Annotated in this window: 43 protein-coding genes and 3 pseudogenes; 34 read left to right on the top strand and 12 right to left on the bottom strand. The window is 57.4% G+C overall.

The genetic code is table 11. The annotated features are described in order from the left end of the window. Window positions 1-192: 192 nt before the first annotated feature. Genes ABJO75_RS14425 through ABJO75_RS14410 form a run of 4 tightly spaced genes read right to left on the bottom strand, consistent with a single transcriptional unit; the run spans window position 193 to window position 3,145 of the window. Window positions 193-753, bottom strand: coding sequence for a TetR/AcrR family transcriptional regulator (locus tag ABJO75_RS14425; RefSeq protein ID WP_348132822.1), 561 nt, complete (start codon window positions 751-753; stop codon window positions 193-195). Between the two features lie 7 nt (window positions 754-760). After that, complete coding sequence (locus ABJO75_RS14420; RefSeq protein ID WP_348132819.1) at window positions 761-1,822, bottom strand: FAD-dependent oxidoreductase; 1,062 nt, start codon at window positions 1,820-1,822, stop codon at window positions 761-763. Between the two features lie 3 nt (window positions 1,823-1,825). Then, on the bottom strand, window positions 1,826-2,494 hold the full coding sequence (locus tag ABJO75_RS14415) for a cupin domain-containing protein (protein ID WP_348132818.1): 669 nt from the start codon (window positions 2,492-2,494) through the stop codon (window positions 1,826-1,828). 30 nt (window positions 2,495-2,524) lie between these two features. Continuing rightward, window positions 2,525-3,145 (bottom strand): glutathione S-transferase, encoded by a 621-nt coding sequence (locus tag ABJO75_RS14410; RefSeq protein ID WP_348132815.1) that lies wholly within the window; start codon window positions 3,143-3,145, stop codon window positions 2,525-2,527. A 149-nt stretch (window positions 3,146-3,294) separates the two neighbouring features. Here ABJO75_RS14410 and ABJO75_RS14405 point away from each other — a divergent pair, with 149 nt between their 5' ends. After that, window positions 3,295-4,008 carry a TetR/AcrR family transcriptional regulator gene (locus ABJO75_RS14405; protein WP_348132813.1) on the top strand — a complete coding sequence of 238 codons (714 nt, stop codon included), beginning with the start codon at window positions 3,295-3,297 and terminating at the stop codon, window positions 4,006-4,008. Between the two features lie 21 nt (window positions 4,009-4,029). Beyond that, window positions 4,030-4,962: a hypothetical protein gene (locus ABJO75_RS14400; protein ID WP_348132811.1), complete on the top strand. Its 933-nt coding sequence runs from the start codon at window positions 4,030-4,032 to the stop codon at window positions 4,960-4,962. Between the two features lie 43 nt (window positions 4,963-5,005). Here ABJO75_RS14400 and ABJO75_RS14395 read toward each other — a convergent pair whose 3' ends face one another. Beyond that, on the bottom strand, window positions 5,006-5,182 hold the full coding sequence (locus ABJO75_RS14395) for a hypothetical protein (protein WP_348132809.1): 177 nt from the start codon (window positions 5,180-5,182) through the stop codon (window positions 5,006-5,008). Window positions 5,183-5,397: 215 nt separating this feature from the next. After that, window positions 5,398-6,324 (bottom strand): GntR family transcriptional regulator, encoded by a 927-nt coding sequence (locus ABJO75_RS14390; RefSeq protein ID WP_348132807.1) that lies wholly within the window; start codon window positions 6,322-6,324, stop codon window positions 5,398-5,400. A gap of 381 nt (window positions 6,325-6,705) precedes the next feature. On the opposite strand from ABJO75_RS14390, the gene ABJO75_RS14385 reads away from it, so the two are divergent. The 10 genes from ABJO75_RS14385 to acnA all read left to right on the top strand — a co-directional run bounded on the left by ABJO75_RS14385 (window position 6,706) and on the right by acnA (window position 17,664). Next, window positions 6,706-7,695 carry a tripartite tricarboxylate transporter substrate-binding protein gene (locus ABJO75_RS14385; RefSeq protein ID WP_348132804.1) on the top strand — a complete coding sequence of 330 codons (990 nt, stop codon included), beginning with the start codon at window positions 6,706-6,708 and terminating at the stop codon, window positions 7,693-7,695. Between the two features lie 66 nt (window positions 7,696-7,761). Next, window positions 7,762-8,193 carry a tripartite tricarboxylate transporter TctB family protein gene (locus tag ABJO75_RS14380; protein ID WP_348132801.1) on the top strand — a complete coding sequence of 144 codons (432 nt, stop codon included), beginning with the start codon at window positions 7,762-7,764 and terminating at the stop codon, window positions 8,191-8,193. Between the two features lie 12 nt (window positions 8,194-8,205). Continuing rightward, window positions 8,206-9,747 carry a tripartite tricarboxylate transporter permease gene (locus tag ABJO75_RS14375; RefSeq protein ID WP_025043855.1) on the top strand — a complete coding sequence of 514 codons (1,542 nt, stop codon included), beginning with the start codon at window positions 8,206-8,208 and terminating at the stop codon, window positions 9,745-9,747. 50 nt (window positions 9,748-9,797) lie between these two features. Then, window positions 9,798-10,883, top strand: coding sequence for an isocitrate/isopropylmalate dehydrogenase family protein (locus ABJO75_RS14370; protein ID WP_348132797.1), 1,086 nt, complete (start codon window positions 9,798-9,800; stop codon window positions 10,881-10,883). Window positions 10,884-10,967: 84 nt separating this feature from the next. Next, window positions 10,968-11,633, top strand: coding sequence for an aspartate/glutamate racemase family protein (locus tag ABJO75_RS14365; protein ID WP_348132795.1), 666 nt, complete (start codon window positions 10,968-10,970; stop codon window positions 11,631-11,633). Between the two features lie 12 nt (window positions 11,634-11,645). Continuing rightward, window positions 11,646-12,923 (top strand): 3-oxo-tetronate kinase, encoded by a 1,278-nt coding sequence (gene otnK / locus ABJO75_RS14360; protein WP_348132792.1) that lies wholly within the window; start codon window positions 11,646-11,648, stop codon window positions 12,921-12,923. Next, a complete protein-coding gene (gene otnC / locus ABJO75_RS14355; RefSeq protein ID WP_348132789.1) occupies window positions 12,920-13,561 on the top strand; it encodes a 3-oxo-tetronate 4-phosphate decarboxylase in 642 nt (213 codons plus the stop codon). The genes otnK and otnC overlap by 4 nt, the downstream gene beginning before the upstream one ends. A 4-nt stretch (window positions 13,562-13,565) precedes the next feature. Further along, entirely contained in the window at window positions 13,566-14,039 is a 474-nt protein-coding gene (gene rraA / locus ABJO75_RS14350; protein ID WP_200867204.1) for a ribonuclease E activity regulator RraA, read from the top strand. Further along, window positions 14,036-15,088, top strand: a complete 1,053-nt coding sequence (locus ABJO75_RS14345; RefSeq protein ID WP_348132785.1) for an AbrB family transcriptional regulator — start codon at window positions 14,036-14,038, stop codon at window positions 15,086-15,088. The genes rraA and ABJO75_RS14345 overlap by 4 nt, the downstream gene beginning before the upstream one ends. Then, the gene (acnA, locus tag ABJO75_RS14340; protein ID WP_348132782.1) at window positions 15,088-17,664 is read left to right on the top strand and encodes an aconitate hydratase AcnA; all 2,577 of its coding nucleotides are present in this window, start codon (window positions 15,088-15,090) and stop codon (window positions 17,662-17,664) included. The genes ABJO75_RS14345 and acnA overlap by 1 nt, the downstream gene beginning before the upstream one ends. 278 nt (window positions 17,665-17,942) lie before the next feature. Here the strand turns inward: acnA and ABJO75_RS14335 are convergent. Further along, window positions 17,943-18,189: pseudogene (locus tag ABJO75_RS14335) on the bottom strand (IS6 family transposase); the annotation flags it as partial. 99 nt (window positions 18,190-18,288) lie between these two features. Then, window positions 18,289-19,062 (bottom strand): IclR family transcriptional regulator, encoded by a 774-nt coding sequence (locus ABJO75_RS14330; RefSeq protein ID WP_348132779.1) that lies wholly within the window; start codon window positions 19,060-19,062, stop codon window positions 18,289-18,291. A 123-nt stretch (window positions 19,063-19,185) separates the two neighbouring features. Here ABJO75_RS14330 and ABJO75_RS14325 point away from each other — a divergent pair, with 123 nt between their 5' ends. From ABJO75_RS14325 to ABJO75_RS14300, 6 genes are all read left to right on the top strand, one after another. After that, entirely contained in the window at window positions 19,186-20,199 is a 1,014-nt protein-coding gene (locus ABJO75_RS14325; RefSeq protein WP_348132776.1) for a sterol desaturase family protein, read from the top strand. Window positions 20,200-20,208: 9 nt separating this feature from the next. Then, entirely contained in the window at window positions 20,209-21,048 is an 840-nt protein-coding gene (locus ABJO75_RS14320) for a 3-methyl-2-oxobutanoate hydroxymethyltransferase (RefSeq protein WP_348132773.1), read from the top strand. Window positions 21,049-21,059: 11 nt separating this feature from the next. Next, window positions 21,060-22,019, top strand: a complete 960-nt coding sequence (locus ABJO75_RS14315; RefSeq protein ID WP_348132770.1) for a PDR/VanB family oxidoreductase — start codon at window positions 21,060-21,062, stop codon at window positions 22,017-22,019. Window positions 22,020-22,184: 165 nt separating this feature from the next. Further along, complete coding sequence (locus tag ABJO75_RS14310) at window positions 22,185-23,192, top strand: ABC transporter substrate-binding protein (RefSeq protein ID WP_348132768.1); 1,008 nt, start codon at window positions 22,185-22,187, stop codon at window positions 23,190-23,192. Between the two features lie 118 nt (window positions 23,193-23,310). Next, the gene (locus tag ABJO75_RS14305) at window positions 23,311-24,117 is read left to right on the top strand and encodes an ABC transporter ATP-binding protein (protein ID WP_348132765.1); all 807 of its coding nucleotides are present in this window, start codon (window positions 23,311-23,313) and stop codon (window positions 24,115-24,117) included. After that, window positions 24,114-25,379, top strand: a complete 1,266-nt coding sequence (locus ABJO75_RS14300; RefSeq protein WP_348132762.1) for an ABC transporter permease subunit — start codon at window positions 24,114-24,116, stop codon at window positions 25,377-25,379. The genes ABJO75_RS14305 and ABJO75_RS14300 overlap by 4 nt, the downstream gene beginning before the upstream one ends. 158 nt (window positions 25,380-25,537) lie before the next feature. Here the strand turns inward: ABJO75_RS14300 and ABJO75_RS14295 are convergent, their stop codons facing one another. Together ABJO75_RS14295 and ABJO75_RS14290 are read right to left on the bottom strand one after the other, a co-directional pair. Next, window positions 25,538-26,146 carry a dihydroxyacetone kinase subunit L gene (locus tag ABJO75_RS14295; RefSeq protein ID WP_348132759.1) on the bottom strand — a complete coding sequence of 203 codons (609 nt, stop codon included), beginning with the start codon at window positions 26,144-26,146 and terminating at the stop codon, window positions 25,538-25,540. 1 nt (window position 26,147) lies between these two features. After that, complete coding sequence (locus ABJO75_RS14290) at window positions 26,148-27,143, bottom strand: dihydroxyacetone kinase subunit DhaK (RefSeq protein WP_348132757.1); 996 nt, start codon at window positions 27,141-27,143, stop codon at window positions 26,148-26,150. Between the two features lie 182 nt (window positions 27,144-27,325). Between ABJO75_RS14290 and ABJO75_RS14285 the strand changes: the two genes are divergently transcribed. The 3 genes from ABJO75_RS14285 (at window position 27,326) to ABJO75_RS14275 (ending at window position 29,900) form a co-directional block, all read left to right on the top strand. Then, the gene (locus tag ABJO75_RS14285; RefSeq protein ID WP_348132755.1) at window positions 27,326-28,090 is read left to right on the top strand and encodes an IclR family transcriptional regulator; all 765 of its coding nucleotides are present in this window, start codon (window positions 27,326-27,328) and stop codon (window positions 28,088-28,090) included. Between the two features lie 128 nt (window positions 28,091-28,218). Then, on the top strand, window positions 28,219-29,553 hold the full coding sequence (locus tag ABJO75_RS14280; RefSeq protein WP_348132752.1) for an FAD-binding oxidoreductase: 1,335 nt from the start codon (window positions 28,219-28,221) through the stop codon (window positions 29,551-29,553). Beyond that, complete coding sequence (locus ABJO75_RS14275) at window positions 29,550-29,900, top strand: cupin domain-containing protein (protein ID WP_348132749.1); 351 nt, start codon at window positions 29,550-29,552, stop codon at window positions 29,898-29,900. The genes ABJO75_RS14280 and ABJO75_RS14275 overlap by 4 nt, the downstream gene beginning before the upstream one ends. Before the next feature lie 171 nt (window positions 29,901-30,071). Here ABJO75_RS14275 and purU read toward each other — a convergent pair. Beyond that, window positions 30,072-30,241, bottom strand: a pseudogene (purU, locus tag ABJO75_RS14270) (formyltetrahydrofolate deformylase); the annotation flags it as partial. A 1,084-nt stretch (window positions 30,242-31,325) separates the two neighbouring features. Here purU and ABJO75_RS14265 point away from each other — a divergent pair. The 13 genes from ABJO75_RS14265 (at window position 31,326) to dctP (ending at window position 45,239) form a co-directional block, all read left to right on the top strand. Further along, the gene (locus tag ABJO75_RS14265; protein WP_348132746.1) at window positions 31,326-32,372 is read left to right on the top strand and encodes a substrate-binding domain-containing protein; all 1,047 of its coding nucleotides are present in this window, start codon (window positions 31,326-31,328) and stop codon (window positions 32,370-32,372) included. Window positions 32,373-32,429: 57 nt separating this feature from the next. Continuing rightward, window positions 32,430-33,431: an ABC transporter permease gene (locus ABJO75_RS14260; protein WP_348132743.1), complete on the top strand. Its 1,002-nt coding sequence runs from the start codon at window positions 32,430-32,432 to the stop codon at window positions 33,429-33,431. Further along, the gene (locus tag ABJO75_RS14255) at window positions 33,428-34,966 is read left to right on the top strand and encodes a sugar ABC transporter ATP-binding protein (protein WP_348132740.1); all 1,539 of its coding nucleotides are present in this window, start codon (window positions 33,428-33,430) and stop codon (window positions 34,964-34,966) included. Before ABJO75_RS14260 ends, ABJO75_RS14255 begins: the two co-directional genes overlap by 4 nt. Then, window positions 34,963-35,931, top strand: a complete 969-nt coding sequence (locus ABJO75_RS14250; RefSeq protein ID WP_348132737.1) for an ABC transporter permease — start codon at window positions 34,963-34,965, stop codon at window positions 35,929-35,931. The genes ABJO75_RS14255 and ABJO75_RS14250 overlap by 4 nt, the downstream gene beginning before the upstream one ends. Window positions 35,932-36,075: 144 nt before the next feature. Then, window positions 36,076-36,837 (top strand): FadR/GntR family transcriptional regulator, encoded by a 762-nt coding sequence (locus ABJO75_RS14245; RefSeq protein ID WP_348414115.1) that lies wholly within the window; start codon window positions 36,076-36,078, stop codon window positions 36,835-36,837. Window positions 36,838-37,037: 200 nt separating this feature from the next. Continuing rightward, window positions 37,038-38,099 (top strand): sugar ABC transporter substrate-binding protein, encoded by a 1,062-nt coding sequence (locus ABJO75_RS14240; protein ID WP_348132732.1) that lies wholly within the window; start codon window positions 37,038-37,040, stop codon window positions 38,097-38,099. 9 nt (window positions 38,100-38,108) lie between these two features. Next, window positions 38,109-38,924, top strand: a complete 816-nt coding sequence (locus ABJO75_RS14235; protein WP_348132729.1) for an ATP-binding cassette domain-containing protein — start codon at window positions 38,109-38,111, stop codon at window positions 38,922-38,924. Further along, window positions 38,914-40,134 carry an ABC transporter permease gene (locus ABJO75_RS14230; RefSeq protein WP_348132726.1) on the top strand — a complete coding sequence of 407 codons (1,221 nt, stop codon included), beginning with the start codon at window positions 38,914-38,916 and terminating at the stop codon, window positions 40,132-40,134. Before ABJO75_RS14235 ends, ABJO75_RS14230 begins: the two co-directional genes overlap by 11 nt. A 6-nt stretch (window positions 40,135-40,140) precedes the next feature. Continuing rightward, window positions 40,141-40,584: a gluconate 2-dehydrogenase subunit 3 family protein gene (locus ABJO75_RS14225; protein WP_348132724.1), complete on the top strand. Its 444-nt coding sequence runs from the start codon at window positions 40,141-40,143 to the stop codon at window positions 40,582-40,584. Then, a complete protein-coding gene (locus tag ABJO75_RS14220) occupies window positions 40,574-42,193 on the top strand; it encodes a GMC family oxidoreductase (protein WP_348132721.1) in 1,620 nt (539 codons plus the stop codon). The genes ABJO75_RS14225 and ABJO75_RS14220 overlap by 11 nt, the downstream gene beginning before the upstream one ends. Window positions 42,194-42,201: 8 nt before the next feature. Next, window positions 42,202-43,662, top strand: a complete 1,461-nt coding sequence (locus ABJO75_RS14215) for an aldehyde dehydrogenase family protein (RefSeq protein ID WP_348132719.1) — start codon at window positions 42,202-42,204, stop codon at window positions 43,660-43,662. After that, complete coding sequence (locus ABJO75_RS14210; RefSeq protein WP_348132718.1) at window positions 43,659-44,828, top strand: mandelate racemase/muconate lactonizing enzyme family protein; 1,170 nt, start codon at window positions 43,659-43,661, stop codon at window positions 44,826-44,828. The genes ABJO75_RS14215 and ABJO75_RS14210 overlap by 4 nt, the downstream gene beginning before the upstream one ends. A 39-nt stretch (window positions 44,829-44,867) precedes the next feature. Continuing rightward, window positions 44,868-45,239 carry a TRAP transporter substrate-binding protein DctP gene (dctP, locus tag ABJO75_RS14205; RefSeq protein WP_348132716.1) on the top strand — a complete coding sequence of 124 codons (372 nt, stop codon included), beginning with the start codon at window positions 44,868-44,870 and terminating at the stop codon, window positions 45,237-45,239. Window positions 45,240-45,258: 19 nt separating this feature from the next. Here dctP and ABJO75_RS14200 read toward each other — a convergent pair. Continuing rightward, a pseudogene (locus tag ABJO75_RS14200) lies at window positions 45,259-45,381 on the bottom strand (IS6 family transposase); the annotation flags it as partial.

Below are 45,381 nucleotides of genomic sequence, written 5' to 3'. Positions count from 1 at the left end.
CAATCAAATCGCTGAAGCGCAAATTGCCTCAAAAGCACTCAACCGCACGACAGCTCTCGGTCGTGCGGCATATGAGCGTGTCTTCTGAGACAAATGGGTTTGGGACAAACTCGCCTAAAACTTGATCCCTGCAACATGGTCGCAGCAGGCCAAAATCGGTTATGTCTTCGACCGGTGTTGGCGTGACTTACGTTAGCGGGCCATCAGTAGCTTAGTCGCCTTGTCAAACGCGGCGAGGTCATGCTCGGCGTGCGCGGCGAGATGTGCACCTTCGAGCGTGGCAAGGGTTGCGTGTGCTTCCGCTTCAGGGACGCCTACCGCTGAAATGGTGCCATCCCGTTTGCCCAGCTCAAACAGGTCTGTGATCCATGTGGTCATCATGGATCGGAAGGCGACGATTTTGTCCTTCACTTCATCCGCAAGGCTGTCACGGCTGATGGTAAATGCCACGCAAAGGCATAATGTTTCACCGCCGCCCAAGGCATTGCGGTAAAAGGCTACCAATGCTGCCAACCTATCGGCCGCGCTTTGGTGCGTTGCGTCTATATCGGCGCAGACCTGTTCGACCGATGCATGATAGCGATCCATGAGCGCGGCAGAAAGCACCGCTTTGGTGGCAAAGTGGTAATGGATAGATGCCTTGCGAATGCCCGAGACCTCGGCCAGATCGGCATAGCTGAATCCATCAAACCCGCGGCTGCGGGCGGCTGTTTCAGCGATTTCCAAGAGGTTTGTTTTGGTGTCTTGTGCCACGTCGGTTCTATCTTTCGGGTTTGGTCAGCAGCCTTAACGCATTTTCCGCGGCTTCCAAAGCCCCTTCCAGATAGCCCCCAAATTGCTGCGCGACTTCGGTGCCGCCAAATATCAGCTTGCCGTCCCACAATCCGCAGAGTGTTGCCGGCAGGCCGTAGTCTGGATGGGCATAAAGTGGTTGCTGGTCCTGTGCATTGGCCGTGAAGGGATCAATTGCCCAGTCCTTTATGCTGAGGCTCAAAGGCGTCGCGGCTTGCGAACCGAAGAGACGGGTAAGTTGCGAAAGTATGTGCTGTCTGAGCGCATGTTCATCGTTGCGCGCTTGGGGCGGTACGCCGAGGAAGCCGAATAAAGCATAAGGCCCGCCTTGCGCGGGGGAGGCATCGTGAATCTCCGCCAAAGGGCCAAGACGGCTCATTGCATTGCCCGACAGTCCAACTTCGCGCCAGAAAGGTCGGTCATAGATGGCAACAGCCTTGGCATGGCCCGCCATCCATGTCGCAGTTTGGTGCATGGCTTCCATGGAAGTGTTGGGCAAGGCGGGGGCATAGGTGATCTGCGCAGCGAGACGGGGCGGGAGCGCCAGCACGGCGCGGCCTGCGGTGATTGTGCGGCCACCGTGCAACTGTGCGGTGACGGTATCGCCTTGCTTCGTCAGGGCGGTGATTGCACAGGATAGACGCAGATGGCTTGCTGGAACGCTCTCGGACAAGCATTCAATCAGGCGGATCAAGCCACCTTCAAGACGGTAGGACCCCTGCATGGATGAGAATCCCTGACCGCGTTGGGTCTGCCCCTGTGTGTTCTCGAACATCAGATCGCCTCGGGAGTATTGAGCAAAGCGTCTCAGCCCTAAATCACTGATCAGTTTTGCGATCCGCTGCTGGCCGGGCCAGAACCACGCTGGACCCATATCGTAAGTGGCCCCTTCATGCCGGACTGCCGAGATCCGTCCGCCAAGGCGGTCGCGTGCCTCGGCTAAAAGAAAGCTCTGGCCGAGATCCGTCAGGCGGCTTGCAAGGGATAGCCCTGCAAGCCCGCCCCCGATGATAAGGGTATCGGTGTGCATCATTTACGCCTGAGGCGCCTTTGCAAAGGGCAGGTGGCCCGTTTTGATCCACAATTTGGCACCCTCCGCCCCGCCGACGGCCGACAGGGTTTCCCCATCCGGCAGGCGCAGCCAATCGTTCTTTTGCAGCACGTCGCCGCCGACTGTGATGCTGCCGCCAATAACTAGCACCTCAATGCCGCCCTCTGCTTGCGATTTCAGCGTCGCTTCCGCATCAATGTGGCTGTAGCTGACGACCTCGCGGTCGTCCTTGTGCAGGATCGCCGTCGCCACGCCCTCAACGGGTGCGGCCAATTTCTCCGCCATCGTTTTGCGGAACTGTGTGCGGTCCTCCATATCGAACTGCCACAGTTTGACAAAGATCGTGCAGCCCTCGGCCGAGCTGGGGGTGTGCGATGTTGTGGGCGGGTTGCGCACATAGGTGCCGGCAGGGAAATCGCCATGCTCGTCCTGAAACACGCCCTCCAGCACGATGAACTCTTCACCGCCTGTGTGCGTGTGCGCCGAAAATGCGCTGCCCGGTGCGTAGCGGACGATGGTTGTGGCCCGTGCCACCTCGCCGCCGATGCGGTCCAGCATGCGCCGGTCTACCCCCTTCATGGGCGAGGCCTGCCACTCCAACTGGTCAGAGTGAACGACAACGGGGCTGTCGAAATCTGCATTCAAGTTCATTGTTCAATTCCTTGTCGTGAAGGCGTGCGCTTAACCCGCGATGGATGGCCGTTGCGCAACTTTTGCGCGCCAAGCTTGAAGATGTTTTAGAGATTGCGGAATGTCTACTTTGGCAAAATCCGCAAAGGCCAGCCCCGCAAATGTCGTGATATCCGCAGACGAAAAGCTATCACCCGCAACATAGTCGTTTTTGGCCAAAACGCCATCGAGGTAGGTCATCGTCGTGGCTGCGACCTCTTTTTGCTTATTTCCCCATTCAGCGCATTGGTAGGTTTCCAACTCGGCACCCAGCCCCGGTGTCGCATGGTGGAAATAGGCACCCACGGCGTTCAGCAAGCCTGCTTCAGCGCGGGCGTTCATCATCGAAATATGCGCACGTTGCTTTGGCGTAGTTCCGGTCAGGGAGGGGCCGTCATAGGTGGCGTCGATATATTCGGTAATCGCATTGCACTGGGCGATGTGGGACCCATCGTCCAGTTCAAGGCAGGGGACAGTCGCATCGGGGTTCTTTGCTTTGAACGCGTCGGTGCGATGTTCGCCCCCCATGACATCCACGGCGATGAATTCCGCCTGTTCGGAAACGCCTTTCTCGGCAAGAGCGATGCGCACGCGGGCGGGGTTTGGAAATCCTTCAATGTCGTAAATCTTCATGGTGTGTTCTCCTGCATTTCTGGCCTCTATCTATCAGTAGGTAGATAATTTGGGCAAATCACGAAATTGAGAGCGCATGAAGGAGGGAAAGCTATGCAAGCATCGCGTCTTGGTTAGGTGCCTACGCAAAACGGGCATGGGCAAGACTTATGAAAAGTAGACGCCAAGCACCGTGCGCCTCGCGAAAGTTGGGTTGCTGCCTTGACATTACCCAACGCAGTCAGAAAAAAGAAATGAATATTCATTACTATAACGGTTCCGATTTGAAACGCTTACCGCCCGAAGCCACACAGGCAAAAATACGCACTGCACTTGTTCAGGAAGTTGCGAAACAGGGTATCGGCGCAACTTCGGTCGGGGCCGTTGCCAAACGCGCTGGCATGTCGGCTGGAACGATCTACCTACACTTCGAGAATAAGGAAGATATGCTGAGGAAGGTCTTTCTTCAGATCAAGACCGAAATTCATACCCTTATGATGTCCTCGGCGGGCGACCCGGACGCCAAATCCATGATTCGCAAAATGTGGTTTGACCTTTTCGGATTTGTGGCGGCCCATCCGATGGACTTTATGTTCGTCGAATATGCAGGCGCGGCGCAGATACTGAGTAAAAAACAGGCGCGAAAAGTAGCGGATATGCAGCTTGAAATCGCAGCATTGATCCAGCGTGGCATAGATGAGGGCGCGGTCGTCGATATGCCCGTTCCGACGGTTACGACGCTGCTGATTGCCCCGGCAATGCAATTGGCCCGCTTGGGCGTGTTGGCCAATGAACAACCTTCTGAAGAAGCGCTTGGGCTGGTGTTTGAGCGTGTTTGGCTGTCGGTCTCGGCTAAGCCTTCCTTTGGAAACTTACCCGACTGACAGTTCAAAAGGACGTAAAACATGAAGAAAACCCTCACTTCCCTCGCGCTCGCGACGGTTCTCGGATTTACCACCGCAACAACAGCATCGGCAGATGGCATGACACTGACACAGATTAAAAACGGCTATTTGGAACACGGTGCGCTGGCGCAATATCACCGTTGGTATCAGGTCTATGAACGCGCTGAGGGGGGGATCGAAAATGCACTGGATATCCTTGCCGAAGACGTAGCTGTGACTTCTGGTTTGGGGACTGCAAAGGGGCATGAGCAATATGCAGAGAGGGTTGGCCAGCTTCCACAAAACTGGCAAAATGCACATCATGTCCGCGATGTTCAGGTCAGCATCAATGATGATGGGTCAATGGCCCTGACCGCAGATATCACATACCTTAACGCTGGCCTTTTGGAGGATGGCGGCATTCGGGCGGCTGACCTGACTTACACAATGTCACTGGCCCCTACCGAAAGTGTGCTGCCCAAGTTTACCGAGATCACAATCGGGCAAAACTCTGATGGCACAGCCGATGAATTCATCGATGCCTATGCCGAGAACCGCCTGCGCAGTCTGGTGCATTATTGGTTGGCGTTGATTGAAGACCCGTCTCGCAACCCTGAACCCGTTCGTGAAATTTTGGCGGATGGATTTACCCTCAACTTCTCCTCCGGGGTAATCACCGACTTTGCGGAGTTTGAGGCCTGGCTTGCTGGTCCTGGGTCGCAAGTTGAGGCCAGCACGCATGTTATCAGCGAAATTTCAGTTATGGAAAATGCTGACGGCACCTATGGTATGACTGTTGATTTCGATTGGGCCGGAATCTTGCCGGATGGAAACGAGATGGTGGCGAAGACGCGACACAACTGGACCGCGACCAACGACGTGACTGAACGGTTTGCGCGTATTCTGTCCGTCGATGTCGAAGTGCTTGAGCCGTTCAGGCCACGTTCTGACTGATCTGCCGAATGTAGGCCTGACCCACGTCCCACAGGTGTTCTGCTCAAACGTCATGGTGAAGCTGAGCGATAATGCGAGACGCAGTCGCTTCGTTGATCGCCAGGATCGTGTTGTAAAGAGTTGCGATTCTTAGCAAGGATTTAACGTCGTCGTCGTGGGGCAAGGCCGAAAGCGGGTCGATGAAGAAGAACAGAGCATCGGGGCGTCTCTCGGCAATCATCGCCCCAATTTGCGCGTCCCCGCCCAGAGGCCCGCTTTTTCAGGCAGGTAATGCCCAAATCCACTGCGCGAGAAAGCCGTCCTCCGGTGGTTCCTGTCCCGTAGAGAGCGAATTCAACCAATGTCGATCTATGCGAACGTGCCCACTCGATCATCGTGTCTTTTTTCAGATCGTGGGCGACCAAGGCGATTGATCGAAAATTCACATTCCGAGTTTTAGAGATTTTCATCATTTCGCTCCCTATCGTGTGCCCAGTTCCGTGCCAATGGAGATTTGCGCTTGAGGGCACCACTCAGGTGTTGTCGCATCCTGTAAGACGCGTCTGCGACATTGCCTGATTCCAGATATGACAGGATTTCCAAGTGTTCGGTGCATTGTTCAATCAAACGCTCGCAGTTCACTTCGGCGCGATACTCCATTAATCGGCGCATCCGGTTTACCCTTTGAAGGGCCATGTAAAAAAAGGGATTTCCCGATAGTTTGATAAGTTCCTCGTGGAAGAGCGCGCCGTTTTGAAGAAGAGCTTCGCCAGGTGTGCTGCTTAGATCCATATTTAGCATACCTTCCTGAATACGACGCTGTTCATCGAGGATCTTGTGATCCAGCTGAAAAGAGGGCTCCAGCATGGCCGTGGGTTCGATAGCCATTCTGAACCTGTAAATTTCATCGAAAGCCTCTGGGGTCTTGGCTACTGGAAGAAGGCGCCACCCGTACCCCTCTTTGCGTTCTGCCCAACCTTCGCGAACGGCCCTGACAAGCAGATCTGCGGCTTTGGCTTTGGTCCAGCCGTATCGCTGCCGCAAGAACTGTTCGGCGACCTCTTCGGGAATTTGGTTGGTCAGCCAGTCGTTTGCAAAGGTCTGATAGTCATCCGCATCTGCTGGCACCGCGTCTGTTAACCCGTCTTTAAAGCTCTCCGGAAGGCGCTCCGAAACAAAGTAGCCTCTGTTGGGCTGGCGGGTAAGAACTTGCTGAATTGCCAAATTTTCAAGTGCTTCCCTGACTGGGGTGCGGGAGACGCCATACCGGTCTGCGATGTTCTGAGCGCTGATATGTTGCCCGCCCGACAATGTTCCAGAGACGATATCATGCAGTAACCGATTGGAAATATTCGTGGAAAGCTCGCTGGTTCGTGCAGCCATCATAACCTCCGATGTCGCCTTGAGTTGGGTGCAGATTGTACCTGAGCCTCAGCATAGGACCAGTTCTTTGGTTTTGTATACGGAAAAAACCGAAATCCTGCGTTGATGGAGAAGACAGGCCGCCTCTCCCATGATGAACGGGGAGATTTTCCAAAGAATTACAGGCGTTCCTGCCAACGGGTAAGACGGCCGAAATGTTTTACATGCGAAATTAGTCAATTCTGTCAGTGTGTTGCAGATCATCGTTGCGCGGTTGAGGTGTTGTTTTGGCTTTTTGGCCGCAAAAGAGCAAAAAGTATTTGGCTTTTTGTGTGTAAATAAGCAATCATGACCCCAGTGCGAGATTCGCACTACGGAGGACAACACATGGGAGGACACAAAATGTTCGCAAAACACACTCGTATTGGCGCCGTCGCTTTGGCAGCGACTTTTTCTGCTGCAACAGCGTCTACAGCACAGGATTTTCAACCGGAAAGCCCGCAGTGCATCGCACCATCCAACCCGGGTGGGGGTTGGGATTTTATCTGCCGCACGACGGCACGCTACCTGTTTGATCTTGGCGTTATCGAAGATTCCATGCAGGTCACAAACATGTCTGGTGGCGGTGGTGGTGTTGCCTTTGCGCATGTCACCAAAGAACGCAACGAAGACAACAACCTGATTGTCGCCGCCTCAATGAGCACCAGCGCCCGTATCGCGCAGGGCATTTATGAGGGTGCGACCCAGGACGACGTTCACTTCCTTGCTACCTTCGGCGCGGAATATGGCGCGATCGCTGTTCGTGCGGACTCCGAGTTCGAGACGTTGACGCAAATGATGGACGCGATCCTCGCAGACCCGCGTTCCGTTGGCATTGCTGGCGGTTCGTCTGTTGGTAGCTATGACCACATCAAGCCGATGCTTGTCGCGCGTGAGGCCGGCTTGGAAGATGTGACAAAGATGAAATACGTCTCGTTCGACGGCGGTGGGGAGGCAATGACGGGGCTGTTGTCGGGTTCTGTCGAGGCGCTTTCGGGTGACTTCTCCGAAATGCTCGGTTTTCTGGAATCTGGTGATATCCGCATCATCGGCATCATGGCACCCGAACGCCTTGAGAACTTTCCCGATATCCAAACGGCACGCGAGCAAGGTTATGACGTAATTGGGGCAAACTGGCGCGGCCTGTACATGCCAGCAGGTGCGTCGGACGAGGCCAAAGAGTTCTGGTCAAATGCGATCCAGACAATGGCGGAAGATCCCGGGTTTCAGGCCACATTGGAAGAGGCTGCAATCGCGCCCTTCAACAATTTTGGCGATGACATGCACAACTTCGTTGCAGGCAGCATTGCCGATATCGAAAAGCTGTCCCGTGAGATCGGCATCATCCAATAAAATTTAATAACCTGGCCCGAACGGCTTTGGCAGTTCGGGCCTATCTCACACCTTGGGGAGGCAAGCATGAGTGATCGCATATTCGGCGGCTTTGGATTGGCCTTGGCCATTTTCTACATCTGGGCCGCATCAATTATCAAAGACAGCTTCATGGTCGATGTGGTGGGGCCACGGGCATTTCCCTATATCGTGGGCACAATCATTGCGCTTTGTTCGCTGTATTTTATCCTGCGCCCCGATGACGAACCCGACTGGCCGCACATGCGAGAGTTCACGGAAATCGTCTTCGCTGCGGCGGTGATGTTCGCCTACTGCTTTGCCTTGCCAGAGCTTGGTTTCGTAATCTCCACGATCTTTGCAACGGCCTACCTGACGTGGCGTTTGGGGACTGCACCGCTTTGGTCGCTTGTCGTTGGCTTGTGCACATCTATTGGCATTTACGTCGTATTTCACCTGATCCTCGGCCTTGCATTGGCCAAAGGTCCACTTGGTTTCTGAGGAGGTCAGCGCATGGATACCTTAGCACTTCTCGCCGATGGCTTTGCCATCGCCCTAACCCCGCAAAATCTGTTTCTGGCTGTCATGGGGTGTTTTCTTGGCACGCTTATGGGCGCGCTTCCAGGGCTTGGCCCCGCCAACGGTGTGGCCATCCTAATCCCGATCGCGTTTTCACTGGGGTTGGGGCCTGTTGCGTCGTTGATCCTATTGGTCAGCGTTTACTACGGCGCGATGTATGGTGGCCGGATCAGCTCGATCCTGCTGAACATACCCGGCGATGAACCAGCCATGATGACCTGTCTGGATGGCTACCCAATGGCCCTGCAAGGCAAGGCGGGGGAGGCGCTCTCCCTGTCCGGTGTTGCATCCTTTGTCGGCGCGTTCTTTGCCACATGCGGGCTGGTCATTCTTGCACCGCAGTTGGTCAAGGTCGCCCTGTTGTTTGGCCCAGCCGAATATTTCGTTCTCTTTACTGTGGCATTTGCGACGCTTGGCGGCATCTCATCGACCAATCAGGCAAAGTCGGCTTTTGCGGCGGCGCTTGGCCTTGGGATTGCAATGATTGGCAGCGACTCGCAAACTGGGTCGCAGCGGTTCACCTTTGATCATATCCATCTGTATGACGGGATCGATTTCCTGATCGCCATCGTGGGTCTGTTTGCCCTTAGCGAGGTGTTCATATTCCTTGAGCATCACCGTGGTGGGGCTGTTGGTTCAGCCAAGGCCACAAAGGTTGGGCGGATCATGCCTGACTTTGCCATGATCAAGCGTTGTATCCCCTCAATGGCGCGGGGCACGGGCATTGGTTTCTTCTCCGGCGTCCTGCCGGGCGCGGGTGCGTCCTTGGGATCATTCCTGGCCTATTCCCTTGAAAAGCAGACTGTTGATCGGGACGGCAAAACCTTTGGTAAAGGCGACCCTCGCGGCGTTGCCGCACCAGAGGCGGGCAACAACGCAGCTTCGGGTGGTGCACTTGTTCCCATGCTTGCCCTTGGCGTGCCTGGATCAGGCACCACAGCCGTTCTGCTTGCCGTATTGTTGCAGTTGAATATCACGCCCGGGCCGCTGCTTTTCCAGAAAAATCCAGATGTTGTCTGGGGGCTTATCGCCTCGCTGTTCATCGCGAACTTTATCCTCTTGGCGATGAACATCCCGCTCGTCGGCATCTTTACCCGCGTGTTGATGGTGCCCACCCGAATCCTGATGCCCATCGTCGCGATGATTTCCTTTGTCGGCATCTACAGCATCACGGGTTCCAGCTTTGATGTGATGTTGATGGTTGGTTTTGGCATCATGGGCTGGGTCTTGCGCAAGCTTGATGTCTCACTCGTTCCGGTGATCCTCGGGATTCTGCTGGGCAACCAAATGGAGGTGAACCTGCGTCGTGCCATGACAATCTCGGATGGCGACTGGTTGATCCTTGTTGGTAGTCCGCTTGCCATCATCCTTTGGGGCGTCGCGATTACCGGTTTCGTCCTGCCTATGCTGATGGGCCGCCGGATGAAAAAGCGCATGGAAGCTGCACGCAATGAAGAAGAATTCGTCGGCGACTAAGCCGGCTTGTAAATGACAACGGCCACAGTGCCGATCTAAGGAGACTAAAGATGCGTATTATGACACTGCCTTGCGATGGTATTGGCCCTGAAATCATGGCAGCGACGCTCGAAGTAGTCGAGGCCGCCAACAAGCGCTTTGATTTGGGCCTGACATTCGAAGAAGAAATCTCGGGGTTTGACAGCCTGAAGAAGCATGGCATCACTCTACAGGAAAGCGTGTTGGATCGCGCACGTACCGAATTTGACGGCGTGATCCTTGGTACTCAATCGCACATGGACTACCCACCCTTGGCTGAAGGGGGGCGGAATGTCTCCGCCGGGTTCCGTATCGGGCTGGACCTTTATGCCAATGTGCGCCCGGCCCGGACCCGCGACTTTATCCCGAACAAGGCTCCGGGCATGGATCTGGTGATCATGCGTGAAGCGACAGAAGGTTTTTATCCTGATCGCAACATGTTCAAGGGCGTGGGTGAAATGATGCCTGACCCTGATATGGCGTTGTCCGTGCGCAAAATCACCCGTCACGGGTCGATGCGGATCTGCCGCGAGGCATTCAAATTGGCGATGCAGCGCAAAAAGAAGGTGGCCGCCATCCACAAGGCTAACTCCTTTTTGATGACGGACGGGTTGTTTTTGGAATGCTTCCGCGAAGTCGCCAAAGACTTCCCCAATGTTGAGACCGAAGAGATTATCGTCGACGCCTATGCCGCGCTCTTGGTGCGCAAACCCGAAGCCTATGATGTGGTTGTCGCGACGAACTTCTATGGCGATATCCTGTCTGATTTGGCGTCAGAGTTGTCCGGGTCACTCGGGCTGGCGGGTTCGATCAATGCCAATGCTGAAACCGGTTTGTGTTGTGCCCAGGCGCAACACGGTTCAGCGCCGGACATCCAAGATAAAAATGTCGCGAACCCGACCTCGTTGATCTTGTCGGCGGCGATGATGCTGAGCTGGCTGGGCGAACAGCGCGGTATTCAGAAACTCATGGACGCCGGTCAAGCCATTTCCGACGCTGTCGACGCGACCATCGACGATCCATCCAACCGGACACGCGACCTTGGCGGTAACGTGAACTGTGACGCGTTTGGCTCTCTTGTGGCGCAACAAGTCGCAGGCGCAACCGTCGCGGCCTAAGGAACCTCCCCGTGGGTTGATGACCCGCACAAACAGGTGGCGCTGCATCATGTAGCGTCACCGCCCATTTTCAAGCTGATCATAATGACACCATCACCAAGAATTGCCCTGATTCATGCCACCCGGGTCGCGATAGAGCCCGTGGAAACAGCAGCAGCATCCCTATGGCCAGAGGCCGAAACCATATCCATTCTGGAAGAGGGGCTTTCAGTTGATCGCTCAAAGGCTGCGGATCTGTCAAAGGAATTGTCGGATCGCATCAAAGCGCTCAGCCAATACGCGCAAGCCGCTCATGCTGACGGGATTTTGTTTACCTGTTCGGCCTTCGGGACGGCGATTGCCCAAGCGAATGCACAAACCGATATACCCGTGATGAACCCCAATGAAGCGATGTTTGATGCAGCGCTTTCGCAGGGAGAGCGGATTGCGATGATCTATACCTTCCCACCAGCCGCAGCCGGTATGGAAGAAGAGTTTCGCGAAACAGCAGCTGCAAGGGGCAGTGCCGCCCAAATCACATCGTATTTTTGCGAAGGCGCGTTGGATGCCAAACGCTCGGGCGAAAATGACCGGCACAATCAATTGATCGCCCAGACTGCGTCCAAGGTAGACGAGGCTGACGTCATTCTATTGGCACAGTTTTCCATGGCCGGAGCCGCAGAGGCGGTTCGTAGTGCGGTCGCAATCCCTGTGCTTACGAGCCCAGAGTCTGCCATCCGCGAAATCCGGCGCCGCATTGAGGCGAAATAGAAAGGACTGACGATGCTGATTGGCGTTATTGCAGACGACTTCACGGGGGCGAGCGACATCGCCAACACCCTTGCCAAAGGCGTTCAGCCCGAAGGCGGTTTGCGCACGGCACAATACCCCGGCGTGCCGTCGGGTCCGGCGGATGCGAGTATCGAGGCCGGAGTTGTCTCGCTCAAAAGCCGCTCAGCGCCTGTGCAAGAGGCTGTGCGTGACAGTCTGGATGCGCTGAACTGGCTTAGGGCCCAGGGCTGCAAACAGATTATCTTCAAATATTGCTCAACGTTTGATTCAACACCTGCGGGCAACATCGGGCCGGTGGCTGATGCATTGGCCGAAGCGCTTGAAGCGACCGGGGTCGTGGTGTGCCCAGCTTTCCCGACCACGGGGCGAACAGTCTATCAAGGACATTTGTTTGTCGGGGACACGCTGCTTAGCGAGTCGGGTATGCAGCACCATCCGCTTACACCGATGACGGACCCGGACTTGCGGCGATTCTTACGCCTTCAGACGAAGGCTGGCGTCGGGCACATCCCGCTTTCGATCATTTCCCAAGGCGTAGAACCAACCCGCGACGCGATCAATGGCGCGACGGATCGCTATGTTGTTGCGGACGCTGTCAGCGACGCAGACCTGTTGACGCTTGGGGCGGCCCTTACTGATGCCAAGCTAATTACCGGAGGATCAGGTCTTGCATTGGGGCTTCCTCGCAACCTGATTGCGGGCAGAAAGCCTGACGCGCGGGCGGCAGATGCGGTCCATTTGAGTGGGCCGGAGGCCATTCTGGCCGGGTCATGTTCTGGCGCAACCCGTGGTCAGGTTGAACTGCACGCGCAGGCGCATCCGACCCTGGCCATTGATGTCCCTGGGGTCATGGAGGGCCTTGTGACGGTCGAAACAATGTTGGCGTTCTATGATGCAAATCAGGGGCGGGCACCTTTGGCCTATTCCTCCGGCTCACCTGATCAGGTCCTCGCGCTCCAGTCGCGGTATGGGCGCGAAGCTGTTGCTGAAAAACTGGATAACCTCTTCGCCGATACCGCTAAGGCGCTGATTACAAAAGGATACCGGCGCATTGTTGTCGCAGGTGGCGAAACGTCCGGTGCGGTAGCCCAAGCGGTCACCGAAGTTCTGGGTGAAGCGGCAATGACGGTCGGGGCAGAGATTGACCCGGGCGTTCCGATCCTGACCTTGGGGGATGGACCATCTGTGGCGTTGGCGCTCAAGTCGGGCAACTTCGGCGCAACGGACTTCTTTGCCAAAGCCCTGCGGATGATGGAGGGACGATCATGACCGAGCAGGAAAAAGAACTTCGCCATCAGATGGTGCGCCTTTGTAAGTCGTTGTTCGACAGAGGGTTTTCTGTAGGCAGTGCAGGCAATGTGTCTGCCAGGTTGCCAGATGGCATACTTATGACGCCAACCAATTCGACGCTTGGATCGCTTGAGGCCGACCGGATTTCTAAAGTTGATAGCTCGGGTAAACATGTGTCTGGGGATCGCCCTTCAAAGGAAGTCTTTCTGCACCAGGCATTCTATGAAACGCGGCCGCAGGCTGGTGCGGTTGTGCATTTGCATTCCACATGGGCGACGGCGCTGTCATGCCTTGCGGACACCGATCCTGATGACTGTATCCCCCCCCTGACACCCTATGTTGTGATGCGTGTGGGGCGCGTGAAACTATTGCCATATGTCAAACCGGGTGACCCCAAAATGGGGGACATGATCCGTGATCTGAACGGTGAGTTTTCGGCAGCCCTGCTTGCCAATCACGGCCCTGTCGTCAGCGGGAAAGATCTGTTTTCAGCCGTTTGTGCGGCAGAAGAATTAGAAGAAACCGCAAAACTACTGATCGCATTGGAAGGCCGTAAAACCCGCCTTTTGACATCCGATCAAGTGACCGAACTTAACGAAACATTCGAAGGATTATAGTCACATGAAAACTGCTGACCTGATTGATGATCACGCCGCCGATTTAACCTTGGTTCATTTGCCGTTCCGCCAATTTGGCACCCGCAGTCATTTCGCGGGGCAGATACAGACGGTCAAATGTTTTGAGGACAACACCGAGGTGCGTGCGCAACTGGAAACTCCGGGCAAGGGTCGTATCCTTGTGATTGACGGGGGCGGTTCTACCCGGATCGCCCTGTTGGGGGATATGCTTGCAGCGCTCGCGATCAAGAACGGTTGGGCGGGGCTGATCCTGAACGCCGCAATTCGCGATAGTGCGGATATTAACACGATGGACACACTGGTTTTTGCCCTTGGTACATCCCCTGTCAAAAGCGCCAAAGAAGGTTGGGGCAAGGTAGGCACAAAGATCAGTTTTGGTGGCGTCGCCTTTGAGCCCGATGACTGGGTTTATGGGGACGCGGACGGGGTGCTTTTCAGTAAAAAGAAACTGGTTTGAAGTCGCATCTTGGTTCATTCGGCGCGATCCTGGCGACCGTTATTCTGGCAGGTGCCGGCGGGTGGCTCGTTTCTCTGACGGGCATACCTTTGGGGTGGATGATCGGCTCTATGATCGTGACCGCCAGTGCATCATTGATGCAGTTGCCGATACGCAAGCCTGTGCTTTTGCTGGATGTAGTCCGTGCTGCCATCGGATTGATGTTGGGCGCGGCCTTCACCCATGAACTGTTTGCGTCGTTAGGCACATGGTGGGTGACCCTACTTTTCCTGATACTGTTGCTGGGGGTTATGTTCGGTGTCGGTTTTTTTGCCCTTCGCCGCGTTGCGCGTTTCGCCCCGGTGACGGCCGCCCTCTGCGCCATGCCGGGTGGTATCGCAGAGATGGTCTTGCTTTCAGAGCGTGAAGGCGCAGACCAAACACAGGTGGCCATTGTCCATGCGCTGCGCATTGCGCTGGCGATTTTGGTGATCCCGCTGCTGATTGGCCTGATCGCCACGGTTGAACCCGCTGCGGGGGCTTCGACCAAGGCTACGGGGCTAAGTTTGACGGACTGGTTTTGGATCGCAATCTGTATCTTTGCGGGTCTTTTGGCGAGGGACAGGGTGCGGCTTCCGGCACCGATTGTGATTGTACCGATGCTGGTCAGCGCGGGGCTGCACCTTGGCGGTTTGACCGCATTCGACGTTCCCCCAACGATCACCATCGTCATTCAGGTATTTATCGGCATCAATGTTGGTGGGCGGTTTGCAGGGGTTTCTGTGAAGAGTCTGATGGCTGCGCTTGGTGCGGCTGTTCTGGTTGTCACATTGCAAATTGGGATCGCAGTTGCCGGGGCGTTGCTGGTCGCGGGCTTGGTGGGGGTGGATCCTGTCGGTCTGGTACTTGCGTATTCGCCCGGAGGGTTGGCGGAAATGTCGATCATCGCGCTAAGCATCGGAGGGGACGTTGCCTTTGTTGGGGTACACCACATTTTTCGGGTCATGCTTGCCTTGATACTGGCCCCTCTTTTGCTGTCATGGATCATCAAAAAGCCTGAGGACGGATAATGAAAAATGTATCAGTCGATGCAGGCGAGGCAAGCCTGCAGGTCATAGATTTGCCCGGAATTCTGGGCAAAGCGCTGGCGCGTTTGCCAATGGTGTTGAGGCTGTTGTGCGAGAACCACGTTAGGAACGGTGGCGCGGTTGAGCCGATGCTGGAAGCGATGCGCAATCCTGGCAACATGGGGTTCGAATTTTCATTTCTGCCCAATCGGTTATTGATGCATGACACGACCTGCACACCGGCGCTGGCCGATATCGCGGCAATGCGAGATGCTGTCGCCGCCGCCGGTGGTGACCCCGCATTATTGAGCCCGACTTTGCCCGTTGATGTATCGGTGGATCATTCGCTTGCAGTAGATCAATATGCGAGCGCAGGCGCCTTCCAGACCAATGCCAAGAACGAGTATATCCGCAATGCCGAGCGCTATGCTTTCATGAAGTGGGCGTCAGAAAGCATGGAGGGGGTGCGGGTGCATCCGCCCGGGACCGGGATCATGCATACAATCAATCTCGAACAGCTTGCCACCGCGTTGGAGGTGGGCAAAGACGGTTTTGTGCATCCCGACATGTTATTGGGAACAGACAGCCACACGCCGATGATCAATGGCATCGGTGTAATGGCATGGGGTGTTGGTGGGCTTGAAGCGGAAAGCGTCATGTTCGGCCAGCCGGTATCGCTTGCGGTTCCGAAAACAGTCGGCGTGCGATTGATTGGGTGCCTGCCCGCCGGAAGCTTCGCAACTGACCTCGCGTTGGAAGTGACGCACAGGCTTCGTGAAATTGGGGTCACTGGCGAATTTGTAGAGTTTTTCGGCCCCGGGGTTGCCAGTCTAAGTGCCGATGCGCGCGCCGTTGTCGCAAACATGGCACCGGAATACGGTGCATCAACTGGGTATTTTCCTGTCGATAAAACAACAATCGACTACCTTGCGCGCACTGGCCGAAGTGCAGCGCTTTGCGCGCGGATCGAGCCCGCGTTCCGCGCCATGGGGCTCTGGTTCGATCCAGATGCCACACCGGCTTTCGACAGGGTGGTAGAGATCGATTTATCGACCATTGCGCCGATCATCGCCGGCCCTCGTCGGCCTCAAGACAGATGCGCGCCCCGCGATGCCCAAGCGCGGATAGAGAATGCAATCGGGCGACCGCTTGGACACATCGACAAGGATGAGAACCGCACCCCCGACGGCGCAGTGGCGATTGCGGCGATCACCAGTTGCACCAATACGTCTGATCCATCGCTTCTTGTCGCCGCTGGAATTCTGGCGCGAAATGCACGGGAGAAGGGACTGACTTCGGCACCGTGGGTAAAAACATCCCTCGCCCCCGGCTCCCCCTCGGCGCGGGCGCTACTGCAGCGGGCAGAACTGGACGGTGATCTGTCAGCGCTTGGGTTTGATATCGTCGGTTTTGGCTGCACCACCTGTATCGGAAACTCCGGCCCGCTACCGGAAGCAATCGAGCTTGCTCTAAATGACGGAAAGGCGGTTGCCGCTGTTCTGTCGGGCAACCGAAACTTCCCCGGCCGGGTGCATCCCAAGCTTGATCTTGGCTTTCTTGCGTCGCCGCCCTTGGTCGTGGCCTATGCCGTGAAGGGTGATTTGAACGGAGATGTTGCGACTGATCCATTGGGGGTTGGAACGGACGGTGAGCACATCTTTTTGGCCGATATCTGGCCCGATGCAGAGGATATAGCAGTGGCTTTGACTAACGCACAAAGCGCAGGTGATGTGCCCCGCGCCTTTGCCGGTGCAAGCCAAAGTGTGGCCTGGAACAAGATAGATGCGCCAAGCCAGAGCCAATTTCCGTGGGACGCGGCATCGCGCTACCTCAGGCCCCCGAAATTCGCGTCAGCAGTGCAACCGACTCGGCTGGGTCATTATCAGGCAAAGCCACTGATGGTGTTGGGCGATGATATCACGACCGATCATATCTCTCCGGCGGGTGCTATCTCTGCCGATAGCGCCGCCGGCCAGTGGCTGGTTTCTCACGGCGCCAAGTGTGATGACTTGAATGTCTACGCTGCCTACCGCGGCAATTGGGAGGTGATGCTCCGAGGTTTGTTTACCAATAGACTGGTGCGCAATCTTCTACAGGATGGGTTGGCTCCTCATGAAACCGTCCTCGAAGACGGGCGCGTTATGCCGGTGTTCAAGGCTGCGGAAGCAATGGTGCAGCGCGGGGACAATGCAGTGCTGCTCGCAGGGGAGCGGTATGGTATGGGATCAAGTCGTGATTGGGCGGCCAAAGGGGTTGCGCTTCTGGGTGTCAGAGCTGTTATCGCACGCAGCTTTGAGCGTATCCACCGTACTAATCTGATCGGTATGGGAATTTTGCCAGTACAAATTACTGACGATTTTGACCCGCAATCTGCTGGCTTGTCAGCGTTAGACACTTTGGAAATTGATGCGTCGATTGCCGGAATAGGTGTCCAGAAAAAGGTACCTGTTCGACGTTATCGACCAAATGGATCTGTGCAGAGTATTTTGTGTCGCGCCGCCGTGGAAACTCGACACGAAGTCGAACTCCTCCGAGTGGGTGGTGTGTTGTCTGGTATCCTGACATCTTGTTTAAGTTGACATATTGTCAGGCATTTTTGGCAAATAACGCAGCCAATTTGCCCAAAAAACCTGCTGCGGTAACCATATCTGGTCAAATGCTCTGCATTATTAGACGAATGACCGGTTTGGTGAAGCCGCGTTGGGGCAACGTGAGGTTGCGCCGATGTCCGTTCAGGGCCGATTGTGTTGTGGATAGTGTGGCGGGGCATCGTCAAGTTGTTGACCCATGCAACAAGCTGCGCAAGGGCGCCCAACATCTGGAAAATATTGACGGTAATGCCGTCAGTGATCTGAAGAATGTGCCAAGCGCTTTTTCACTGACGCCCGGCCTGTTGGACTTGATGCACTCGGCGAAATGGCGGCCAACAGGTTCACCCAGTTCCGGTCCGTTTCCCGGCCTACCATCACGCTACGTTCGGCAAGCAGATCCTCAACGTCCGCCGTGTTGAACCCAAACCGATGATACCTCCAGACCGCATAGGTGACGATCTCGCGAGGAAAACGGTAGCCTTTCAGCCTGGGCATCGTGCAAGGTATTTTCATACCGATCGCCTATTTGAAAGCCGACGGGCAAACAATTTGGCAATCTCCAGAAGACACGTTCATACGCCGCACGACCGAGAGCTGTCATGCGGTTGAGTGTCACCAACTTCCGCGCAACACGGCTCCGCCGCCTATCAATCTTGAAATTTCTTGAGTGACGGTGGTCAGCTTGGCAGCATGCTCTTCGAGGCCACTCATGTCTGTCTCATCAACGGTGTTCCAGAGATTGACAGCGGCGATAACCTCGCCGACGAAATTAAAAATTGGTGCAGCGATACCGAAAACGTATTCGTATTCTTCGCGATTGCAGGTGGCATAACCGCGCCTGCGCACGCCCGCGAGATCATTGCGAAATCCGTCCAATGTTGTGAGGGTTTGCGGAGTTCGGCGCAAAAACTCATAATTTTCGAACTTCGCCTCAAAGAGCGGCGGTGGCATGTGTGCGACAAGCGCTTTCCCTGCTGCGCAGACATGCAAGGGTTCGCGCAATCCCGGTCTGTTGTAGCCACCGAATGACTTGTTTGCATCAAACGCCCTTAGAACAACGGCGAAGTCCCCATCGATAACAGCGATGGAGGTATTGTGGCCAGTGTCTTTCTGAAGCTGCATCATGCCGTCAACTGCAAGCGACTGCAAATCATAGCCTCCGTAGGCCTGTCGCAGGATATCGAATGCACGTTGACCCAGAAGGTAACACTTCATCCGCGAATGACACTGCACCATTTCTTCGTCCATCAGGATCCCGAGGATGCGGTGAACCGTGCTCTTGCTGAGATCGCTTTGCGTGACCAGTTCGCTGAACGTCAGCGGTTGATTGGCCTGACCGATTAGTGACAGCAGGCTCAGCGCCTTTGAAATCATCGAAACTTGCATCGGATTACTTGCCTCTCGCGTATCGCTTGACTCAACGAACGAATTCCCGATAAATAGAACGATAGTTCCGACAGGCGGAACTGTCAATCAAATTCTTCCATCATCAATCCGAAAGGGTTCAACATGGCGCGCATCGAAGCTGGACCGCAAAGTCAACCTAGCGGTCGGTCGCGGGATTGGAACTTTCACCCCAACCTTCCGATTTCCATGTCACCGGTGTTTGACATCCCCCCAAAGCCGGCGGAGGCCCTGCGATGGTTGCTTGGCACATGGTTCAAGCTGGCACCTCCCCTGAGCCATATCGTTTTGGCGGTGATCACGGTGGCCTTCCTGCTCCCGTCCTACAGCGCGATGCAGGAGCTTTCGCCGGGATGGATGGCGCAAATCGCTGCAATCAATTTTGGCTGGACCATTCTTCTGGGAACGGTCCTGCACCTCTATCTCTATGCTTTTGCAGGCCAAAAGATGCGCCTGAAGTTCGACGTCCGCCCGATGGAGAAAAGCTCGCGCTTTCTGTTTGGCGATCAGGTCTGGGACAACGTGTTTTGGACGCTAGCCTCGTCGGTCGTGTTCTGGACCGGCTGGAGCATCCTTTACTTCTATGTCGCGGCCAACGGGTGGGTGCCGACGCTCGACAGCATTGGTGCGTCGCCGATCTGGTTCGTACTGTTCTTTTTCGTCCTGCGGTTCTGGCAATCGTTCCACTTTTACTGGATCCACCGGCTCATACATTTCCCGTGGCTTTTCAAGCGGGTGCATTCTCTGCACCACCGGAATGTAAATGTCGGGCCGTGGTCAGGGTTGGCGATGCATCCGGTCGAAGGCTTTCTCTACTTCTCCGGCTTGCTGATCCATTTCGTGCTGCCCTCGCACCCGATCCACGTGATCTTTCACATGTTTTCACTCAGCCTCGGCGCGCTCTACTCTCATGCCGGATTTGACAAGCTGCTGGTGCGCGGCAAGGCAACAATCAAGGCCGGTTCTTTCCACCACCAACTTCACCACCGGTTTTTCGAGTGCAACTACGGCTCGGAAGAAATGCCACTGGATCGGTGGTTCGGCAGCTTCCACGACGGCACCGATGCCGCAACTAAGCGCATACGTGCTCGTAAAAAACTTATCTTCGCCCGGAAATAGGACCCCGACATGAAACACATCTATACATATGGTGGGCAGTCCGCCCGACGCAATCTGACGGTAGGGTGCCTAGTCGCCAACAAGGCCACAGGTAAGCGTATGACGCAGGTCACAGCCTTTGACGCAGAAGAAGCCGCCGCCGCCGCAGAGCAGCAGATCGACACGTTGACAATTGACTGCGACAAGATCGAGAGCGTCCGCGCAGCCGCACCTCACATCTTTGTCACGGCGGCGCAATATATGCGGCAGTATGTGACCGAAGATAAGGCGCTTGGCGGGGCCATCGACACGATGGCCAAGGGGGCCGATGCAATCTATTCGCCGCGCGGTCTGACCACCATCGAGCGTATCGCGCGAGAAGGGATCAGCGTTCAGGGTCACACAGGTCTGTTCCCCGCGCGCTCCACGCAATTCGGCGGACTTCGGACTGTTGGCAAGACCGCAGACGAGGCCTTGAGCCTGCTAAAGGATTTTCGACGTCTCGAAGAGGCAGGCGCCTATTCGGCAGAGGTCGAATGCGTTGCCGAAGACGCTTTGGTCGAGATCAAGAAGCACACTAATCTGGTACTTGTGACCATCGGCGCAGGGACAGCGGGGGACATCATCCTGTCCTACATGGCCGATCTGTCCGGCGACACCGAATATCCACCGCGCCACGCCCAGGCATTTGGCAATGTTGGTTCCATCCGCAAACAGCTCTCGGCCGAGAGGTCAAGGGCATTGGCCGGGTATCGCACCGCGGTACTGGATGGGACATTCCCGAATGCCGCTAACTCGGTGTCCATGCCCGCGCACGAGCTCGAGACCCTGCGAGAGGGATTGGACAAGCTGCAACCAGTGCATCGCTAAGGATCAATCTCATGACACTGATCAACGTGCAAGTCGCGAAAGTCACCCAGGAAGCCGAGGGTATTCGGTCGTTCCTGTTGGCCAAAAAAGGGCTGTTCAAGCTTCCTCCTTACGCCCCCGGAGCGCACATTGACGTACATTGCGGCGAGGGCATTATCCGGCAATATTCACTGTGCGGCGACGGCAAAGACCGCCGGCATTTTCAGATTGCTGTCCGGCAGGTGCACCCTTCGCGCGGCGGCTCGGATTTGATGCACAGCGCGGTGAAGGAAGGCGACTGGCTGGAAATCGGGAGCCCCCGCAACGACTTTCCACTGGATGAAACTGCAGCGCACACCGTTCTGCTGGCTGGGGGCATTGGCATTACGCCGATCATCGCGATGTCCGACCGGCTGCATGCGTTGGGACGTTCGTTCGTCTTGCATTACGTCACGCGCTCCGTGACCCATACCGCGTTTCGCGACCGGCTTTGCAACAGCGGGTACGGCGACAAGGTGCGGTTTCACGAGGGACTGCCGGCCGCAGAACGGGACGCGGTGATAAGGTCGGCCTTGTCCGACCCAGTTTCGGGTGGTCAGGTGTATATGTGCGGTCCGGGTCCATTCATGGACGCCGCTGAGTCCGTCGCATTGGAGTACTGGCCTGCGGATGCGGTCAATCTTGAGCGGTTCGCCGCGAATGCCGCATTTTCTGGTGCTCCGACGCATGCTTTTCAGATGCGCCTGTCCCGGACCGGTCTGACCTTGGATGTTGCAGCGGATGAAACGATCCTCAGCGTTCTGGACGCCAATGGTATTTCGGCCGCCTTCTCCTGCGAGCAGGGGGTCTGCGGCACCTGCGTGACCGATGTTATCGAGGGCGATCCCGATCACCGCGACAGTTTTCTTTCGCCGAAGCAGCGCTGCGCGGGCAAGCAGATGTGCCTCTGCGTCTCGCGCGCGAAGGGGCTTGAGATTGTCCTCGATCTATGAGGGCCCGAGTATGATTTTAAGCTTCTGATGGGTCGTCAAAATCGCACCCCGAAGGGGTTCAACAAAAAAGATTGACGTAACGGGCGATGCTGGATTAGTTTTGTTTTACGAAATCATAGTTTCACAAAACAAAAGTGTTCGTGCAAACCAACAGAGGAGAAACCAATGAACAAAAAACATGCAACCGGCGTACTTTCAGGACTCGCAATCGCTGTGGCGGCAAACTCGGTCGCGGCAGAAGGGAATATGGACGAGATTACAATCGCCTATTTTACGACTTGGCCGATTCCCGTGATGGCATACAAGGATACCGGGGAGCTGGACGAAGCGCTTGGTGTCAAAGTCAATTGGGTCGCCTTTGAGACCGGCACGGCCATGAGTGCGGCTATGGCCTCGGGCGATGTGCAACTGGCCCTCAGCCAAGGTGTGCCGCCGTTCGTTGTTGCGGTGTCCGGCGGTCAGGATCTCCAGCTGGTGGACGTGGCGGTAAGCTATTCGGACAGTGACAACTGCGTGGTGTCCACCAATCTTGAAATCGATAAAACAAACACTGAATTGCTGGCTGGCAAGAAAGTTGCGGTTCCTCTCGGCACGGCTGCGCACTACGGGTTTCTTCGCCAGATGGACCATTTTGGTATTGCGCTGGACAGCCTGTCGATCGTCGACATGGATCCGCCGACCGGTGCCGCCGCATTGGGCCAGGGCGCCGTTGACATGGCCTGCGGCTATGGCGGTGGTCTCACGTCAATGAAAGAGTACGGCAACGTACTTTTGACAGGTGCGGAAAAAGAAGAGCTTGGCATCCTCGTGTTCGATGCGACCACCGGCCCGGCGGACTTTATCGCCGAAAACGGTGACCTGGTCGCAAAGTTTCTGGCGAAAAAAGACGAAGCGACTCGGATCTACAATGCCGGCGAAGCCAGCGACGAGATGCTGCAGGCGATGGCCAAATCATCCGGTATGGATTTCGACGCCGCGATGGCCGCGCTGGAGGCCATGAGCTTCCCTGACGCAGACGCGCAGCTTTCCGAGGTTTGGCTGGGTGGTGCCGTTGCCCCCTTCATGAAGGGCGTCGCAGATGTATTTGTCGAAGCCGGTTCGATTGACGGCGCGTTGGACAATTATGAGCCTGCCGTGAACGCTGGCCCGCTGAAAGCCGCTTCCGAAATGTGATCTCGCGTGTTCAGTGCGATAACGTCGCGCTGAACACGTCTCAAACTGGCAGGACGTCCTGCAGCGCACTAAATCTGTACATTAATATTAGGGGGCCGGATGGCCTGAAGGAGGACCGATGAACGGACTTCAGCTCCAAGACGTTTCTATGCGTTTTGATTTGCCAAACGGGTCACACGTACAAGCCCTGAAAAACGTTTCTTTTGATCTGAAAGCTGGCGAATTGCTGAGCGTTCTAGGTCCTTCAGGATGCGGCAAGACCACCTTGCTCAACATCGTTGCCGGGTTTCTTGCGCCGACCAGCGGAAAAATTGTTCTGAACGGTCATACCATATCTGGACCCGATGCAGAACGCGGGATGGTGTTCCAGAAGGGCGCCCTGTTCGAATGGATGTCCGTGCGCGAAAATGTTGCCTTCGGTCCGCGCATGAAGGGGGCACCGAAAGCAGAGACCGCCGAAACGGTCGATCACCTGCTGGATGTTGTCGGACTTGGCGATTTCAAGGAAAAAGCAATCTACGAACTGTCCGGCGGCATGCAGCAGCGCGTCGCGCTGGCGCGTTGTCTGGCGAATGATCCCGACGTCATCTTGATGGACGAACCGCTTGGGGCTTTGGACGCCTTGACCCGCGAAAAAATGCAGGCCCTCGTCCTGAAGCTGTGGAAAGAGACCGGCAAGACGATCATCCTGATCACCCATTCGGTCGAAGAAGCACTGCTCTTGGGCGAGCGCCTGATCGTGATGGCCCCGCGTCCGGGGCGCATTCACAAAGAGTATCGTTTGCCTTTCGCCGAAATCGGCGTTGATGCCGACTTGCGCGAGGTCAAGCGGCATCCGGACTTTGCGCCCAAGCGCGATGAAATTCTCAATATGATCTGGGACATGGAAGAAGAAATCATGGGTCGGACGGAGGAGGCGGCATGATTCCCTTTATCATTTACCTGATTATCATCTCGGCGACCTTCTTTGCGATATCCATATATCGCAAGCGCGCCGCAGCCAACGATTTCACCTCGCTCAAGACGGTGACGTTCGGCGATGAAACGGCCGTCCGTCCCGATCGGGTCGCGGGAGTTGTGTCGGTTCTAAGCATATTTCTGCTCTGGGGCATCTTCACCGGCTCAAGCCTGCTGCCGTCATTCCTGCACGCCCCGGCGCCGTTCAAGGGCACCACATCATTCACCTATACAGCCGAAGCAGATGGCATGACCGACGACGCCACAGTCTCCATCCTCGTGCATGAGCGGGAAGAGAAGCCGGAGGCGGTCGAAGTCGCGCCGGGAGACGGATTCGCGAAGGATGACTCGGTCACCGTCGCTCAGTGGCGCACGGTCCTTGTCCGCGTTGACCGCAACGATGACATCAGTAAATCCGATGGGGCAAAAGTCGTTGCCATCAACGGTCAACCGGTCAAAGCTGGCGACGAAGTCAACGTGGACAACGGAACCGTAACGATTTCGAGTCAGGGCACGCCCAATTTTGAACCTTATCGCGGTTGGCAGATGGAGCCGCTCTATCTGCCGTCTCCCGAACAGGTCTGGGCCCGGAGCCTGAAGATTGCCGACGAAGGCTTTCGCAGTTTCACGCTCTGGGAACACCTCGGTTATTCCCTGTTCCGGGTCGTGGTGGGCTTCCTTCTTGGAGCTGTGGTCGGGATCCCGCTCGGCTATGCCATGGGGCTGAGTAACTTCTTTCGCGGCTGGTTCGATCCTATCGTCGAATTCATGCGGCCTGTTCCGCCACTGGCGCTTATCCCTCTTGTGATCATCTGGGCCGGCATCGGTGAATCCGGCAAGATCATCCTACTGTTTCTGGCATCGCTTTGGATCATGGCGATCGCGGCGCGCGCCGGGGCCAGCGGGGTCAATATCTCAAAGGTGCATGCAGCGTATTCCCTCGGTGCCTCCAAATGGCAGGTCATGCGTCATGTGATAACACCCAATTCGCTGCCGGAAATCTTTACCGGAGCGCGGGTGGCAATGGGGGTGTGCTGGGGCACGGTCGTTGCGGCAGAACTGGTAGCGGCAGAGCAAGGCGCGGGCATGATGATCATGACCGCTTCGAAGTTTCAGAACACGGATACTGTGATCATGGGGATCATCCTGATCGGCGTGATCGGCTTTGGCATCGATGTTCTGATGCGGATCGCTGAGCGTATCCTGGTGCCTTGGAAAGGCAAGAGCTGACGCCAACAGCACAAAATTCAAAGGAAGGGGTCGGATCGATGATGCGGCCCCTTTTTGTGTGTAATCCAATACGCAAACCGTCTGAAATCCCTAAAAAAAGTGGGCCACTTGTTTCAAGTGGCCCCAGTTCAGGGAAAGAACTCGCGGGATGGCGATCGTTAGTCCGCCAGACAGTCCAGCATGCGTTTCAGGGCCATCATGCCGGGATCATCAAGCCCGACAGATTTCTCGGAGTACACGCGGGCGCGCCCGATCTTGTTTGGTTTGTCACGGAATGCGCTGATTGTCTCATCCGTGGCGGCCCGCGCCGCATCCAGCATACCCAGTCTGCTGCCTGACGATGCACGGGTCGCCTTTATGACGGCATGCAAGACATCCAGCATGGTTTTATCTCCGAGGTTTGCGCCGCCACGGGAAATCATGGCGTCCTGTGCAGTTTGCAAAAGGTCGGGAAGCGTTTCGATTGCGACAGTTTCCTGTCCCTTGGTCGCCTTGCCGGCGGCCATCAACGCGGTTGCCATCAATGTACCGAAACTGGACCCAGACACCGCCGTAATCGCCTTGGCCGCGCTATACAGCGCCATGCCGAAATCGACGGGCAGATCGTCACGGACTTTGGCCAGATTATTGAACCCATTGATCAGCGTCACGCCCAAGTCTCCGTCGCCAAGGCGACCATCCAGTTCGTTCATCTCTTTGCCGATCGGGTCGATCTTGGTCTGGATCTTGTCGATTGCGCTGCGAAGGTCTTCGGTTGAATAGCTCATGTCATACCTTCCAGAACGGGTTGGACGCGGGTGCCTTTAGTAGCGTTTCAAGATCGTCATCCAGATGCAGGAGAGTTATCGACGCGCCAGCCATCTCCATCGAGGTCGCGTAGTTGCCAATCAGATGGAACGCGATCTGCGCCTCAAGGTCGTCAAGACGTGCCTTGATCCGGCGAAACACCAGGTAAAGCTCTTCAATCGGGGTCGCGCCGAGACCGTTGACCAACACGGCAATACGGGCACCGGCAGCAATCGGTTTGTCTGCAACGAGCATATCCATCATTTCGTCAACGATGGCGTCAACGGGGCGAAGTTTCCCACGCCGCACGCCGGGCTCGCCGTGAATACCCATACCGATTTCCATTTCGTCATCGGCGATGTCGAAGGTGGGCTTGCCCGCCTGCGGAACGGTACAGGACGAAAGGGCGACACCGACCGAGCGCACGTTGTCCGCCGCCTTCTGGGCCAGTGTCGTGACCTCGGCCAGCGATTTACCTGCGGCGGCGGCTGCCCCCGCGATTTTGGTCACAAAGACAAACCCGGCGACACCGCGCCGTTTTTCCGCCTCGTCCGGGCCGGCCGCTGCGACATCGTCCGAGACGATGACCTTGGTGGACTGTATGTCTTCCATCTCGGCCATTTCGCCAGCCATGTCGAAGTTCATCCGATCGCCGCCGTAATTGCCAACGATGCAAATCACGCCAGCACCGGTATTCGCGAACTGGATGGACTCCAGCATCGGGTTCATGTCCGGCGACGCAAATACATCGCCCACGGCGCAAGCGTCCAGAAGCCCATTGCCAACATATCCCGCGAAGACAGGGATATGTCCGAAGCCACCACCTGATACGACGCCGACCTTGCCCTTGGTCAGTTCGGGTCGGCGCAGCATCCGCCCAGCCGCACCATCGACTACGAAATGGTCAGGGTGGGCCTGGGCCATCGCCGACAAGACCTCATCGACATAGTTTTCCGGTCTGTTAATGAGTTTCTTCAATGGCGTAACCTTTCAGGAAGACTGTACTGCAGGAACAAGAACTTCAGGCAAGTCTCACAATGCAGAATTGTAGTTTCTTATTGTGAAATACTCTCACTGAGCTAGTCTGTCAACAATGGCGCGCGTGGTCCCTGCTGGCTTGCGCGGGCGCGCATCCCGTAACGTATCAAATGAGTGGAACCATGGTCCGAGAAGTACAAAGTTCGATCGTCGAAAAAAGTGTCACCGTCATTGACCTTCTGGCGCAAACGCGCGGACGGTTGTCGCAGACCGAAATCGCCAACAAGACGGGTTTCAACAAGAGTTCGACCCATCGCATACTGTCCATCCTGATGGGGCAGGGGCTGGTGCATTTCGACGAGCGGGACCGGAGTTATTCCACCGGGCCCAGGCTTGTCAGTTGGGCGCAGGCGGCCTGGTCGAAGATGGATCTGAGCTTGATCGACGATCAGGACCTTCTGGAACTGAGCGAGTCGACAGGATTGAACGTGGCGGTCGGTGTCCGTAGCGGCAACACAATCACTTTTACACGCACGCGAATTCCGCATCCCTATCGGCTGGCGGTCAAGACGGGTGGGCAATCAGAGCTGCACAACACCGCTGCGGGCAAGTTGTTTCTGGCGTATATGACGGACGAAGAACTCGCTGCCTATTTCGCCGAAGCGGAGCTGGAAAAGTTCACGGAGACAACCCTGACCACAGAGAAAGCGCTTCGCGCGGATATTGCGCGCTCCCTTGAACGCGGCTTTGCCATCTCTGACCGGGAAGAATTCTATCAGGTCTCCGGCATCGCGGCCCCAATCCTTGACTACGATCGCCGGATGCTTGCTGCTCTCAGTCTATGGGTTCCGCTGCGCAATGCCTCTTTTGAGCAGCTTCTGGAAAGTGCGCCCATGCTTTTGGCCAAGGCAGAGCAGATTTCGGCGCGGTTCGGCCAGATGTCCTGAGGCGAGCAAGTTCGCAAAGCACTTGGCACGCCTCAACCACTTGTGTAATATAAAACTAGATTGTTGCAATGCGGAACTATCCATCCTGATAGCTTACGGGTCCGCCGCACGTGATGAGGACAAACACAATGGTTGCGTCAACAAACGAGGATACGATTCTCTGGTCTCTGACCGCGCCGCCCGCCCCTGCGGTCGAAATCATGACGCAGGATATTGCATGCGATGTCGTCGTCGTCGGCGCCGGTTTGACGGGTTTGCGCACCGCAGTTGCCCTGGCCGAAACAGGGACGTCGGTTGCCGTCATAGATGCTCAACAGATTGGCTACGGCAGTTCCGGGCGAAGCGGCGGGCAATGCAACCCGATCTGGCGCGCCACACCCCATGAACTTGCTGCGGAATTCGGTTATTCTCAAGCCGAACGTCTGATCGAGGCAACGCTGACCTCGGCCGACGATCTGTTCGACGACATCCGCCGCCTTGGTATCGATTGTGGCGCCGAGCAGAACGGCTGGTTTCAGGCGGCGCATACCCGCAAGCAAGCCGCGTCGTTGAAAGGTCTGGCGTCAGCATGGCGCAAGGTTGGTGCCAAGATCGAAGACTGCGATTCACCGGGCACCCATGCCGGGATCGGCTCGACCGCATATGAGTTTTCACTTCGCCATGCCAAAGGCGGATTTGTGCAGCCGTTGGCTCTGACCCGCGGCTATTCCCGCGCGGCGATGGAAAAGGGCGCGCGTCTCTTCGAGGAGGCACCCGCGACCAAAATGGAACGCAAGGATGGAAAGTGGCGCGTGTCCACGCCAGGAGGCACTCTGGTGGCAGAGCAGGTCGTTCTGGCCACCAACGCCTATACAGACGCACTTTGGCCGGGTTTGCAGAAAACAATTCTGCCTATGATCAGTATTTCTCTGGCCACTCAACCTCTCGACGCTGCGCAGCAGGCCAGCGTTTTGCCCGGCCGCGTCACGATGTCCGATTCCCGGCTTGCAATCTATTACGCGCGCTATGATGCAGACAACCGGCTGATTTTTGGCTGCGTCGGCAGCACGGAATCTGTGAAGACTTTCGGCGGTCCAGGTCGCTTGCGCAAAGGTCTGCGCCGGGTGTTTCCGCAAATTGCAGATATTGGTATCGAATGCTCTTGGGCCGGCCGCATCGGTGTGACGCCGACAATGAAGCCGCATTTGCACGAGCCGGCCAAGGGGGTCCTCGCAGGGCTTGGTTTCAGCGGACGCGGTATTGCCATGACATCGGTGATGGGGCGCGCAATGGCGCGCAAGGTTCTTGGCGCATCGAATTCCGATTTGCCGTTCCCCGTCACCGCCATCAAACCGATGGCCCTGCACGGCGTATCAAAGGCTTTCGTACCGCTTATGGCCCCCTCGATGTCAACGCTGGACCAGGCTTCTGTGGTGCTTGACCGTGGACTGGATCGAACTTCAAAGGAGAAACCCTGCACATGAAATTCGTGAACTTTGCCGAGCAAGATGTCGATCCCATCGACAAGGAATTCGCCGAAGATATCGTAGAAGGCGATCCGAAACAGAAGGTCTGGAGCCATTTTGTCGGTGCCGATGGCCGTTTCAAATCCGGCATGTGGGACAGTACTGCTGGAACTTTCCGCGGGCCGATGAACGACCAGATCGAATTCTGTCACATCCTGGAAGGCGAAGCCCGCATCGAAACATCCGATGGGGTGACAAGGACCGTCCGGGCCGGCGATGCCTTTGTCATGGACAACGGGCTGCAACCGGTCTGGTATGTCGATAACTATGTCCGCAAACACTATGTGATCGTCGCTCTGGATTGACTGCGCCACAGCCTTGTGGCCAAGGCACTGCCGTTTTCACAGCCGGTTGCCCTCGTGGTTCCGGCAAGACCCACACCTCATCAGCTAAAACCTCCGAACGGCCACTGGCGCGCTGATCGCAGGATCACCTGACTTCCGTCCGGCGACGCTGCGATCCTGAGTCTGGGTGGATTACCCCATGCGTTCGCTGGAGTAAATTCCCGGGGGATGCCGGGAGACGACGGTCTTGTCGCCGTTGAGGAAAACTTGATGGTGGCGTGGACGGCCCGGGCGAGGGCATTGCTTTCCAAATCGCGGCCCAGCGAGACGTAATCTGAGGCACTCTGGGCATGGGTGATGCGCGCGCCGCGCTTGCCTGAGGGCATGGCACACTATCCAGACGCCGCATCCTGGTCGAACCAGACCATTACGTCCCCACGCTGGCAGAACGCCTCGTTGTATTCGGCCCTGTTCGTCACACGGTACTTTGCCTTCGCAAACTTATGCCGCCGCTACGCATTGAATTTGAAAGGCATCCCAGCATCCCGCAGTCAATTCGAATGATCGGCTACGCATCGGCTACGATTTGTGGAACACGCTCGTCCAAGACAGTGTTATTCAGTTTGCGACAAATCCGGTTATCTACTTTCAGGCTTTCATGCGGCGAAGAGTGGTTCGGGCAATTGTCGAGCCGTTGACCGCCGAGGCTATCTGTAACCATTCGAAAGCGGAACGACCGCCGTTTTCGCCCCTTCGGCCAAACACTCAAATTCGGACTTGGACAGTTGATCCCTTGCTAAATGCTGCATCTACTTTCGTGAGGGTATTGCTGGACTGCGTCGCGGCTAAGTCGATTCCTTAGAACTTCAGGCACTGGTGGTGATGCGGAAACGGCGCAGATCGCCGACTTTTGCCAGGATGGTCATAGTACGATCCTCATATCGGCCACGTCATACACGTTGATCACAAGTATCTGAATAACTGGATTGAAGGCGATCACACCGCTTTGAAGCGATTGCAGGGCAACCGTCAGAGTTTCAGAACAGCCCGATTGACCAAAGCGACGCTACAGGGAGTAGAGACGGTGCAAACAGATAACAACGGCACCGGGCGCCATAGAACGCAAGGCGTATGAGGGGAGGTCGCCTTCGTCAGAAGTTTATTCGTCGTCGCCAGCAAACCGCACGATGCCTACGATTTCGACCAACAGACCCAGCTTGAATCATGCTTGCCCCGCGAGGTGACCCCGTTTGTCAACACGGCCCAAGTTCGAATGGTTCACAAAAGAATATGTTTGCTCTTCGAAACGAAAGGTGCTTATAAGCAAAACATCAGATGTTTATTAACAACGGGTGAATGGTGATCCGGACGCTGTTCTTTGGCCCGATCCAGCGGGCATTGTAATCTGCCGTTGGCGGGCAGCATCTGAGAAAAGGGAGTTGAGCAATGAAGAGAACACTATCTATACTAGCTGGCGCGGCCTTGGCCGCGATATGTTTTACGGCTGCGACGGCACAAGACCGCGCTGCACTCTACGAAGGGTTCGGAGAAATACCGGTGCCAAGCAAAGAGTACCGCATCGGGGTGATCCTCAAGACATTCAACAATGACTACTTTGTAGATCTGCGGAATGGATTTCAGGATGCCGCGGACAAATACGGCGTCAAAGTCGAGTTCTTTGCAGCTCCGGGCGAGACCGACCTTCTTGTCCAGAAGCGTTTGATGGAAGACATGCTGGTGCGCCAGTTCGACTTGATCGCGGTGAACCCGTCCTCCACCTCAAACCTGCTCGAGCCTGCGGCGCGGGCAACAGAAATGGGCATTCCGCTGATCAACGTGAATGACGCCTATATTTCTGAGGAAGACAAGGAAAAGCACAACATCGAGATCCTGTCGTTCATCTCGACCGATTGGGCCGAACAGATGCGCAACCATGTGCGCTACTGTGCGGAAAAGCTGGGCCCGGAAGGTGGCAAGATCGCACATATCATGGGCTTCCCCGGTTCGACTGCAGCGACCCTGCGCCTTGCCGGGTATGAGGAAGAGTTGAAAAAGCACCCACAACTGGAAAGTGTTGCTGTGCTGCCTGCCGACTGGGATCGCAAAAAGGCGATGGACGTGGCTGCCGACATGATCCAGGCCAATCCGGATATCGACTGTCTTTCGGCGTCGAACGACAATATGGCCCTTGGCGCGATTCAGGCGCTCAAGAATGCCGATCGGCTGGGCGATATGATCGTTATGGGCTGCGATGGCATTCCGGACGCGGTCAAGGCGATTCAGAACGGCGAACTGACTTCGACAGTTGCATTTTTCCAGTATGAGAATGGCTATAACACGATCGAGGCTGCCATTCTCGCACTTGAGGGGCAGGCAGACAGAATCCCAGCCACGATTTACGCACCCCAGGAGATTTGGGATGCGTCCAACATCGATGAAAAGGTTGCTCAGTACGGCCGCTATTATTCCGGCATGGCGCGCTTGAATAACTGATCTGCAAGAGGGGGCCGGCCGGCTGGCCGCCCCCTTGGCCCCAAAAAGGAGCAGCCTGTGTTCTATTCGACAAGCATGCAGAGGGCGCAATCGTCCTTTGATATTCTGGGCGCTGTCCGGGCCATGGTCCGGCTGTCATTGACGGCATTGCGCGAAAGCTGGGGGTTGATTGCGGCGTTGCTCCTGCTCGTGGCAATCTTTTCATTTGCGTCGCCGTGGTTTTTCAACACGCTGGTTCTTGAGCGGGTTATCACAAACGCCTCGTTTACCCTGATCATGGCCGTCGGGATGACATTGGTTATCGCAACTGGTGGCATTGACGTGTCGGTCGGGGCGGTTCTTGCCCTGACCTCGATGACGGCCGCAATGTTTATGATCATGGGGGTCAATGTCGTGCTCGCGGCGGCGATTGGCCTTGGGCTTGGTGCCGTGATCGGGGCGGTGAATGGCGCGCTGATATCCTATCTCAAACTACAGCCCTTTATCGTCACGCTGGCCGCGCTGAGCCTCGCGCGGGGGTTGACCCTCATCCTGTCCGATGGGACGCCGGCGATGGGCTTGCCCGAGAGCTTTACGCGGGCGTTCAAGGACGAAATGGTTGTGATCCTGGCCTTGGCGGTGCTCGTCGGGACGATGTGGATGATGCACCGCACCCGGCTTGGCATTCATATCCGCGGCATCGGCGGTAATCCGACGACCTGCTATATCTGCGGTGTTCCGGTGAACGGGCTGCGGATCGGCGTCTATACGGTGCAGGGTCTGTTGGCCGCGCTGGCGGGGTACACGCTAACTGCGTCATTCGATGCGGCCGAACCCACGGCTGGGCTCTCTACCGAATGGCTCGAGGCATTGGCCGCACCGATCATCGGGGGCAATACGATGGCAGGTGGGCGCGCCCGCTTGTTTGGCACACTCATGGGGTGTCTGATCCTGGCGACGATGCGGTCGGGTTTGAACATTTCCGGTGTCTCGGTTCCGTGGCAACAGGTCGCAATCGGCGCGATCATTGTCGGGGCCGTCGGTCTTGATGCCCTGACCCAACGGCGGCGCGAGGCATGACCATGCAGCCAATCATTGCAGCCAGACAGATCAGCAAGCAATACGCCGGGACGCGCGCGCTGGACGGTGTCGATTTTGAGATCAACCCCGGCGAGGTATTGGGGCTGATCGGCGAAAACGGTGCCGGAAAATCCACTTTGATGCGGATCATTTCAGGCATTGAACAACCCAGCGACGGGGAATTATCCGTCAATGGCGCCCCAACGGTCTTTGCTGGTCCTCAGGCGGCGCAGGCCCAAGGTATCGCGATGATCCCGCAAGAGGTCATGTTGGTCGATGATCTCACGGTAACCGAAAACATCTTTCTGGGGCACGAACCCACGAGCCGTATTGGCACGTTGCCCAAGTCCCGGATGCGTGCGGCGGCGGTTGATATCCTGAAAACGCTCGACAGTGAGCGCATCGATCCGGACCAGCCGACGGGCTCCTTGCCGAAAGGCATGCAGCAGATCGTGGCGATTGCCCGGCGGGTCATTCAGGGCGGATCGGTGTTTGTGATGGACGAGCCGACCGCATCGCTGACCGGAGAAGAAACGCAATCCTTGTTTCGTCTGCTGCGCCGCCTGAAATCCGAAGGCAAGTCATCGGTTTTCATTTCTCACCGTTTAGAAGAGATGCTCGATATCTGTGACCGTATCGTGGTTCTGCGCGACGGAGCGCTGGTCGGCAACTATCCGAATGACGGCAGCTTGACCAAGGACAAGCTCGTGGCCGCCATGGTTGGCAGCGTGATCGCGGAAGAGTTTTCGCGCAAGGTGTCAGATGTCGGTTCTGTCATGCTGGAACTTGACGGGGTCGAGATCACGACATTCCAGGGTCGCAAGACACCGCCGATTTCTCTTGCCGCCCATGCCGGCGAAGTTGTCGGCGTCACCGGCTTGGCGGGGATCGGTAAGACGGAGATGGCGCATCTTTTGTCTGGATTGCGGGCGCCTTTGGCAGGGCAAATTCGGTTGAAAAGCAAGCCAATCAAGCTGCATTCGCCGGTCGACGGGTTGAAAAATCGCATCGGGCTGGTTTCCGAGGACCGCCGCGCGGAAGGGTTGGTGTTGGGGCTTTCGGCCCTGGCAAACATGACGCTCACCAGCCTGCGCCGGCTTATGGGAAGCCACCGCATCAACGCCGCAAAGGAACGCGATGTGGGGCTTGGTATGGTTGACAATCTCTCGATGCGGCCGGAATATCTTTCGCGCGAGGCAAATCTTTTGTCCGGCGGCAACCAGCAAAAGGTCGTGATCATCCGCCAGCTCTGCGCGGAAACCGAAGTGCTTCTGCTGGATGAGCCGACCAAGGGTATCGACATTGGCGCAAAGGCCGAGGTCTATCGTCTGATCGGCGATTTTGTGGCCGAAGACAAAACCGCAGTCCTGTTTTCCTCTGAACCACAAGAGGTTCTGGGCGTTTGCGACAAGATATATGTGCTGACCGCTGATGGCTTTCTGGGGCCATATCCCAAAGGCACCTTGGATTATGCAGGGCTGATGGCGCTCGAATTCGGGACCGCGCAGTCACCCGGTTTGGAGGCCACGTCATGAACGCACTTTTTGATACCATTCGCGAGCGCCATCTGCAGCTATTGCCAGTTATCATTCTGATCGCGGTGGCGATGGTGTTTCTGTCCGACGGTTTCACGACCCAGCAGAACATCGTCAATCTGGCAAACCGCGTTGCCATCAATCTGATCATTGCCGCCGGCATGACATTGCTCATTACATCCGGTGGGATTGACCTGTCGGCGGGGTCGACCGTTGGGTTGTCGGCAGTGGCGGCGGCGATCTATTTTCAAAACGGTTGGGACATTGCCCTTGGCCCGGCCGGGGCGATACTGTTCGGGATCGGCGCGGGGGTGGCGGTTGGTCTTGTGAACGGCGTGCTTGTGGCATTTCTGAATATACCCGCGTTCATTGCCACGCTCGGGACAATGCTTGCCGTGCGGGGGCTGGTCTTTATCACGTCGGGCGGGCGGACGATCATGGGGTTCGGCCAGGGTTATATAGACACGTTTTCCGGTTTTACGTTGGGTGTTCCGCGTGCTGTGATCGTTGCGACATTGACGGTTATTGTTGCGGCCTTTGTGTTGAACCGGACGATTACGGGGCGCCTGCTTCAGGGGCTCGGAGGCAATGAACGATGCCTTTACACCGCCGGGATTCGGGTCAAGCGCCTAAAGCTTGGGGCCTATGCGATGATGGGGGGGCTTGCGGGGTTGGCCGGGCTGACGCTCTCGGCATCCATGTCAGCCGCCGAACCCTTTGCGGGCACATGGTACGAACTGGACGCGATTGCCGTTGTCGTCATGGGCGGCACCGCATTGTCTGGCGGACGGGGGACGCTCATGGGAACGACTCTGGGGGCGATCCTGCTTGGCCTGGTCGGTAACTCGATCAATCTGCTTGGTATTTCTGCCTATTATCAGACCTTTGTCGTCGGTCTGATGATCATGGCCGCGATCGTCGTGGGCAGCCCGGTACTGACTGGCACGCGCAAGGGACAGTCCTGACGCGGATTCGCTTTGGGGGCTTCGATTGGGCGATTAGACGGCCGCTTGACGCAAAAGGCTTGGTCAAATTCCTGCATCGCAATAGTTGTCAAAAACGGAACAAAACCGTAGACACAGGAAACATCAGATGTTTAATATAAACCTATGAATGAAATGCTGTACTATGACCTGAAAGATGCAAGCGGAGTGGCCCCGGGTCTTGCGACGCAGGTTTCGCGCGAGTTGGGCCGGCGCATCGTCGGCGGCTATTACAAGGAAGACGCGCTCATTGAAGATGAGAGCAAGCTTTCGCAGCGGTTCGGAGTCAGTAAATCCGTGATCCGCGAAGGTGTTAAATTGCTGGTGAGCAAGGGGCTTCTTGATGTCAAGCGCGGCAGCGGAACGCGGGTCCGCCGGCGTGCCAGCTGGGCTTTGCTGGACGATGATGTGCTGGCCTGGCACCTGTCAGTTGATCCCAAGCCGGCGTTCCTGCGGCAGCTGCTTGATATCCGGCGTATGATGGAGCCCCGGGCCGCGGCCTGGGCGGCGTTGAACGGGACCGACGAACAGCTCACGGAAATCGAGCAGGCGCAGGTCCGGATGGAGGAAGACTCCCGCTCGATCGAGGATTTCGTCGTTGCCGATGCCCTGTTTCACCGGGCGATCCTGCGCGCGGCGAACAACGAGTTGCTGCAGGCGATGGAAGGGGTGATCTTTTCGGCCTTGCTGAGTTCGATCCGTCTGACCAACCGGGATCCGCGCGAGAATGCACATTCGATCCCGTTTCATCGCAAGGTCCTGGACGCCATCAAGACACGTGACGCTGATCTGGCCGAGCTGATGATGAACGACCATCTGAACGATACGGGGCAAAGGCTCGAGGCCGCGCTCTCGGAATTGCAGGGCGTTGCGGCCCCCAGACCGTAGCGATGACATACTGAAATCGGGGTTCTTGAGTTCTCCGGGGGTACGACTCATCAGCCTGCAGTGGTGTGCAGCCTGATGGAGGCAGCGCGGTATCGGCTTCAAACAACGCCGCACTGCCAGATCAAACCCGAAATATTCGGGAGAAACCACCAGACGAAACCGCGCCCGACGGGCGCAGGAACATCAACGAGGAGGATATGATGTTTTCCAATCTTACAAAAGGTCTGCTTGCGACCACCATAATCGCCGGAGCGGGACTCGCGGCGCAATCGGCATCCGCGTCCGACATGGTGGCTTTGCTGTTGCCCGAAAACGTGAACCCGCGTTGGGAGCAACAGGACGCGGCCGCCTTTGTTGAAACGATGAAGAACATCGCGCCGGATGTCGATGTCGAGGTCTTCAACGCCAATAATGACACCTCTGTTCAACAGCGTCAGGCCGAACAGGCGTTGACGCAGGGCGCAAAGGTGCTGGTTGTCATTCCGATCGACGGAGAGAGCTCGGCGATCATCGCTGATACCGCCGCCGAAGAGGGCATTCCGACAATCGCCTATGATCGTATGATCAATTCGCCGAACACGAAATTCTGGGTTCAGGCCGATATGCATGCCACCGGCGCCGCACAAGCGCAACACGTTGTCGACAATACGAAATCTGGTGACACGCTGGTGCTGTTGAAAGGGTCCCCGACCGATCCGAATGCGGCGGTGATCCACGCGGGTCAGGTCTCGGTGCTCGAACCATTGTTCGCCTCGGGCGAGCGCGTCATGGGATATGAAAACTGGACCGAAGGCTGGGATCCGGCGATCGCGCGGCGCTCGATGGATCAGGCGCTGACCCAGCTCAACAACAATGTGCAGGGCGTTGTGTCGTCCAATGATGGCAATGCCGGCGCCGCGATTGCCGCCATGGAAGAACAGGGCATGGCAGGAACCGTACCGGTGTCCGGGCTGGATTGCACAGTGCAGGCACAGCAACTGATGTTGCTGGGCAAGCAGACGCAATGTGGCTGGCGGCCTCTGCATGAAATGGCGGCGGCTGCGGCGAATGTGTCGGTGCGGTTGCTGAACGGCGAGGATTACTCTGATCTGGCGACCGAGACGGTTCAGAACGGGGTTGGCGCCGATGTGGCCTTTGTGCCGGTCGATAGCTATTCCGCCGTGGGTGCCGAAGGCGTGGCCTATGTCATCGAGAACGATCCCTCGATCACCAAGGACATGGTTTGCCAGGGCGAAGCGGCCGCGTCCGACTTCTGCAAGTAAGCCAGACGCATGACATCCGAAAAACGAACGGTGGGGCGCAATGCCCCACCCCCTCACCTGCGCGTCAGCGGGATTCACAAGCGATTTGGCGGTGTCCATGCGCTGCGTGGTGTTGATTTTGAAGTCGCCCGTGGCGAGGTCATGGCGCTGGTAGGTGACAATGGCGCCGGCAAGTCCACCTTGATGAAGGTTCTGGCCGGCGCGCATGTCGCCGAAGAAGGACAGTTCTTTATCGATGAAGCCCCGGTCAGTGTGACGTCACCGCATGACGCCAGCGACCTGGGCATCCAGATTGTCTACCAGGATCTTGCGCTGTGCGAAAACCTTGATGTCGCGGCGAACCTGTCGCTGGGAGCTGAACCCGTGAAAGAGGGCTGGTCCTTCTTGCCTCGTCTTTTGCGCCCGCTGGACGATCTTGAGATGGAAGTGAAGGCGCAGGACGCGATCGACCGGTTGCAGGTGCGCACGCTGAAGTCGGTGCGGGCCAAGGTGGGCGGCCTGTCCGGTGGCCAACGTCAGGCCATCGCCATCGCGCGTGCAGTGGGGGCGGATGGTTCTGTGGTTATGCTGGACGAGCCGACGGCCGCGCTCGGCGTGGCGCAGACACGGCAGGTTCTCGATGTGGTCAAGCGGTTACGCGATACCAATCATGCGGTCGTCTACATCTCGCACAATATGCGCGACATCTTTGAAGTTGCCGACCGCATCTGTGTGCTTCGTCACGGCGGCAATGTCGCGACATGGCGCAAGGACGAGACGACCCCGGATGAAATTTTGGTCGCGATGACGCGTGGCCTGGATGACGAGGCGACAAATGCAGCCTGAATATACGCTTTCCTTGATCGACCGGCTTCGCCTGATGCGCGAATCCCGGTTCGGGGCCTTTGTGCCCGTGCTGTTGGCGCTGGCGGCAATCTGGGCCTATTTCGGTCTGGCAGTGCCGCTGTGGGAATATTGGGGTGACCCGGATGCAGAAAGCATCCGCTTTATCTTTCTCAGCCCGCGCAACATCTACAATTTGTTCATGCAATCGGCCGTGATCGCCACTCTGGCAGTCGGGATCACCGTCGTGCTCTTGCTGGGTGAGATCGACCTGTCGGCGGCGGCCACTGCCGGTGTATGCGCGGCCTTGCTTGGTGTTCTGGTTCTGGCCGGGGTTCCGGGGCCTGTTGCCTGCCTTGTCGTCATGGGCGTCGGGGTCGTGATGGGCACGGTTCAGGGCATTCTGGTGGCCTATGTCGGCATTCCTTCGTTTGTTGTCACGCTTGCGGGCCTGCTGGGCTTTCAGGGGGTGATGCAAAAAATTCTTCCCACTGGAAACCTGAACGTCGGCGACCCTTTCATCAGGGGTCTGGCCCGCATCCTGCTTCCCGATGCCATTGGCTGGGGTCTGGCCGTACTCTGCGTGGCGGTCTTTGTGGTCCTGGGCCTGCGCAAACAAGGCCAGCGCCGGGCGCGGGGGCTTGAGCTTGACAGTTCAGCCGCTGTCTGGGGGCAGATCGTGTTCTTTGGCGCCTTGATGCTCGCCACAGTCGCGACGCTGAATGCCTATCGCTCGGTGCCATTGCTGATCGTGCTGCTCATGGCGCTGACGGCGCTGGTGGGCTGGATTACCACTTCGACGCCCTATGGCCGCTCGATCTTTGCGGTTGGCGGCAACGCCGAGAGCGCGCGCCGCGTGGGTATGAACGTCAAACGCATCCGTGTATCGGCCTTTGCCATCGTCGGGCTGATGGCGGCCATCGGCGGCATTTTCGGCGCCTCCCGTTTTGGATCGGTGTCCTATACCGCCTTTGCCGGTGGGTCGCTATTGCTGGAATCCATCGGCGCTGCGGTCATCGGCGGCACCTCTTTGTTTGGCGGGCGCGGCTCGGTCTGGAACGCGATCCTTGGTGCGCTGGTCATCGGCTCGCTTGGCAACGGGTTGGACCTCTCGGGGGCAAGTGCGGCCGACAAACTGATGTTCTCAGGCGCGATCCTGCTCCTGGCAGTGGCCATCGATGCGGTGTCCCGCTCGGGCACGTCGGAAAGGTAGGCGACCATGTGGGCGACCGATGAAAGAGTGCTGCTCGACGCGATTTTGGACGTGTTGATCCCGCCGGGCAAAGCAGGCCGGATACCGGGGGCGGGGGAATTGGGGGTGGCGGATTTCATTGCCACTGCCGATGCCTATGCGCGCGATCCAATGGGAGCGGCAAGAGCGGTGATCGCCGCCGTGGGACATGGCTTTTTGACCTTGCCCACCGACCAGCGCGTCGCCGCTCTCAAACAGATTGAAGCCACCCATCCACGGGTCTTTGCGACGCTCGTTCAGGTGACCTACATGGGATACTACAGGCGCCCCGATACCCGCCCGCTATTCGGGGTCGCGGGCCATCCGGTTCATCCCCAGGGCTATGTCGTTGCACGCGAAAGCGATGCGCTGATGGCCGATCTGACCGCGCCGGTGCGGGCGCGGGGAAGGGTGTATCGCGATGCCACATGATCCCGTTGATGTTCTGATCATCGGCGCAGGGGCGTCCGGGGCCGCGATTGCGTGGTCGCTGTTGGAAACCCGCATGCGCATCCTGTGCCTTGAGCAGGGACCGCACGTCAGAGACGAGGAGTTTCCAAGCCGGGACGCGGATTATGAACTCGCCCGCTATGGCAGGTTTTCCTGCGATCCGAATGTGCGGGGCCTGAAACAGGATTACCCCATCGAGGTCAGCGACAGTTGCATCTCGCCCGTCAACTTCAACGGGGTGGGTGGCTCTACGATCAATTTTCTGGGGCATTGGCCGCGGATGAAGCCATCGGATTTCAGAACCGAAACGCTGGACGGAGTCGGCGCGGATTGGCCGATCGATTACCATACGCTCGCCCCGTTCTACGACGTCAACGACCGCAATACCGGCGTGTCGGGGCTTGGGGGCAATCCGGCCTATCCGGATTACACGCCCGAGCTGCCTCCGATCCCGATTGGCCGGCTCGGACAGAGGTTGGCCAAGGGGTTCAACGATCGTGGCTGGCATTGGTGGCCTTCGGATGTATCCATTCTGAGCCGTGATCATGACGGGCGCCAGAAATGCGTAAATGCGGGCACCTGCGATCTGGGGTGTGCGGCGGGGGCCAAAGGCGGAACGAATTTCACCTATTGGCCGATGCTTGTGAACGCCGGAGTCGAATTGCGCACAGACTGCCGCGTGCGCGAGATCCTTGTCGATCAGGACACCGGGTATGCCACCGGCGTGCTCTATCATGGTCCGGACGGGCAGCTACACGAACAAAAGGCCGAACTGGTCGTCATGGCCTGCAACGGCATCGGGACGCCGCGGCTTTTGCTGCACTCGACATCAGGGTTGTTTCCCGATGGGTTGGCCAACCGCTCGGGATTGGTGGGGCGCAACCTGATGTTTCACCCGCTGAGCGGTGTATCGGGGGTGTTTGATGAACCGATGCGCGGCCACGAGGGGCCGATGGCCTGCTCGATCCTGTCGCAGGAATTCTATGAAACCGATCCGGACCGCGATTTCGTGCGGGGCTATGGGCTGCACTCGGGTCGCTCCACCACGCCGATGACCTTTGCGCTTGGAGGCTATGGCATCGACAATCCGATCCCATGGGGGGTCGAACACCGCGAGATCATGGACAATGTCTATCCCAATCTGGCCGGGCTTACCGTGGTCAGCGAGGACCTGCCAGAAGAGCACAACAGGGTCACGCTAGATCCCGACCTGACCGACAGCGACGGCATCCCCGCGCCCCGGATCAGCTATCGGCTCGGCGAGAATACCCGAAAAATGCTGCGCCATGGCGAAGAGCGCGCCAAGGAGGTTTTGCTCGCCGCCGGGGCGAAACGCATCATCAGCAAGGGCGATGACAGGGTGTGGTGGCGCGCCGGCTGGCACCAGATGGGCACCTGCCGGATGGGGGATGACCCCGCAAGCTCGGTGGTGAATGGCTGGGGCCGCAGCCATGATGTCAGGAACCTGTTCATCGTCGACGGATCGATCTTTCCCACGGCCGGTGCGGTCAACCCGACCTCCACCATCCAGGCGCTGGCGCTCTACATCGGTGACCGCATCAAGACCAACATCGCAACCCTGTTTGATTGAGACGCGACATGGAATTTCCCACGCAAATGTACATTGACGGAACCCTGGCCGATGGCCGGGCCAGCCGTGACATCATCAACCCCGCGACCGAGACGGTGGTTGCGACGGTCGCCGTGGCCGGAGCCGAGGATGCCGATCGCGCTTTGAACGCGGCCCGCGACGCCTTTGCCGGCTGGGCCGCGACCTCGGTGGCCGAACGGCAGGGCTGGATGCGCAAGCTGCGCGACGAGGTGATCGCGCAGGAAGACTGGCTGCGCAGCTGCATTCATCACGAAATGGGCAAGCCCTGGGCGCAGACCGAGGAAGACTGGGACCGGCTGGTTGCCTCGCTCGACTTTTATGCCGAAGAGATTGCGCGTGTGAACGATGAGATTCTGGTTGACCGCGCGGGCAGCCATTCGCATCGGGTGGTGCATGAACCGGCGGGCGTGGCATTGGCGTTTCTGGCCTGGAACTTTCCGCTATTGAATCTGGCGTTCAAAATCGGACCGGCGATGGCGGCGGGGTGCCCGATCATCATCCGCCCGTCAGACGCCACGCCGATTTCTGCCTATGCGGTGGGTGTTCTCTGTGCCCGTATCGGCCTGCCCAAAGGGGTTGTGCAGATACTGGCGACCGAAAGCTATGCGGTCGCTGATGCCTTGACTGCCTCGACAATGCCACAGGTTGTGACCCTTATCGGATCGACCCGGACTGGGCAGCATATTATGCGCACCGGGGCCACATCCATCAAACGCTATTCGATGGAGCTGGGCGGCAACGCGCCGGTTCTGGTGTTCGAGGATGCCGACCTGGATCTGGCGGCCGAGATCGTGACCGGGGTCAAATTCAGCAATGCGGGGCAAATCTGTGTGTCGCCCAACCGCGTGTTTGTCGCCGAGGCCGTGCGGCAGGTGTTCGAGCAAAAGGTGGTTGAACGAGCCCGCGCGGCACAGGTCGGATTTGACCGCAACGCCGAGATCACCACCGGGCCGGTCATCGACGGGCGGGCGTGGACGCGCCTGAAGGGGCTGATCGACGACGCGGTGTCCGAGGGCGCGACGCTGCTTGCGGGCGGCGATCGACCAGAAGGGCAGATGACGGGGCATTTCCTTGCGCCCACGGTGCTGACCGATGTGACGGAAACCATGCAGGTCTATCGGCAAGAGACCTTTGGCCCGATCGTTAGCATCATCCCGTTCGCGCAAGAAGGCGACCTGCTGCGCATGGCGAATGACTGCGAAGAGGGCGGTTTGACCGCATATGTCTTTACCCGTGACCTTGCGCGCGCCGAAGCCTGTGCGGCCCGGCTGCGCTATGGCGAAATCCAGATCAACGGCGTCAAATACGATATCGATTTGCCGCATGGCGGGATTGGACAATCGGGCATTGGTCATGATTGTTCGTCCCTCGCGCTGCATGACTACCTCGTCAAGAAACGGATCACGCGCGCTCTTGATACCAACAGCTTTGGAGGGTTGAACCCATGAAGATCACCCGCATCACAAGCCATGTGCTTGGCTATGACTTGCCCGAACCGCTGGGCTATTCGCAGCAATATTACTACAAGCGCACCGCCCATCTGGTCGAGGTGGAAACCGACGAAGGTATCACCGGCTGGGGCGAGTGTTTCGGTGCCGGCAACATCGCTCTGGCCAACAGGGGGATCGTCGAACAGGTCATCCAGCCGATGGTGCTCGGGATGGACCCGCTGGACCGGGATGTGATCTGGCACAAGGTTTACAACCTGATGCGGGACCACGGCCAGAAAGGCATGCCGATGCAGTCGCTTTCGGGTGTGGACATCGCCCTGTGGGATATTGCGGGTCAGGTCGCGGGGTTGCCGCTTTACAAGCTGATCGGCGGTGCGCATCGCGACCAGATCAAAGTGTATGGCTATGGGATGATGCTGCGTCCAGAAAGTGCTGACAGCCTTGTCGACAGATTCGTCGATGAAGCCGCCGCGATCCGCGACAAGGGGTTCGCGGCAACCAAGATGAAGGTCGGTCTTGGCCCCAGGGATGACGTGCGTCTGATCGAAGCGGTGCGCCGCGGTGTCGGGGACGACTATCGGTTCATGGTGGATGCCAATCACGGCTATACCACCCACGACGCGTTCTACGTCGGGCGTGCGATGGAGGAATTCGATCCCTACTGGTTTGAAGAACCCGTCGCCCCCGAAGACCTGGATGGCTATCGTGAATTGCGCAGCGGGCTGAAGGTCAATATCTCGGGTGGCGAGGCCGAATTCAACCGCTGGGGCTGGCGCGCCCTGCTCGAGAGCAGGGGGCTGGACATCGCGCAACCCGAGGTCTGCGCTCTGGGCGGCATCACCGAATATCTGCGGGTTCTCGCGCTGTGCCATGCCCATTTCACACCGGTGGTCAACCACGTCTGGGGCTCGGCCATCGCGGTTACAACCAACATGCACCTGCTCGCGGCCATGCCGCCCTTGCCCGGCGGTCTTTTCCCGTGGGAGCCGATGCTGGAATTCGACACCACCCACAACGCCTTTCGTGACGAGCTTCTGGCCACGCCATTGGACATTCAGGGGCAGGTGGCCGCCAACAATGGTCTGATCGCCATTCCCGATGGTCCGGGACTGGGCGTGACACCTGATCGCGAATTCATACGCCACTACGAGATCGGAACCTGAATCCGGCCGAACTGATACTTTCCAATCATCGAGGATACCATGAAACTGCAAACATTCTCCAAAATCGTCCTTCTTGCTGCCGGCGGGACCATGTTCACCACCGTGGCCATGGCGCAGGATGTCACACTCAAACTGGGTGTTGTAACGCCAACCGATCACCCCCATTCGATTTCGGCGCGGGAATTTGCCCGACTGGTCGAGGAAAAGACCGGGGGTGAGGTCGCCGTGACCGTCTCGGACAACGGGGCGCTTGGCTCGAACCCCGAATTGCTGGACGCGGTGCAGACGGGCGTGATCGATTTCACCGTATCCACCCCGGGTGTTCTGGCCGAGTATTCGCCCGCCATGGGGATATTGGAGCTGCCCTATGTCTTCCAAAGGGATTGCCAAGTTGCTGACCGTGGCTATTAAAGCTCTGGTGATCGGTCGATCACGCCACCAATTCGGCGGTGTAGTCGGCCCAGAGGCTGAAAGCATCGGCCCGAGCGTGGCGGTATGATGTTGCGGTGAGTCTGTAACGGCGGGGACGGAAGATCAGGTTGATCGGGTCGTG

The organism is Sedimentitalea sp., from assembly GCF_039973035.1.
GTDB lineage: Bacteria > Pseudomonadota > Alphaproteobacteria > Rhodobacterales > Rhodobacteraceae > Sedimentitalea.
The sequence above is the reverse complement of the archived record's forward strand: the minus strand, read 5'-3'. Positions and strand labels throughout refer to the sequence as shown.

Coding starts and splice junctions, on each gene's coding strand:
- ABJO75_RS14215 (WP_348132719.1), top strand. CDS start 42,202: ATGGAATTTCCCACGCAAATGTACATTGACGGAACCCTGGCCGATGGC.
- ABJO75_RS14235 (WP_348132729.1), top strand. CDS start 38,109: ATGACATCCGAAAAACGAACGGTGGGGCGCAATGCCCCACCCCCTCAC.
- ABJO75_RS14265 (WP_348132746.1), top strand. CDS start 31,326: ATGAAGAGAACACTATCTATACTAGCTGGCGCGGCCTTGGCCGCGATA.
- ABJO75_RS14305 (WP_348132765.1), top strand. CDS start 23,311: ATGAACGGACTTCAGCTCCAAGACGTTTCTATGCGTTTTGATTTGCCA.
- ABJO75_RS14245 (WP_348414115.1), top strand. CDS start 36,076: ATGAATGAAATGCTGTACTATGACCTGAAAGATGCAAGCGGAGTGGCC.
- ABJO75_RS14405 (WP_348132813.1), top strand. CDS start 3,295: ATGAAAAGTAGACGCCAAGCACCGTGCGCCTCGCGAAAGTTGGGTTGC.
- ABJO75_RS14285 (WP_348132755.1), top strand. CDS start 27,326: ATGGTCCGAGAAGTACAAAGTTCGATCGTCGAAAAAAGTGTCACCGTC.
- dctP (WP_348132716.1), top strand. CDS start 44,868: ATGAAACTGCAAACATTCTCCAAAATCGTCCTTCTTGCTGCCGGCGGG.
- ABJO75_RS14255 (WP_348132740.1), top strand. CDS start 33,428: ATGACCATGCAGCCAATCATTGCAGCCAGACAGATCAGCAAGCAATAC.
- ABJO75_RS14315 (WP_348132770.1), top strand. CDS start 21,060: ATGACACTGATCAACGTGCAAGTCGCGAAAGTCACCCAGGAAGCCGAG.
- ABJO75_RS14280 (WP_348132752.1), top strand. CDS start 28,219: ATGGTTGCGTCAACAAACGAGGATACGATTCTCTGGTCTCTGACCGCG.
- ABJO75_RS14375 (WP_025043855.1), top strand. CDS start 8,206: ATGGATACCTTAGCACTTCTCGCCGATGGCTTTGCCATCGCCCTAACC.
- ABJO75_RS14415 (WP_348132818.1), bottom strand. CDS start 2,494: ATGAACTTGAATGCAGATTTCGACAGCCCCGTTGTCGTTCACTCTGAC.
- ABJO75_RS14325 (WP_348132776.1), top strand. CDS start 19,186: ATGGCGCGCATCGAAGCTGGACCGCAAAGTCAACCTAGCGGTCGGTCG.
- rraA (WP_200867204.1), top strand. CDS start 13,566: ATGAAAACTGCTGACCTGATTGATGATCACGCCGCCGATTTAACCTTG.
- ABJO75_RS14295 (WP_348132759.1), bottom strand. CDS start 26,146: ATGAGCTATTCAACCGAAGACCTTCGCAGCGCAATCGACAAGATCCAG.
- ABJO75_RS14220 (WP_348132721.1), top strand. CDS start 40,574: ATGCCACATGATCCCGTTGATGTTCTGATCATCGGCGCAGGGGCGTCC.
- acnA (WP_348132782.1), top strand. CDS start 15,088: ATGAAAAATGTATCAGTCGATGCAGGCGAGGCAAGCCTGCAGGTCATA.
- ABJO75_RS14210 (WP_348132718.1), top strand. CDS start 43,659: ATGAAGATCACCCGCATCACAAGCCATGTGCTTGGCTATGACTTGCCC.
- ABJO75_RS14380 (WP_348132801.1), top strand. CDS start 7,762: ATGAGTGATCGCATATTCGGCGGCTTTGGATTGGCCTTGGCCATTTTC.
- ABJO75_RS14250 (WP_348132737.1), top strand. CDS start 34,963: ATGAACGCACTTTTTGATACCATTCGCGAGCGCCATCTGCAGCTATTG.
- ABJO75_RS14365 (WP_348132795.1), top strand. CDS start 10,968: ATGACACCATCACCAAGAATTGCCCTGATTCATGCCACCCGGGTCGCG.
- ABJO75_RS14385 (WP_348132804.1), top strand. CDS start 6,706: ATGTTCGCAAAACACACTCGTATTGGCGCCGTCGCTTTGGCAGCGACT.
- ABJO75_RS14275 (WP_348132749.1), top strand. CDS start 29,550: ATGAAATTCGTGAACTTTGCCGAGCAAGATGTCGATCCCATCGACAAG.
- ABJO75_RS14390 (WP_348132807.1), bottom strand. CDS start 6,324: ATGGCTGCACGAACCAGCGAGCTTTCCACGAATATTTCCAATCGGTTA.
- ABJO75_RS14330 (WP_348132779.1), bottom strand. CDS start 19,062: ATGCAAGTTTCGATGATTTCAAAGGCGCTGAGCCTGCTGTCACTAATC.
- ABJO75_RS14400 (WP_348132811.1), top strand. CDS start 4,030: ATGAAGAAAACCCTCACTTCCCTCGCGCTCGCGACGGTTCTCGGATTT.
- otnK (WP_348132792.1), top strand. CDS start 11,646: ATGCTGATTGGCGTTATTGCAGACGACTTCACGGGGGCGAGCGACATC.
- ABJO75_RS14230 (WP_348132726.1), top strand. CDS start 38,914: ATGCAGCCTGAATATACGCTTTCCTTGATCGACCGGCTTCGCCTGATG.
- ABJO75_RS14370 (WP_348132797.1), top strand. CDS start 9,798: ATGCGTATTATGACACTGCCTTGCGATGGTATTGGCCCTGAAATCATG.
- ABJO75_RS14240 (WP_348132732.1), top strand. CDS start 37,038: ATGTTTTCCAATCTTACAAAAGGTCTGCTTGCGACCACCATAATCGCC.
- ABJO75_RS14420 (WP_348132819.1), bottom strand. CDS start 1,822: ATGCACACCGATACCCTTATCATCGGGGGCGGGCTTGCAGGGCTATCC.
- ABJO75_RS14410 (WP_348132815.1), bottom strand. CDS start 3,145: ATGAAGATTTACGACATTGAAGGATTTCCAAACCCCGCCCGCGTGCGC.
- ABJO75_RS14310 (WP_348132768.1), top strand. CDS start 22,185: ATGAACAAAAAACATGCAACCGGCGTACTTTCAGGACTCGCAATCGCT.
- ABJO75_RS14300 (WP_348132762.1), top strand. CDS start 24,114: ATGATTCCCTTTATCATTTACCTGATTATCATCTCGGCGACCTTCTTT.
- otnC (WP_348132789.1), top strand. CDS start 12,920: ATGACCGAGCAGGAAAAAGAACTTCGCCATCAGATGGTGCGCCTTTGT.
- ABJO75_RS14225 (WP_348132724.1), top strand. CDS start 40,141: ATGTGGGCGACCGATGAAAGAGTGCTGCTCGACGCGATTTTGGACGTG.
- ABJO75_RS14395 (WP_348132809.1), bottom strand. CDS start 5,182: ATGATTGCCGAGAGACGCCCCGATGCTCTGTTCTTCTTCATCGACCCG.
- ABJO75_RS14320 (WP_348132773.1), top strand. CDS start 20,209: ATGAAACACATCTATACATATGGTGGGCAGTCCGCCCGACGCAATCTG.